Source organism: Streptomyces sp. NPDC001270, from assembly GCF_042896695.1.
Lineage (GTDB): Bacteria > Actinomycetota > Actinomycetes > Streptomycetales > Streptomycetaceae > Streptomyces.
Genome location: NZ_JBIAXM010000044.1, coordinates 1 through 55459 on the forward strand (window position 1 = coordinate 1; position 55459 = coordinate 55459).

The window sequence follows — 55459 nt, forward strand, 5'->3', positions numbered from 1 at the left end:
CAAGAACCCGGCCCAGGTCCAAAGCCGCGTCGACGCCTACCAGCGCTTCACCCAGATCCTCGGAGTCACCCCCGGCGGCAACCTCTACTGCTGACACCCACCCGTGGGACGGTGCCCCGCACCCGCCTGAAATCCCCGGCGGAGAGCCGTCCGCGGGCGCACCCCCACATCCCGTCCGTCCCGGCCGCCGCGTTCCCCGCGGCGGCCGGGACGGCCGTGGCACCCCTCGCCACTCCGTCGCCCGCCGCGGCGGTTGCGGCGGCCGGCTCCTCAGATCCGGCGGAAGCGGGCACGTACTCGCACCGCGGCCTCGGCCGGCAGCCGCCCCGCTGGCAGTGTGCTTGCCCGCTCCCGTCCCGCCGGGGGCTTTCTCCGTGCCCCGGCGGGTGCTCCCGGGCCGTGTTCCGGACTTCGCCGATGACCTCCGAATTGATCACCGCGGGCGCTGCGGGCGCCTGGACACTCGCGACCTCCCCGTCCGCCGTATCGGCCGCGGAGCGATGCGGCGGACGGGCAGCGCGGCATCGCCTTCGTCCCCTTCTGCAGCGTGGCGCGCGGACGAGGAACGCGGTGCCGTGACCGCGCACCACGAAGAGGTGCTCGCCGTCGCCCGGGGGAGAGGTTCCCTGAGGTCACCGATGGGCGGCACCTTTTCAGCCGGGCGATGACTCCCATAATGGGGTGCGGGCACAGCCGTACGACGGCGGCCCAGGCGACTACAATCGCGTAGACGGTCCACGGGCCGTGGAAGAAACGGGTGAAGGACGTTCCCATGACCGACTCGAAGGACGAACGCCGGCCGGCCGGCGAGCTCGAAGCGAGCGTCATGGCCGCCCTGTGGGCCGCCGGCGGACCGCAGACCCCCGGCCAGGTGCAGCTGAGCCTGGGCGCCGACCTGGCGCGCACCACGGTGACGACGATCCTGTCCCGGCTGCACGAGAAGGGGGTCGTGGGCCGGCACCGCCAGGGCCGCGGCTACGCCTACGTACCGGTCCAGGACGCGCAGGGCCTCACCGCCCGCCGCATGCACACCGAGCTGGACCGCGACAGCGACCGGGAGACGGTGCTGGCCCGGTTCGTCGCCCAGCTCAGCGCCGACGACGAGCGCGTTCTGCGCGACCTGCTCGAACCCGGTGAGCGATGACCGCGCTGCTCCTGCTTCCCCTGCTGCTCCCGCTGGCCATGCCGGCGCTGGCCCGGCGCACCCTCGACCGGCTCGCACCCGCCGCCGCGCTGTGGGTGATCACCGTCTCGGCGGTCGTCCTCGCGGGCTGCTCGCTGACCGCGCTGGGGGCGTTCGTCGTCACCGGGCTGCTCAAGCTGCCCGTCTTCGCCGCGCTGGGCGAGCTGATCCACCCGCTGCGCACCGCCTCCGACCTTGTCGTCGTGCCCGCCGCCGCGGCCTCGGTCGGCGTGCTCGCCGTGGGCGCCGGCACGCTCGTGCGCTCGGTGCTGCACCAACTGCGCGCCTTCCGGACGGCACGTGACGAGGCCGGACACGGGCCGGCGGCCGGCGACCTGTGCGTGGTGGACTCGCCGAGGCCCGACGCCTACGCACTGCCCGGACGGCCGCACCGCATCGTCGTCACGACCGCCATGCTGCGCAGCCTGGACCCGGCCGAGCGCGAGGCGCTGTTCGCGCACGAACGGGCGCACAACGACGGCGGTCACCACTTCTTCCTCGCCGCCGCCGAACTCGCCGCGCACTGCCACCCCGCCCTGCGCCCGGTGCGCGAGACCATCCGGCTCGCGGCCGAACGGGCGGCCGACGAGGCCGCGGCCGGCGCCGTCGGGGACCGGCGGCTGACCGCGCGCGCCATCGCCCGGGCCGCCCTCGCCGGGCAGAGCGCCCGCTCCGCCCGCCCGGACTTCGCCCCCGCCGCGACGAGCGGCCCCGTGCCCCGACGGGTCCAGGCCCTGCTGTCCGCTCCCGCCGCCCCGCGCCGGTCCGTCTCCTGGATCGCCGTCCTGCTGGTCTCCTGGGTGGCCGTCTCCTGCGTCGCGGTGGGGACCGGAATGATCGACTTCCATCACCGGGTGGAAGTCGCGCAGGGCGAGGAGAACCGCTGACCCGGACCCCGGATCCGCTCGGCGGTTCGCAGCCACCCTGCGCCGACCCACCGATGCCGAAAGGGCGGCGCGGGCAACTGGCGGCCGTCCAGTTTTACGTATAACCTCTGCGCTCGGCCACTTCCACCCGGCTTCGGCTTCCGCTTCCGACTCACCCTTCACCGACCAGCCACGACGTTCCACCGAGAGGCCACGATGAGACACCTCGCCCTGGTCACCCTTGTCGTCGACGACTACGACGAGGCGATCGACTTCTACACCCGGGCACTCGGCTTCCGGCTCGTCGAGGACGCCGCGCGGCCCGACGGCGCGCGCTGGGTCGTCGTCGCGCCGGGGCCGGACCAAGCCGGCACCGGCCTGCTGCTGGCCCGCGCCGCCGACGCGGGCCAGCGAGCCCGGATCGGGGACCAGACCGGCGGCCGGGTCGGCTTCTTCCTGCACACCGACGACTTCGCCCGCGACCATGCCCGCATGCGCGCCGCCGGCGTGACCTTCCTGGAGGAGCCGCGGCACGAGCCGTACGGCACCGTCGCCGTCTTCCACGACCTGTACGGCAACCGCTGGGACCTGCTCCAGCCGGCCGGCTGACCTCACGCGGCTCTGATCCTCCCCGCAGACTCACCTCACGATGCCGTGGTCCTCCCGCGGTCCTGCCGGGTCACCCGGCCGCGCCGAGCACCAGGCCGCGCACGTACGCGGCCTGCCCGGCGTGCTGGAGGTCGTCGGACAGGACGCTGACGAGCCGCACCCCGAGGGTGACCGGCGGATCCCAGCGCACGTCCACGACACGTTCGAGGTCCCCCGCGGGCAGCTGGCGCAGCACCCCCAGGGTCTGCTCGTGCACGGCGTCGTAGTAGCCGGTCAGCAGGTCGGCCGAGGCGACCCGCACCTTGGCGACCTTCGCGGCGCTGTGGCCGTATCCCGTGTCGTGGCGCGGCAGGTCGAGGCCGAAACGCTTCTCCCAGCCCTGGGCCAGCCACACCTGGTCGAGGCCGAAGGCGTCGGCGACATGGTCGTCCTGGACCCGGGTGAGGTGCCAGACCAGCCAGGCGACCGAGTTGGCGTCCGGCGCCGGACGGGCGCGCAACTCGTCCGGGCCGAGGCCGTCGAGGACGGCATGGACTTCTTCCTGGATGCGGCCGTAGCCGTCGATGAGGACGTCCCGTGCATGCATAGGTACACCATGGCGTATCGCCCGCCGTCACGCGTCCGGAATCCAGCTCCCGTGGAAGCCCAGCGGCACCCGTCCCGGCAGGTGGATCCGGGCCACCGGTTCGCCGGTGAAGTCCTGCGCCGCGAGGATCACCAGGTCCGCGGCCCCGCGGTCCGGATCGTGGACGTACGCGAGCGCGTACCCGTCGTCCTCCGCCGCCCGCGGGCCGGCCGCGTCCCGTGGCACGAACACCGCCTCGCCCGCCGCCGCGCCCCGCGGCAGCCGGTGCACCTGGGTGGTGCCGCGCAGCAGGTCGTGCTTGATGAGTGCGTTGGAGAAGGAACGGTCGGGCGGCGTGCCGTCCGGGGTGAGGTACGCCAGTGTCATCTCGGCGGCCGCCGCCGAGTCGCCGTAACGGTGCCGCCGGGAGACCAGTGCCTCGTTCACGCGCGGGAATTCCTGTGGGTGGTCGTCCAGCGTCCGCCGCCGCGCCCGCCCCTTGTCCAGGTCGATGCTCCACCGTTCGAGCCTGGCGGTGCCGGGCCCGTAGGGCCCGCCCGAGCCGCGCCCGGCGACCAGGAACGGCGCGGGACAGGTCGTCATGTCGACGACCACGGACGACCCCTCGTCGTACGCGTTCAGGGTGTGCGAGTGGGAGACCGGGTCCACCTCGAACCAGCGGGCCGCACCGCCGGTGCGGGGCAGGACGCCCACCCGCGCGGGGTGGTCGCGGTTCCAGACGTACGGCACCGGCTCGCCGCGCTCGGCCGCCGCCGGGTCGAAGGTGATCGGGATGTCGAAGACGACGACGTGCCTCTCGGTGAGCGCGAAGTCGTGCATCATCGGCGCGTCCGGCACCGGGATCCGGGTCGTCCGCGCGACCCGGCCCGACGGGTCCACCACCAGGTGCCGGACGTGGTCCCAGGTGGGGTAGTAGGCGATGGCGTGCAGCTCACCGGCGTGTGCGTCGTACTTGGTGTGGGCGGTGAACGCGCCGTCCAGCGTGCCCCGGAAGTCATGGGTGCCCACGGTGTTCAGCTCGCCGTCGAGTTCGTACGGCAGCGGCCCGCTCTCCTGCAGGGCGAGGATCTTGCCGCGGTAGGGGATGACGTGTGTGTTGCACGGGAAGTCGTCCGGCGGCACCGGGCCCGGGTAGGGCTCGCCGAGCTTCTCCGCCACCTGCGAGGAGCGCACCCAGCGGTTGCGGTACCACTCCGCCCGCCCGTCGCGCAGCCGGACGCCGTGCACCATGCCCTCGCCGAGCATCCAGTGGTGGACGCGTGGGTCCTCCAGGCCCAGCACATTGGGGCCGTTGCGCAGGAAGCGGCCGTTCAGTTCGCGCGGGATCCGGCCGGTGACCGGGAGGTCGAAGGCCGTCAGTTCCTCGCTGACGGGCGTGAACGCGCCCTCCAGGAAAGGGTGATGACGAGCTGTCGCGTGCCGCGCCGGTGCCGCCGCCGCACGGTGGCCCGCCGCCCCGGTGAGGGCTGCCGCCGCCGCGATCCCCGCCGTGCCGCGCAGCACGCTCCGCCGTGTGTGTTCCGCCATGGTCCGTCCTCCTGGCCGTGGTCGCCGTGAGCAGCCGACAAGAGTCTGCGGCGGCGGACGGGCGGAATCAGGAGGGGTGAACCCCGTCCTGGGGTGGTGCCGGGCACCCTGTTTCGAGCAGCGTCATCAGCGCACGGGCCGCCGGGCTCGTGGCCCGCTCGGGCGGCAGCAGGGCGATCGTCTCGTACTCCGCCTCGTCCGCGCCCTTCAGCGGGAGCGCGGCGAGCGAGGGCCGCTTGTGCCGGAAGTGGCGGGGTACGACGGCGATCCCCAGGTTCTCGTCGACCAGGTCCAGCAGGCTGTGCACGTCGTTGACCTCCAGCGCGACCGTACGGCGGACGCCGGCCGCGGCGAAGACGGCGTCGGTGGTGCGCCGCGGGCCCCAGTCCGGGTGGAAGTCGACGAAGACCTCGCCGCCGAGGTCGTCCGGCTCCAGCACCGCCCCGGCCGTGGCCAGCCGGTGGCTGGGATGGCACAGCACGGTCATCGGCTCGCTGGTCAGCGCGACCGAGCGCAACTGGTCCGTGTCGTCCTGGGTGCGGTAGGCGAAGGCCAGGTCGAGCCGTCCGGCCGCGACCTCCTCGGCCAGCGCGCCCGAGCCGGTCTGCCGCAGCAGGATCTCCACGTCCGGATGGCGTCGCCGGAAGGCGGCCAGCAGCCCGGCCACGTGCACCCCGGCGATGCACTGCTCGGTGCCCAGCGCCAGCGTCCCGCGCAGCACGCCCTGCACGGCCGCGACCGCCTCGTGCGCGGCCCGTACCTGTGCGAGGATCCGTTCCGCCTCGGCCAGCAGGGCGCGCCCCGCCTCGGTCAGCGTCACCCGGCGGGTGGTACGCACGAACAGCGGGGCCCGCAGTTCGCGCTCCAGCGACCGGATCGACGCCGACAGGCCCGACTGGGAGACCATCAGCCGTTCCGCGGCCCGGGTGAAGTGCTGGTCCTCGGCGACCGCGACGAAATGCTGCAGGTGACGCAATTCCATGATTGAGAAGCCTAGCCGCTCAATTTCATCTCATTCTCCTGTTGGACCGCTGTCGGTCGGCAGGGGAAGAGTGGGGGCCGACCGTGTGCCAACCTCTCTGGAGTCGCGTTGTACACCGCACACCCCGACCGTTACGCCGACATGCCCTACCGGCGCACCGGCCGCAGCGGCCTGAAGCTCCCCGCCCTGTCCCTCGGCCTGTGGCAGAACTTCGGTCCCGACCGTCCGGCGGAGACCCAGCGCGCCATTCTGCGCCGTGCCTTCGACCTCGGTGTCACCCACTTCGACCTGGCCAACAACTACGGCCCGCCGGGAGGTGCCGCCGAGTCCGCCCTCGGCGAGGCCCTGAAGACTGACTTCGCGGCGTACCGTGACGAACTCGTCATCTCCACCAAGGCCGGCTACCTGATGTGGCCCGGTCCGTACGGCGAGCAGGGTTCGCGCAAGTACATGCTCGCCTCGCTCGACCAGAGCCTCGGCCGGATGGGCCTGGAGTACGTCGACATCTTCTACTCCCACCGCTACGACCCGGAGACTCCGCTGGAGGAGACGATGGGCGCGCTGCACTCCGCGGTGCAGCAGGGCAAGGCCCTCTACGTCGGTATCTCCAACTACCCGGCGGAGCAGACCCGGGAGGCCGCCCGCATCCTGGGCGCGCTCGGCACCCCTCTGCTCATCCACCAGCCGCGGTACTCGATGCTCGACCGCCGCCCCGAGGACGAGGGCCTGCTGGACGCCCTGGACGAGCTGCAGGTCGGCTCGATCGTCTTCTCCCCGCTGGAGCAGGGCCTGCTCACCGCCCGCTACCTGGACGGCATCCCGGAGGGCTCGCGGGCGGCGAGCGCGAGTCAGTCCCTGAACCGGGACGCGGTGACCGGGGAACTCGTCGGCAAGCTGCGCGCCCTGGACGAGATCGCCAAGGGCCGTGGCCAGACCCTGGCCCAGCTCGCGCTGGCCTGGGTGCTGCGCGGTGGCAGGGTGACGTCCGCGCTGGTCGGCGCGAGCAGCCCGCAGCAGATCGAGGACAGCGTGGCGGCCACCCGCAACCTGGACTTCGACGCGGACGAGCTGGCCCGGATCGACGCGATCATCAAGCCGTAGACAGCTCAGGACACAGCTCCGGACGGCCCAGGACGGCCCTGGGCAGACAGCCGTAGCCAGATCCAGACGACGAGGCCGGCGCGGGCCCCCGTACCGCGCCGGCCTCGTCGTCTCCTCCCGCACGCGCGGGGAGGCGGTTCCGGCGGGCCGTCAGGCCCCGGCGGGTACCCGGTCCAGGAACCCCAGGACCTGGGTGATCCGTCCTTCGGCGTCCAGGGTGATGACGTCGGAGCCCGCCACCGGGGCCGAGCCGTCCGCCTCGTTCACCAGCTCCCAGGAGAAGCGCGCCGTGTCGTGGTGCCCGTCCACGGCGCCGAGCGGACGGAAGACGAAGCCGGGGAACTGCTCGTGTGCCGCCGCGATCACGGCCACGATCCCCTCGTGCCCCCGGACGTCGGCGAGGGGATCGGTGTAACCGCCCTCGGCGGCCCAGGCCGCCGCGACCGCCTTCACGCGCGCCTCGGGCTCGGTGGCGTTTCACGCCTCGAAGTAACGGGCGGCGGCAGTGTGGTGACGTTCCGTGTTCACGGACATGGTGAATCAGCCTCCATCGAGGTCGTCCTCGCCGGTCAGGAACCGCATCGACGGAGTGCCGATCCGGTGCGACCACCCTGCCCGGCGGCGCGGGGCGGGTCGATTACCTCGCGGGTCATGAAGGCGGGACCACAGCGGGGGCGCATTCCGGCCACGCGAGAGGGCGAATATGCCAGGAGACTGGCCGGAAAGACATGGTGACAGTGTTTCAGTAGTGAAGATACTCGAACGCCAGGGGCACTTCACCGCACAGGAGCCGCACGGAGAGCGAGGGCCGACCGGCACCCGACAGCAAGGCGACGGGGGAGTGATCGTGCACGACGAATTCCTGTGCCATGTCACGGCGTACGGGACGTGCGACGGACAGCGCATCGGTGTGCCGCTGGGAACCTACCGCGCGCCCACCCTGGCCCTCGCCCTGTGGTGGCTGCGGGACCGGGCGTCCTGGATCGCCGAACGCCTCGATCCGACCCCCGAGGACCCGAACGTCCCGCCCGGCGCCCTCGTCCCCGTGGCGGAGACCACACCCGACGTGCCCGGACTGCTCCGCACCTGGTGCGCCGACGACGTCCAGCAGGAACGTGTCGCGGACGAGCTGGCGGGCGGCCGGCTGGTGCGGATCGCTGTGGCCGACGACACCACGGAGTACGAACTGCTCGCCGAGTCCGTCGACGCCCTGCGCATGCAGCGCACCGTCCCGGCGCTCGTCCTGCCCGTCGCCTGAACGCCGCTCTCCCGTCCCGGCGCCGACCGCCGCCGACGGGCGAGGCCCGCTCCCCGGCACGGCGGGTGGGCGCACAGATGAGCGAATCGGTAGAATTCCGGCCAGGGCGGGGTGGCCGACCAGCGCCCCCGGCGGCGCCCGGACACGCCCTGCGGACCGGCACGATCCACACGGCGAGGTGCGACCGCGCGATCTGGGCCCCGCCGGCGGCGCCGTCCACGCCCTGCCGTCTCCCGGTCCGCGGCCGCCGCGGACGTACCGGCCCGTGGCGAAGCGGAAGGAGACGGTGCGAGATGACGAATCCCGGTTTCCGGCCCACCCACGTCGTCCCCCGGTCCGGGCTCCCCGCCTGGGAGGCGCCCGACCTGTCCCGGCCCACGGTGTCCCTCGACCCGCTGCTGCCGGTACGGCTCACCGAGTGGTACGGCGACTGGGCGCACATCGTCTGCGCCAACGGCTGGACCGCCTGGGTGGACGGCCGCCGTCTCGTCGCCGTACCCCGCGACCCGCCCGGCGACGGCGGCCCGCCCGGTGACACGGCCGATCCAGGGCCGCTGCTGGACCGCGCCGAACGCGCCCTCGCCCACTACCGGGCGGCCGTCGCGGACCTCATGGCGGGCGGCCTGGACGGGCAGTCCTTCGGCGACCGTACGCGCGGGCTGCGGATCGGGGTGGTGGTCGACGGGGAGTCGATGTGGCTGTACGACGCCGACCAGGGGCGGTGGCTGTACGGCGACGGCAGGCGGCTCAGTACCTACGCCACCGACCGCGAGCACCCGGCCACCCCGCCGTCGGGCCACGCGCCGTCCGGTGCGGCGGCACCGGACGGCGAACCGTGAGGACGCACGGGAGGCGCCGGCGCCGGCCCGTGAGCGGCGGCCCGTCTCACCGTCCCCTCGTGCGTCGTTCCGGCCCGGCCCCGCCCCGGCGGTGCAGGGGCCGCGCCAGCAGTCCGCCGAGGAACCCGGTGACCAGCCCCCACAGCGCGGCCAGACCGACCGCCGGCCACACGTCGGGCCGCAGCAGCAGTTCCCCGGACAGCCCGCCGCCCAGATCACCGATGCCCAGCAGGGACAGCCCGTAGTGCGCCGAGATCCTGCCGACGAGACAGATCACGAGCACCGCCACGGCGAGCGCGACGGCGAAGCACAGCGCGTGCCGCCGGGCCCGCACCCCGGCCGGTGACCGCGCCACCATCAGCAGCGCGGCGGCCGGAACGAGCACGACCGCCGCCACCAGCAGCCACCACGCCCGCCCGTCGTGCTCGACGAGTGTGCGCAGGTTGAGCGTGGAGACGTCCGGGGTGCGCAGCACCTCGTCCAGGACGTGCGGCATGGGCAGCCCGAACGGGCCGTCCACCCGGCCGTGCCAGCTCGCGCCGAGACCGACGGTCAGGGCCGGCCAGGCCAGGTTCGGCAGCCCCAGCAGGAGCACCGCGAAGGTGTCCGCGGCATGCCCGCGCGTGGCCGCTGTCACCAGCGCGGTCACCACACCCAGGACGACGTACCCGAGCAGCAGCGCCACCACGGCCAGCACAGCCGGACGCGCCGACTCCTGGAACCGGGGCAGCCGGCCCGGCAGCGGCACCCCGGGCGACACCAGCAGCGCCAGCACCAGCACACCGGCGAGCCACAGCAGACCGAACCCCACCGTCCGCGGCACGTCCGCGGCGAACCCGAGTCTCGGCGCCGAGTCGAACAGGCCGGTGAGACCGCCGAGCACGCCGCTGCCGACGTCCACGGCGAAGGTCTGACGGGCGGCCAGGGCCAGGCCGGCCAGCCCGAGCAGCCACAGCACCACGATCCGCGCGGCCCACCCCGCCAGCTCCCCGGCGTCGCCCGGTGCCCGGCGGCGCAGCGGATGCAGGAACGCCCCGCCCACCATGAAAACCCCGACCAGGGTGACCGACAGCGGGACCACTGCGAGACCCGCCCGGGTCTCGGCGAACACCCCCGCGTTCCCCGACAGCTCGACACTGCCCCCGACGGCGGTCACCACGGTCGCCACGACGACCCGGGCGAACGCCCCGTCCGGAAGCCGGGCGGCCCCGGCCGCCCACAGCCCCAGCGCGGCCACCCCCAGCATGGCGACCAGTGCCGATAGCACCGCGGCCACGGCCTGGGCCCAGCCGTGGCGGCGGCCGGCCCGGCCGGCGGTGGTGATGGCGCTCACGCTGCCACGCTAAGCAGCGTCCGGACGGACCGCCCCCGCAGTGGTCCGTCCGCGGTCGGGCCCGACGCCCGCGCACCCGCCCGGACCGGCCTTCCGGACTGTCCGGGCCGGCGGGCGGGAGCAGTTTCCCGGTGGGGCGGGTCCGTCCGCTCCGTACCGGCTACGCTCCAGATGTCCCGGAGCGCCGCCACGATGTCCGCCGTGCGCGGTCGGCGAACAGGCGACGGGACTGCGGGGTCCTCCTCGGGGTACGAGCACTGGTGCAGCAGTGACCGGCCAGACCGGCCTCCGAGAGAGATACAGATGTTCGAGCACCTGGACGGGGCAGTGATACCGACTGGTTTCGATGTGCCCGTGGAACCGCTTCGGCGGGCGGCGCACTACACGGGCGAGCCCGGATGCATCGCCGCGGCACGATCGTTTGCCGCGCTCTTCCTCCAACAGCTCAGGAGCGCGTGGCGCGCCACGATCGACGCCCGCGCCGACGAGGAACTGCTTCTCGTCGTCAGCGAATTGGTCACCAACGCCGACCGGCACAGCGACGGCCCGTACATCCTGGAACTGGAGGGCACCGACGCGGCCGTCACGGTGTCCGTCTACGACAGCAGCGTGGCCCTCCCCAGGCGCTACCCGCGTGATCCCGAACGCGTCGGGCGGCACGGCCTGGAGATCGTGCACGCCCTGGCCGCCGAGGTGACCACCGAGCGCGTACCCGTCGGCAAACGGGTACGCGCCCTCCTCACCCTCGCCCGCTGAGCCGGGTGCGCGCCGCTTCGGGCGCCGGCCCGGCCCCGCCCGTCAGGCGCAGCCGAGTTCACCCAGCATGCCGCGGCGCAGACGCGCGATGACCCGTTTGATCAGGCGCGAGACATGCATCTGCGAGCAGCCGAGCCGCTCACCGATCTCCGCCTGGGTGGCCTCCTCCACGAACCGCAGATGAAGGATCTGCCGGTCGCGGTCGCTGAGATGGCCGATCAGCGGCGCCAGCGACTGGAAGTCCTCGACGAGCCGCAGCCCCTCCTCCTCGACACCGATGAAGTCGGCGAGAACGGCCTCACCGTCCTCCGGGCCGTCGCCGGTGAGCGCGGCGTCGAGCGACGCGGAGTTGTACCCGTTGGCGGCCAGCTGGCCCTCGACCACCTCGTCCTCGGGGATGTCCATCAGCGCGGCCAGCTCCGCGACCGTCGGTTCGCGGTCCAGCAGACCGGCCAGCTCCTCGCGGGCCTTGGCCAACTCGACGCGCAGCTCCTGCAACCGCCGGGGTACGTGCACCGCCCAGGTCGTGTCGCGGAAGAACCGCTTGATCTCGCCGACGATGTACGGCACGGCGAACGAGGTGAACTCCACCTCGCGGGACAGCTCGAACCGGTCGATCGCCTTGATCAGACCGATCACCCCGGTCTGGACGATGTCCTCCATGTCGTCGCCACGGCCCCGGAACCGGCCGGCCGCGAACCGGACCAGCGAGATGTTCATCTCGATGAGCGTGTTGCGTGCGTACTGGTGCTCCGGGGTGCCTTCCTCCAGTTCCGTCAGGCGCTGGAAGAACTGGCGGGACAACTCCCGGGCGTCACGTGGCGCGATCGACGTCGGGTCCTCGATTCCCGGCAGCGACTGCTCGCCTGCTCCGTTCTCTGCGGTCTTCTCGACGACGTCTGCTCCCGGCCGGATCCCGGCGGTGTCCATTGCCTGCTCCCCACGAAGTCACGGTTCGTTGTCCGGACCCGGGTCCGCGGTCCGTGTGCCGCGTCCCCGGTCCATCTGCCCTGGCGTGCCGGTTCACGTACCCGCAAGCCGGCGCGCCATGCTTGGTTCGTGGTTCGCCTACCCGGGGTGGGCCGGGGCATGCGCCTCGTGCGGCGACGGGTCGGAAATCGGGTGGCGGCCACCGCGCGCACCGCCGGTCCTGCGGACCTCGACCGACCTCACAGAACCTCAGGGCGCGTTGCCCGACCGGGTGTTCGGCGGTGGGAGATGTTCGTACGGCCCGACTCCCGGGACCGGTCCGGGCGGCGCCGGGTCGTGATCAGTTCGTGCGGATACCGCTTGGTGACGCTGCCGCCGTAGGCCGAGCCGATCAACTCGCGTACGCAGCAGGGCAGTCCGTGCCCGGCCCGATCTCCAGCACCCGGCTGCCGGGCCCGATGCCCGCCCGCCCCGCCGGTGCGGACGCCAAGGACCGCGCACAACGGGGCCGGGCCCGCTCGTACAACGCGGCGTCCTCGTCGGACGTGTCCCGCAGCATGGCCCGCCGGCTCCTTCCGGTCCGTGATTCCACCCAGGGCGCAACGCCGGTCCCTTCCCCGTGCGCCCGGGATCCCTAGGCTGGTCGGATGAGCAGCCGCCCAGCCGACGACGCCCTAGTGATCCCCCTGCGCCGGGAGACCGGCCGCGCCGAGACCCCGGCTCCGGTGTCGGCACCGGCACCGGTGTCCAGGGAACCCCTGTGGCGCGACCTGGTCGGTGACGTGCTGCGCCGGGAGCGCCGGGCGCAGCAGCGCACGCTCAAGGACGTCGCCGACGCGGCCAGGATCTCCCTGCCGTACCTCTCGGAGATCGAGCGCGGCCGCAAGGAAGCCTCCTCCGAGGTGCTCGCGGCGGCCGCCCAGGCCCTCGGACTGGGCCTCGGCGAGCTGCTGACCCGGGTGCACAGCGACCTGGTGACCCGGGTCCAGGGCAAGCTGACCGGGCAGCGCGCCGCGGGCCGGAACCCGTCGGCCGCGCCCGCCCGGGGGATGTGCCTGGCCGCCTGAGCGAAACCCGGCCCGCCCGCGTCATCCGGCGTCCCTCTCGCCCAGCAGGCGGAAGAACGCCCGGACGTCACCGGTCAGCAGGTCCGGCACCTCCATCGCGGCGAAGTGCCCGCCGCGGTCGAACTCCGTCCACCGCACGATGTTCTCGGTGCGCTCCGCCCTGTGCCGCAGTGGCAACTGGAGTTCCGCAGGGAACACGGCGAGCGCGGTGGGCGCCGTCGACGGCTCGGCCGGTGCGGCACGGCGCCCGGTGGCGTGCGCCCGCTCGTAGTAGATCCGGGCGGACGAACCGGCGGTTCGGGTCAGCCAGTACAGCATCACATCGGTGAGCATCAGGTCCCGGTCGACGGCATCCTCGGGAGTCTCCGCCGAGTCCGTCCACTCCCGGAACTTCTCCACGATCCAGGCGAGCTGCCCGACCGGCGAGTCGGTCAGCCCGTAGGCCACGGTGTGCGGCCGGGTCGACTGCACGATGCCGTACCCGGTGCCCTCCCGTGACCACTCGGCCCAGCGGCGCCACGAGCGCAGGGTGCGCTCCCGCTCCCCGGGGTCGAGCGCCGCCAGTTCCTCGGCCGTCGGCTCGCTGGTCGCCTGGGCGCCCGGCAGCAGGGTGAGGTGCACGCCGATGACCCGGTCGGGGTGGGCCCGGCCCAGCTCACGGGAGACGGCCGCACCCCAGTCACCGCCCTGCACCCCGAAACGGGGATAGCCGAGCCGGTCCATCAGCTCGGCCCAGGCGTCCGCGATCCGACCGGGCTCCCAGCCGGGCTGCTCGGTGGGCCCGGACAGCCCGAAGCCGGGGAGGCTCGGCAGCACCAGGTGGAAGGCGTCGGCCGGATCCCCGCCGTGCGCGGCCGGGTCGGTGAGCGGACCCACGACATCGAGGAACTCGACGATCGAACCCGGCCAGCCATGAGTCATGATCAGCGGCGTGGCGTCCGGTTCGGGGGAGCGGACGTGCGCGAAGTGGATGTTCGCCCCGTCGATGGTGGTGGTGAACTGCGGCAGCTCGTTGAGCCGCGCCTCGGCCGCGCGCCAGTCGTAGCTGCCGCGCCAGTAGCCCGCGAGCTCCCGCAGGTAGTCCGCCGGCACCCCGTACGCCCAGCCCGCTCCGGGCAGCTCCTCGGGCCAGCGGGTGCGGTCGAGCCGGTCGTACAGATCGTCGAGGTCGCTCTGCGGGATCGTGAGTCGGAAAGGACGGATGCTCTCGCCGGGCGAAGGTGTCATGAGCCGGATGCTAAGCGCTCGGCCGGTCGGCGGGGCGTCTCACCGTTGTTCGTCCGCCGCGGCATCGTGGCTGGTCACGGGCCTTTTACGGGTGCTGCCGGAACGTGCCGGATTTCGCCCGACCTGCTCAGCGCCGCCCCCGCGGCGGTCCCCGGCGGACCGTTCCGGCCGACCGGCGATGAGTTTCCGGCCGTGCGCCGGTCGGTACTGGCGACAGCGCTCCACGCTCCGGGAGGTACCGATGACCGCCGACGGATTCACCACCTGCCTCTGGCTCGACGGGCAGGCCGAGGAAGCCGCCCATTACTACGTCTCGATCTTCAAGAACTCCAGGATCGGGCGGATCGCCCGCTACAACGAGGCGGGCCCGGGCCAGGCCGGCTCCGTGCTCAGCGTCGAGTTCACGGCGAACGGCCAGAAGTTCATGGCGCTGAACGGTGGCCCGCAGTTCACCTTCACCGAGGCGATCTCCTTCCAGATCCTCTGCGCGGACCAGGAAGAGGTCGACCACCACTGGACCAGGCTGACCGAGAACGGCGGCACGCCCGGCCCCTGCGGCTGGCTCAAGGACAAGTACGGCGTCTCCTGGCAGGTCGTCCCGGACGGGCTCATCGACCTGCTCGGCGACGCCGACCCGGAGAAGGCGGCCCGCACCACCCGGGCCATGTACACGATGGGCAAACTCGACATCGCCGCGCTGCGGAAGGCGTACGCGGGCGAATAGCCGCCCCGGCGGTCCCATGACCGCCCCTGCGACCCGTGCCCGGTCCACAACGGCCTGCGCGTTCGCCCGAGCGGGGCGCCGCGGGATGCCGGGGGAGTGGACCGGGCACGGCTCATCTCTGACGGACCGGAGCCGGGCGTCAGACCCGGTCGGCCACGATGAGCAGGTACTGGAAGCTGCCGTTGCGGTACGCGGACAGGAACGAGTCCTCGATGCCCGTGACCAGATGGTCGGCCTGCTTGCGCAGCTCCCAGTAGGGGATCGTGGTCGCGGTGAGGTCCTGCACATGCACCGGCACCAGCCGGTTCGCCGCCATCGCCCGGAAGTACGCCGACCTCGGGTGGATGTCGCAGATGTAGTGGGCGTTGATCAGCGACACCTCCCGCGACGCCCGTCCGTACGTGTCGTTGTAGCAGCCGGTGACCACCACATAGCGTCCGCCGCGGCGCAACAGCCGGGCGTGCTCGGCGAACAGCAGGTCCAGCTCGACGTACATGGTCGACTCGTTGTTCCAGGAGGCCGCGTAGCCGCCCCGCTCGAAGCCGGTGTCGAGCATGTTGCGGTGGTGGTAGCGCACCTTGTCGGCGATGCCCCGCTTGCGGGCCTGCTCGTTGGCGAAGTCCGCCTGCTTGGCGGAGATCGTGACACCGTCCGCGTGGCAGCCGTACCGCAGGTTGGCCACGACGCTGCCGCCGCCCCGCCCGCAGCCGGCGTCGAAGACCCGGTCGGCGGAGGTCAGCGGGCCGAGATGGGAGGCCAGCAGTTCGGCCTGGGCATGCTCCAGGCGGTGCAGTTCGCCGGTGATCCGCTCCCGGCGCAGCTCGGGATCGGGCTCGTCGAGCACCGTCCAGTCGGCCTCACCCACGCCGTAATGATGGTGGTACAGGTCGTCGATCTTTCCCAGTTCGAGGTTGACCGGGTTTTCCTCGGCGTTCCAGTAATCCGCGACGCGGTTCTGGTACGTGGACTGGGTCGGCACCGGTGCGGTCGTGGTACGGGCGACGGGGGCGGTGGTCAACGGTGACTCCTCGTGGCGCATCTGGACGGTGGTTCGGAAAGCCTGCGACTGCCTGCGGCAGCGATTACCAGTAATCGGGCAGGTGGTAGCGGTGGGAGTTGGTGGCGTGCCACTCGTGGTTGCCGGACACCCAGGCGGCGAGGCCCTCGGCGTACCGTGCGACCAGCGGCGATGTGGCGGAGAGCAGGGCGGACTCCTCCTCGAAGGCCGTCATGATCCGGTTGTGGATCTCGACGGACTCCAGATAGGCGGCCTTCAGCCCGCACCGCTCGTTCGCGGCGACGACCTGGGGCAGATTGAGGTGGGTGGGGTCGCTGGCCAGCTCCTTGGTGAAGGAGTACAGGTCATTGACGATGGTGGTGGCGTTGCAGGCCAGCGCGGTGATCCGCTGGATCTCCGGGCGGGCGTAGACCGGTTCGGGCAGCTCGTAGCCGTCCACGGCGTCGACGATCGACAGACACGGACGGAAGTTGTTGAACTGCCGCATCACCAGGTACTCCCAGACCCGCGGCGCGTACCGGGTCTCCGCCCAGGCGGCCTCGGCGAGATAGCCCAGGTGCAGCCGGGCGATGTCGTGCACGAACCGGTCGGTCTGGCTGGGGGTGGCGAGGTCCGCGAAGTCCTTGAGCGCGAAGTGGTACGAACGCAGCGGCCCGTCCGCCCGCATGCCCTCGCGCCATTCCTTCTCCAGCTCGGGGACACCGTGGTAGGGATCGAGCGCGGACTGAGCCAGGATCAGCCGGCCGCCCAGACCGGTGCGCGCTCCGCCGCGGCCCTCGTCCTCCTCGCAGTAGCAGGAGTCGACGACGTTCTCCGCGAGCAGCAGCTTGCCCGCGGCGGTCAGCCGGTCCAGGTCGGCCGCCCCCGGATGCTGGAGCGCAACGGCCCGGCCGAACTGGAAGCCGGTGAAGTCGCCCTGCCAGGCGGCCGGGAACAGATCGAGTGCACGCGCCCACGCTTCCAGTCTGCGGTCGACCTCGGCGGCCTTCTCCGGGTCGGCGGGCACGGCCGGCCGGTACCGCAGCCCGGGGATCGCGCCGGTGCGGCGGGCGGACAGCGTGCGCGCGATGTTCGGCGGTCCGGGCAGCGTGAGGGAGGTGGGTGATGTGGTCATGGGAGGCTCCACGCCGTCATTCGGCACTCCGGCCGATCTGCACGTTTTCGAGGATGCCCGCCGCGTCGGGCACCAGGATGGCCAGTGAGTAGTACGCGGTCACGAGGTAGTTGATGATCGCGGCGGTGTCGATGCCCAGGAAGCGGACGTTCAGACCCGGCTGGTACTCCTCCGGGATGCCGGTCTGGTAGAGGCCGACGACACCCTGGTCGGCCTCACCGGTGCGCAGCGCGATGATGCTGCTGGTGTGCTCCGGGCCGACCGGGATCTTGCCGCACGGGAAGAGGGGGACCCCGCGCCAGGCGGGGACCTCGTGCCCGTCCACGCTCGCGGTGCCCGGTACCAGGCCGCGCCGGTTGCACTGCCGGAAGAACGCCGCGATCGCCTTCGGATGGGCCAGCAGCAACTTGGTCCCGCGGCGCATCGACAGCAGCTCGTCGAGGTCGTCCGGGGTCGGCGGACCGGTGAAGGTGCTGATGCGCTGGGCGTAGTCGACGTTGTGCAGCAGCCCGAACTCCCGGTTGTTGACCAGCTCCCACTCCTGGCGCTCCCGGATCTCCTCGACGGTCAGACGCAACTGCTGCCGGGTCTGGTCCATCGGATCGTTGTAGAGGTCGGCGACCCTGGTGTGCACCCGCAGCACGGTCTGCGTCAACGACAACTCGTATTCGCGCGGGGCGAGTTCGTAGTCGACGAAGCCACCGGGCAGCGTCGGCTCGCCCACGTGGCCCGCCTGCACGGGGACGTCCGCCTCGCCCTTGCGGTTCACGGGTTTGCGCTGCCGCTCCACGTACGCCCGCAGATGCGCTCCGAGGGACGGCGCCCGCTCGGTGATCTCCTCCACCACGGCCCAGGGCAGCGCCAGCACCACGCCTGCGGTCTCCGCCCGCACCGAGGTCGGCCACAGCGGGTCGGGCCGGCCCACCGCCTCGTCGCCCATCTGGTCGCCGTCCGTGACGACCCCGACGACCTCCTCCTCGCCGTACTTGCCGGCGGTGAAGCGGGTGAACCGGCCGTGGACGACCAGATAGGCATCCGTGACCGGCTGCCCGGCCTCGAACAGCAGTTGCCCGGCGCGCACCGCACGGGTCTCGAACCGGGCGGCCAGTTCCCGCAGCACCTCGGCGTCGGAATAGCCGCGCAGGACCGGCAGTTCGGTCAGCGTCTCGGGGATCACCCGGATGTCGTCGGCGCCGTTCTGCTCGAAGTGCACCCGTCCGCGGCCGGTGCGCAGCTGGAGCCGGCGGTTGACCCGGTAGGTGCCGCCCTTCACGTCCACCCACGGCAGCCTCCTCAGCAGCCACCGGGAGGTGATGGCCTGCATCTGGGGCTCGGACTTGGTGGTCGTGGCGAGCCGGCGGGCCGCCCGGGTGCCGAGGCTGGTGAGCTCCCGCCCGGCCGAAAGGGCCTGGGCGGGCTCGTCTATCTCGGAGCCGGTGGCGCTGTCCGGTGTGGACACTTTCCCTCCCGCTGGGTGAACAGGGGTGACCGGATCGGTCGGTGGTGTGCGAGGTGGCGGTGTGCTTGGTCAAGCCAAACAGCTGGGGCAGCCGCCCGGGATGGCGCGAAAGGGGCGGGTTCGGGCCGTGGATGCGCAAACCCAGGGCTTGTGGCACACGGCGCGCGGATGATCTCACCGCGCGCCTCCCGGCTGCCTCCGCACTCGGTGACAAGGCCGCGTTTGATCTCGGGGGAGAACGCCGACCTCGGCAAAGGCCGCTGAGGTCACGGAGGTTCGCCGACCTCAGGAGAGGTCGTTGATCAGCACCGCCGCGCCGTCGAAGCGACCGGCCTTGAGATCCCTGAGCGCCTGCGGGGCCCGCGACAGCGGATAGCCGTGCGTCGTCGCACGGACACCGTGCCGCGCGGCCAGCTCCAGGAACGCCCGGCCGTCCGCACGGGTGTTGGAGGTGACGCTGCGCAGTTCCTTCTCGTAGAACAGATCGGTCTCGTAGTGCAGCGGCGGCACGTCGCTGAGGTGGATGCCCGCGACCGACAGCACCCCGCCCCGGTCCAACGCCCGCAGGGCGACCGGCACCAGATCGCCGACCGGAGCGAACAGCACCGCGCCGTCCAGGGGCTCGGGCGGCGCCTCGTACGCGTCGCGCGCCGAGACCGCGCCCAGTTCCAGGGCGAGCCGCCGGGCCTCTGCACCACGGGTGAGGACGTGCACCCGGGCGCCCTCGGCGAGCGCCACCTGCGCGCACAGATGGGCGCTGCCCCCGAAGCCGTACAGCCCGAGCCGGCCGCCCGGCGGCAGCGAGGCCCGCCGCAGCGCGCGGTAGCCGATGATCCCGGCGCACAGCAGCGGCGCCGACGCCACGTCGTCCACGGCGCCCGGCAGCCGGTAGGCGAACGCGGCCGGCACGGTCGTGTACTCCGCGTATCCGCCGTCGGCGTCCCAGCCGGTGTACTCCGATCGCGGGCACAGGTTCTCCGCGCCCCGCCGGCAGTAGGCGCAGGTGCCGTCGGTGCGCCGCAGCCAGGCCACACCGACCCGGTCGCCCTCGGCGAAGCCCTCGACGGCCCGGCCCGCCCCGGCGACCACGCCGACCACCTCGTGCCCGGGAGTCACTCCGGGCCGGTGGACCGGCAGGTCCCCCTCGGTGACGTGCAGATCGGTCCGGCACACCCCGCAGGCGCGTACCCGCACCAGCAGCTCGTCGTCCCCGGGGACCGGTACCGGACGCTCCACGAGCCGGAGGGGTTCCCCCTCCACCGGACCCGGAGTGGCCACCGACCAGGCCCGCATGGTCCCTGTCGCCGTCGAGTCCGTCATGCCGTGCCCCGTCCCGTCGCAGCCGCCGTACCCGCCCGCCGCCTCCAGTCTCGACCAGGTCCACCGCTTCGGCGCGCGGGTGGCGGCCGGGCTGGCTAGCGTGAGGATCCGGAGAGTCCGACGCACGGGAGGGCCGGACCATGGCCGCACCACCTGAGGGAACTCCATGCTGGGCCGACGCGATGTTCGACGACGCCGAAGGAGCCAGGACCTTCTACGGCGACGTCCTCGGCTGGACCTTCGGCGAGGCGTCCGCGGAGCACGGCGACTACGCGCAGGCCTATGCGGGCGGCCGGGCGGTGGCGGCCGTCGTACCGTCCAGGTCCGGTCAGGAGGGCCCCTCCCAGTGGTGCCTGTACTTCGCCTCGTCCGATGCCGCGGCGACCGCGGCGAGGATCCGGGACAACGGCGGCGAGATCCTGATGGAGCCGATGCAGGTCGGCGAGTTCGGCACCATGTGCCTGGCCCGCGAGCCCGGCGGCGCCCTGTTCGGCGTGTGGCAGCCGGGCAGCCATCAGGGCTTTGAGGCCGTCGCGGCACCCGGCGCCTACAGCTGGGCCGAGGTCTTCACCCGGGAGCCCGAGCGGACGGACGCGTTCTTCTCGGCGGTCTTCGGGTACCGGGCCAAGCAGGTCGCGGATGATGCCGTCGACTTCCGGCTGTTCGACCTGGGCGGCGACCCCGTCCTGGGCCGGATGAGGATGACCGACGACTTCCCGCCCGAGGTGCCCTCGTACGTGAACGTCTACTTCGGGGTAGCCGACTGCGACGAGGCCGTGGCCAAGGCCGCCAAGCTCGGCGGCGTCCTCCACTTCGGCCCGATGACCAGCCCGTTCGGGCGGTTCGCGGCGCTCAGCGATCCACAGGGCGCGCAGTTCTCGGTGATCGACACCACGACGACGGCGGGCGAGATGCCCCGGGCCGAGGACGTCTGACCGGGCCCGGACGGCCGGCCTGCACGGCCATGGCATGATCGTGCCCATGGGTGAACGTGTGGTGGCCGCGTGCGACGGGGCTTCGAAAGGAAACCCCGGCCCGGCCGGCTGGGCCTGGGTGGTGTCCGACACGGCGGAGGCACCGGACCGCTGGGCGGCCGGCCCGCTCGGCAGGACCACCAACAACGTCGCCGAACTGACCGCTCTGGAGCGCCTGCTGGTGGCGACCGACCCCGGGGTGCCGCTGGAGGTCCGGATGGACTCGCAGTACGCGATGAAGGCCGTCACCGCCTGGCTGCCCGGCTGGAAGCGCAACGGCTGGCGGACGTCCGCCGGCAAGCCCGTCGCCAACCAGGACCTGGTGGTCCGCATCGACGAGCTGCTCGAAGGCCGCTCCGTCGAGTTCCGGTACGTCCCCGCCCACCAGGTCGACGGCGACCCGCTGAACGACTTCGCCGACCGCGCGGCCAGCCAGGCGGCCTCCGCCCAGGAGTCCGCGGGCAGTGCCCTCGGCTCGCCGGAGCCACCGCCGTCGTCCGGCGCCCCGACCTCCTCCGGCGCCAAGCGGGGGCCCGCCCGCCGGGCGGCCGGCGGTTCCTCGTCCCGCACCCTCAAGGCCAAGTTCCCCGGCCGCTGCGTGTGTGGCCGCGCCTACGCGGCCGGCGAGCCCATCGCCAAGAACGCCCAGGGCTGGGGCCATCCGGAGTGCCGTACCGCGGACGTCTGACCGGACGTCCGGGCGGCACCCGCCCGGCACCCCTACGGCCGGCCGCCCGGCCCTTCGCCCCGCTGCCGTGCCGGTCACCCGTCGTACCGCCCGGCTCCGTCGGGGCGTCGATACCCGTCCGCGTCCCGCCCCCTCCTCGTCGGCGTTCCACCCTGGGCCCGCCCGGGTTACGCCCTGCCCGTCCGCGTCGGCCCCTTCTGGCCGGGCCGGTCGGGCTCGTCGTCCGCCGTGGCACCCGCCCCGCCCCCGCTGGGCGGGTGCCACGGCGTCAGGCATCGACGGCGTCTCCCCGGCCAGAGGCGGACGTCCACGGCACGACCGAGGACGACGGCGGGCCGAACCGCCGTCCACCCCACCCCGCACTGCTACTCTGCGTTTTCGATCGATCACGTCGAGTGACTGCATGACTACCAGGGGTGTGCCGTGAAGGTCGTCTGTGTCGGAGGCGGGCCCGCCGGCCTGTATCTCGCGATCCTGCTCAAGCGACAGGACCCGTCGCACGACGTCACCGTCCATGAACGCCGCCCCGAGGGCTCGACCTACGGCTGGGGCGTCACCTACTGGCGGGGACTGCTCGACCAGCTCGGCGCGCACGACCTGGAGTCGGCGCGCGCCGTCGAGGAGCACTCGGTCCGCTGGAGCGACGGGGTGGCCCACGTGCGCGGCCTCGCCGCCCGTCACCACGGCGACCAGGGCTTCGGCATCGGCCGCCACCGGCTCCTGGAGATCCTCGCCGCCCGCGCCCGCTCCCTCGGCGTACGGCTGGAGTTCGAGAGCACGATCGGCACCGCGCCGGCCGACGCCGACCTCGTCGTCGCCGCCGACGGCGTGCACAGCGCGCTGCGCGCCCGGCACGCGGACCACTTCGGCACCGAGTCCAGGGCCGGCCGCAACCACTACATCTGGCTCGGCACCTCCAGGGTCTTCGACGCCTTCACCTTCGCGTTCGTCGAGTCCGAGTATGGCTGGATCTGGTGCTACGGCTACGGCTACAGCGGCGAACGCAGCACCTGCGTCGTCGAATGCGCCCCCGAGACCTTCGCCGGGCTCGGCCTGGACCGGCTGCCCGAGGCAGACGGCCTCGCCCTGCTGGAGACGCTGTTCGCCCAGGTGCTGGACGGCCACCGGCTCATCGGCCGCGCCGCGGGTGACGGCGGCGCGCAGTGGCTGAACTTCCGTACGCTCACCAACCGCACCTGGTCCCGCGGCAACCTCGTGCTGCTCGGCGACGCCGCCCACACCACGCACTACTCCGTCGGCGCCGGGACCACCCTCGCCCTGGAGGACGCGATGGGTCTCGCGGCGGCCCTGCGCGCCCACGACACCCTCCCGCGGGCACTCGACGCCTACGAACGGCAGCGGAAGGCCGACCTGCTCGCCGTGCAGAGCGCGGCCCGCTACAGCGCCCAGTGGTACGAGAGCCTGCCCCGTTACATCCAGCTGCCCCCGCACCGCATGTTCGCCCTGCTCGGTCAGCGCCATTCGCCCCTGCTGCCGTACGTCCCGCCGCAGCTCTACTACGGCATCGACAAGGCGGCCGGCCGGCTGGAAGCGCTGCGCAGGCTCAAGCGATGGCTCGGACCGCGGGCCGCCAAGGCCCTGTACGCGCGCTCGTCGGACGGCCGCCAGTAGGGGCGGCAGGTTGGTGAACGGCCATTCACCCAGTAAGGTGAATGGCCGTTCACCAACCTTCGATCCTGCGTCCAGGAGTGCCGATGGATCAGCCCGTCCCGATATCCCAGCCGCCCGGCGCCCGCGCCGGAGCGGCGCGCGCGAGGGACCGGGCGACCGTCCCGGTGCTGGCCTTCGGCGGCATCCTGATGGCCGTCATGCAGACCGTGGTCGTGCCGTTGCTGCCCGACCTGCCCCGGCTCACCGGCGCGTCCCCCGGCACCGTCTCCTGGACGGTCACCGCCACCCTGCTGTCCGGCGCGGTCCTCACCCCGGTGCTCGGCCGGGCCGGCGACATGTACGGCAAGCGCCGGGTGCTGATCGGGGCGCTCACCCTGATGACCGCGGGTTCCGTGATGTGCGCCCTGTCCTCCGACATCTCCGTGCTCATCACCGCCCGGGCCCTCCAGGGCGCCGCCGCCTCCGTCGTCCCCGTGTCGATCAGCATCCTGCGGGACGAACTGCCGCCCGAACGCCGGGGTTCCGCGGTCGCCCTGATGAGTTCCACGGTCGGCATCGGCGCGGCCCTCGGCCTGCCGCTGGCCGCGCTCGTCGTGCAGTACGCCGACTGGCACACCATGTTCTGGCTGACCGCCGTCCTCGGCGCGCTCGGTGTGCTGCTCGCCTGGTGGGCGATCAAGGAGTCGCCCGTGCGGGAGCCGGGCCGGTTCGACGTGCTGGGCGCGTGCGGGCTCGCGGCCGGGCTGATGTGCCTGCTGCTGGGCGTGTCCCAGGGCGGGCAGTGGGGCTGGGGCAGCCCGCGGATCCTCGGGCTGTTCCTCGCGGCGGTGGCCGTCTTCGCCCTGTGGTGGTGGCACCAGCTGCGTGCCGAGCGGCCGCTGGTCGACCTGCGTCTGGTCAGCCGGCCGCGGGTCGGCCTGTCCCACGTCGCGGCCCTGCTGACCGGGTTCGCCTTCTACGCCAACACCCTCGTGACCGCCCAACTGGTCCAGGCCCCCGAGGCCACGGGGTACGGCCTCGGCCTGTCCATCGTCGCCACCGGGCTGTGCCTGCTGCCCGGCGGCATCACCATGCTGCTGTTCTCGCCCCTGTCGGCCCGCATCTCGGCGGCCCGCGGTCCGCGGATCACCCTCGCCCTCGGGGCCGCGGTCATCGCCTGCGGTTACGCCGTGCGCATCGCGGACAGCCGGGACCTCTGGATGATCATCGCGGGCGCCACGGTGGTCGCCACCGGTACCACCCTCGCCTACTCGGCCCTGCCCACCCTCATCCTGCGGGCCGTGCCGGCCGGGCAGACCGCGTCCGCCAACGGCGTCAACGTCCTGATGCGCACCATCGGCCAGGCGATCTCCAGCGCGGCCATCGCCGCGGTCCTCGTGCACCACAGCAGCCCGGTCGGCGGGGTCCCGGTGCCCACGCTGCACGGCTATCTGCTGGCGTTCGCGATGGCGGGCGCCGTCGCGCTGGTGGCCTGTGCGGCGGCCCTGGCCATTCCCGGGGGCGCGGCCCCGGACGACCCCCGGCCGGCCGACGGCACCCCCCGCGGCGCACGGGAGCGGGCGATGGAGGGAGCATGAACACCATGGCCTCCCGATCCGGCACCGATCCAGCCGCCCAGACCGGCCCCGACCCAGCCGCCCGGGCCGGTACCGCCGCGTCGGCCCCGGCGGGTACCGCCGCATCCGCCCGCCGGGACGCCGACGCGACCAAGGCGGCCATCCTGCGGGCGGCCCGCCACTTCCTGGCCCGGCGGCCGCACACCGACGTCACCCTGAAGGCCGTCGCCGAACGCGCCGGTGTCAGCCCGCCGTTGATCCTCAAGTACTTCGGCAGCAAGGACGCCCTGTTCGCCCGCGTGATGTCCTTCGACGCCGACGCGGCGGCCCTGCTGGACGCACCCTTGGAGCGGCTCGGTCCGCACATGGTCCGGTATGTCCTGGAGGGCCAGCGCCGCCGCGGCGCCGACCCGCTGGTGCGTATCGTCTTCGCGCCCCTGCACGGGGACCACGGCGCCGTGCTGCGGGAGAATTTCCGCGACCAGGTGACCACCCGCCTGGCCGGCCGGCTCCCCGGCCCCGACACGGGCCTGCGCGCCGAACTCGCCGTCGCCGCGCTCGTCGGCCTCGGCGTGATGTACGGCATCGCCCGCGGTTCGCACCTGCGCGACAGCGACATCGACACCGTCGTCGAATGCTACGGGCCCCTCGTCCAGGCGCAGTTGATCCCCGCGCCCTGACTTCCGCCGAGGCCCACGGGTGCGTCCGGAGCGGGCCGTTCCGGACGCACCGGCGGCGGATGACAGACTGACGGCATGGACGAACGCGTATTCGGCAGGTCGGGACAGCGGGCATCGGCCGTCGGTCTCGGCACCTGGCAGCTCGGCGCCGACTGGGGCGATGTGGACGACAAGGAGGCGCTCGCCGTGCTGGAGGCGGCGGCCGAGTCGGGAGTGACCTTCTTCGACACGGCCGACGTCTACGGCGACGGACGCAGTGAACAGACCATCGCCGCCTTCCTGCGCGGCAGGCCCGGCCTGGAGGTGCTGGTCGCCACGAAGATGGGCCGCCGGGTCGACCAGATCCCGGAGAACTACGTCCTCGGCAACTTCCGGGCCTGGAACGACCGGTCGCGGCGCAACCTCGGCGTCGACCGGATCGACCTGGTGCAGCTGCACTGCCCGCCGACGCCCGTGTACTCCTCGGACGAGGTGTTCGACGCCCTGGACACTCTGGTCGCCGAGGAGCGGATCGCCGCGTACGGCGTCAGCGTGGAGACCTGCGCGGAGGCGCTGACCGCCATCGCCCGGCCGGGCGTGGCGAGTGTGCAGATCATCCTCAACCCGTTCCGCATGAAGCCGCTCGGTGAGGTGCTGCCGGCAGCCCGGGACGCGGGCGTCGGCATCATCGCCCGGGTGCCGCTGGCCTCCGGCCTGCTGTCCGGCCGGTACACCAAGGACACGGTCTTCGCCGCCAACGACCACCGCACGTTCAACCGGCACGGCGAGGCGTTCGACCAGGGCGAGACCTTCTCCGGCGTCGACTACGACACCGGCGTCGAGGCCGCCGCCGAGTTCGCCGCCCTCGCCCCCGACGGTTGCACCCCGGCCCAGCTCGCCCTGCGCTGGGTCGTCGAGCAGCCGGGCGTGACCACCGTGATCCCCGGCGCCCGCAACCCCGCCCAGGCTCGCGCCAACGCGGCCGCCGCGGAACTCCCGCAGCCGCCCGCGAAGACCCTGGCCGCGATCCGGGAGCTGTACGACCGCCGGATCAAGGCCCAGGTGGAGGACCGCTGGTAGGGGGAGCCGCCGTTTGAACGCCCGGCCGGACGGTTACCCGCATCGCATGACGCAGGCGGGCGACCGGACAGGACGCGACGAGAGCGACGAGCAGCGGGCCGACCGGATGTGGAGCGAACTCATCCAGGAGGTCCGCGTCGCCCAGACGGGCGTCCAGATCCTGTTCGGCTTCCTGCTCACCGTCGTGTTCAGCGCGAAGTACGACGACCTGGCCGACGCCGACCAGGCCATCTACACCGTGACCGTCGTGCTCGGCGCCTGCGCGACCGGTGCCCTCATCGGACCGGTCTCCCTGCACCGCATCGTCGCCGGGCGCCGCGTGAAACCCCGCGCGGTGCGCTGGGCCTCCCGGCTGACCTTCGTCGGCCTGTTCCTGCTGCTGGCCACCATGACCGCCTCGCTGCTGCTGATCCTCAGGGTGGCCGCGAACGGCACGGCCGTGGTGTGGCTGGTGGCGGTGGTGGTGGCCTGGTACCTGGTGTGCTGGTACCTGCTGCCGCTGTGGGTGCGCCGCCGCCACACCACGCGCTGACCCGGGCGTCCCGGCCGGCCGGGCCCTGCTCGCGCACCGCCTGCCGGCCGGGGCCGAGTTCGCCGCGGGTGACGCCCCCCTGTGCGCCGGATCACGGTGCCGGGACATCCGTCACCGCAGCGCGAACCGCTCCGTGAGACCCATGAGGTCCCGTGGCGTCATGTTGCCGCCGCACACCACCAGTCCGAGCCGGGCGCTCCCGCCCACCCGTTCCAGCACCCGGCGGGCCGCGGGCAGCAGACAGCCGGCGGCCGGCTCCGCCCACACCTTGGCGTGCTCGGCGAGGTCGAGACAGCCCTCGACGGCCTCCCGGTCGGACACCACGAGGACCTCCTCGACCAGGGCCGAGACATGGTCGTACGTCAACTGCGACACCGACGGGGCGCTGAGCGTCGTGACGACCGAGGACAGCTCGACCGGCACCGGCCCGCCCGCGGCCAGGGCCTCCGACATCGCCTGGGCGCCCGCCGTCTCCACACCCCAGACCCGTACGTCCGGCCGACGGGCGCGCAGCGCCGCCGCCACCCCGGAGATCAGACCGCCGCCGCCGACACTGACCAGGACGTCGGTCAGTTCGTCGGCGTCGTCCGCGAACTCCAGCCCGACGGTGCCCTGCGCGGCGATCACGACGGGGTCGTCGAACGGGTGGACCAGCGTCAGCCCCTCGTCCCGCAACTGGTTCACCAGCGCGAACGCGCTGTCCATGCCGTCGGTCAGCCGCACCGCCGCCCCGGCCTCCCGGGCGATCTCGATCGAGCGCGCGGGCGCCGTCCGAGGCATGACGACGGTCGCCTTCACGTCGAGGGCGCCGGCCATGACCGCGAGGGCGACCCCGTGGTTGCCGCCGCTGACCGCGACCGCTCCGGCCGCGCGCTCGGCCTCGCTCAGCGTGAGCAGCTTCGCCGTGGCGCCGCGCGCCTTGAACGACCCGGTGCGCTGGAGCAGTTCGAGTTTCGCGGTGACCGGGACGCCGAGCAGCGCGGACAGGCCGGGACTCGGCACCGTAGGGGTGCGTACGACATGTCCGGCGATGCTGCGCGCCGCGGCCTGGACGTCCGAGATGCCGATCAAGGCTCTCATCCTCTCCGGCACGGTGTCAGGGCGGGGACCGCGCCGGTCCTGACCCTGACCCGGGGACCCCGTGAAGGTCAACTCCTCCACCCGGGCGCGGTCCGGGGCCGCCGGGAAACGCGTCGGACAGCGCGGCGCCGCACTGCCCCGGAGCGACGCCCCGGGCCGGTGCGCGGCCCGGGGCATCGTCTTTCCCCGGATCAGGACGCCGGTCCGGCCGAGGGGACGCAGGTGCGGTACGGACCGCGCCACGGACGTGTCAGTGCTGCTGCGGCCGCTGCGGGGTCGCCTCGCTCGGGCGCACCACGACGTACCCCTCACCTTGCAGCATCAGCTGCACCGCCTCGCCGGAACCGCCGCGCAGCATCGAGCCGATGGACTGCGACCGGTGCAGCGAGGTCTGCAGCCGGGTGGTCCAGCCGACCACCGCGTCCGTGTCGACGTACACGGGGTACTGTGCCGATACCGGGATCACCAGCGGCGTGCCGTCGCAGACCAGGCCGAGCCCGCCGTGCCCGCTGAAGACGCTGTTGAACAGTCCGCCACCGGCGATGCCCGAGCCCTTGACGGTCTTGATCTCGTACGAGAGCGAGGCGTCGAAGCACAGCACGTTCCGGCCGCTGACGGTGAACTGGTCCCCGGGCTCGACCTCGACGATGAAGCAGTTCTGCGCCTCGTGCGCGAACCACGCCTCACCCCGGCCGCGCACCGCCATCAGAGGCAGGCCCTCACCGGTGACCGCACGCTTGAGCATGCCGCCCACGCCCTGGCCCTTGCGTTCGAACTGGAGATTGCCGCGGAAAGCGATCATCGCGCCCTGACGGGCGAACATCTCGCCGTCGACCGCGTACTTGATGCATTTGGCATTTTCGATGGACATACCGGGTGCGACGGCCGGCTGCACCATGTGCTCACTGGAAAAGAGGTAACCCTTCATGCGGGCATGGTGTCCCGGAGGGCGTCGTTCCGCCAAGATCGCGGAGTACGGTTCCGGTCCGGCGGTCAGGCGCCGAAGAGCTGGGTCCAGTACGTGCCCGTCCGGCCGCCCCCGGCGAAACCCACGCCGATGTGGGTGAAGTCCGGCTTCAGGATGTTGGCGCGGTGGCCCGGACTGTTCATCCAGCCCGTCACCACCTCGGCGGCGGAGCGCTGGCCGCAGGCGATGTTCTCACCGATCGTGCGCCGCCGGGAACCCGCGGCGGCGGCCCTGTCCCAGGGTTGTGAGCCCTCGGGCGAGGTGTGCGAGTAGAAGTCCCGGGCCACCATGTCCGCGCTGTGCGCCTGTGCGGCGGCCGTCAGTTGCGGATCCACGGCGAGCGGCGTCAGCCGCGCCCGCCGCCGCTCCCGGTTGGTCAGCTCGACCACATCGGCGCAGGTGCGCGCCAGCGCGCCGGGGGTGAGGGGGACGGCCCACAACGCCGTCCAGTAGACGTCGCCCGTGCGCGGCCCGGTGGCGTACGCCAGTCCGGTGTGCGTGAAGGCGGGATCCTGGAGGGTGCGCCGGGCCTGCTCGGTGCGCAGACAGTACGCCACGAACTCGGCGGGCGTGCGCGGTCCTGAGACCAGGTGTTCGCCGACGGTGACGTAGGCGAATCCGGTCGCGGTGATCCGCTGGTGGAGCGCGGTGCCGTCCGGGCTCTCGGTGGCGAGACGGCCGCCGGCGGCCAGCGCGGCCACATGGGCCCGCGCGGCGGCGACCAGCCGGGCGTCGAGGACGACCAGCGGTGAACCGGCCTCGGCGCGGGCCGGGTTGACGAGAGTGAGGAAGCCCTCGGGATCGGGCGCGGGGGAGTTTGCCGAACCGGGCGTGGTGGCGGCACCCGGCCCGGTGGCGGGGGAGGCGACGAGGCGGGACGGGGCGGAGGAGGCGGCGGCGCGGGGGCCGGGGACGGGCGCCGACGTGGCTGTGGGCTCGTCCACGACGTCGACCCCGAAGTCCCGGGCGAGTCCGGCCAGTCCGTCCGCGTATCCCTGGCCTATGGCCCTGAGCTTCCAGGCGGCGCCCCGGCGGTACAGCTCGGCGAGCAGCAGCACGGTCTCGGGGCCGGGGCGCGGCGGGGCGAACCGGGCCACCGCCCGGCCCCGCTCGTCATCTACCTGGAGCACGGGCGCGGGCAGCCGGCCGAGCGGGGTGCCGGGCTCGGCCGGGCTGACGGCCACGGTGACCCGGACCGCGCCCGCGCGCAGCCCGGCCGGATCGACGCTCAGCGTGTCGCCGCGCAGCCGGACGCCGGGGGCGGCCGGCTGGTTGTAGAACACGAAGTCGGCGTCGCCCGCGACCTTTCCGCTCTCCCCGGTGACGATCGCGGACACGTCGAAGGGACCGGGCACCCGCAGGTTCAGCGGGCCGCCCGGCAGGGGCAGATTGCCCCCGGGAACCAGCTCGCTCATCGTGCCGCCCAGGAGAGGTGGTGGTTCGGGCCCGGGTGGGCCTTCCGTGCAACGCCCGGGCGGCACGCGATGGTTCCCGCGGTCCACTCAGTGGCGGATCACCGACGGGGCGATGTCCTCGGTGCGTGCGACGGCCGTCATGGCCCGCTTCCGGTCCGTCCGCCGCTTCCCGCAGAACGCCGACTCCAGCGTGCCCGCCATCGTGTTGAGCACCTTCACGTTGTTGGAGGTGTTGGCCAGCGCCGTGACGCTGCGCCGGCCGTCCCCGCTGGTGAAGGCGTAGGTGTAGTAGCCCTGGACGACGCCCGTGTGGCCCTGCACCGAGACGCCGCAGGACAGGGTGCGGCGGCGCAGCCCGAGGCCGTACGCCGTCGTGCTGTCCACCTTCGTGAACCGTTCCATCTCCGCCAGCGCCGCGGCCGAGGTCAGCTTGGCGTCGGCGAGCGCGGAGAGGAAGGTGTTGAGGTCCCGGGTGCTGGAGATGACGGCGCCGGCGCTCTGCGCCCAGGAGACCGTCTGCTCGGTCGAGTCGACCAGCGCCTCTCCGGGCGTGTCCGGGGTGAGGTAGCCGCGCGCGTACCGGCCCTGGATCTTGACGTCGGGGTGCACGTACGAGGTGTCGTGCAGCTTCAGCGGCTTGAAGATGCGGTTCTCGTACTCGGAGCGCACGGAGTGCCCGGTGATCTTCTCGATCAGCATCCCGGCCACCACGAAGTTGGTGTTCGAGTAGGCGTAGGCGGCGCCGGGCGTGTTGGTGCGCGGCTTCTTCAGCGAGAGGTCGACCAGCTGGCGGTAGGAGTAGACCTTGTTGCGCACCGTCTCGAAACCGGAGACGGTCTTGGCGAACATGTCGTTGGTGTAGTCGTACAGGCCGCTGCGGTGGCTCAGCACGTGCCGCACGGTGATCCGGTCGTCGGGCAGCAGACCGGGCAGATACCGGTTGACGGGAGCGTCCAGGCTGAGCTTGCGCTCGTCCGCCAACTGCAGCAGGACGACGGCCGAGAAGACCTTGGTGACACTGCCGACGCGGAAGCGGTCGGCGGTGCCGATGGCCCGCCGGGTGCCCTGGTCGGCGAAGCCCCGCGCCGCCGTGTACACGCTTCCGCGGTCGTCGATCCGGGCCATGGCACCGGGCGCGCCCTGCGCCACCGCCGAGCGCAGCACGTCGCGCAGTCCCGCGGTGTCCGGTGCCGGCAGCGCGCTCGGCGCCTCGTCGCCGGCCCGGCCGGGCGTGGCCTGGGCCGGCATCGCGAGCAGCGAGAGCGCGAGCGTTCCGAGCACCGCTCCCCTGCCCACCGTTCCTGAGATCATCCGGTCTTCACTCCCATGTCCATTGATTCGGGGCGAAATGTTCCGTATGGGGCGAGGCAACCTTCTCGCACGCCGTCAGATCTCCGCGGCTGACACACAGTTGGGGCGCGGCCGATCACCCGGTGGCGCGGTCACGCAGGGCCGCCGAGGCGTCGGGCGCGGTCCGGAATCCGGGCCAACTGCCCGTTCGACAACTGCTGTTTCATTTATTGACAGTAGAAAATAACGGTCATAGGTTCCCGGCCATGCGCTCGACCTCACCCCCCGAGTCGTTCCCGGCGCACATCACGGCCGCCTCACGGATCGCCGCGACGCTCCTGTCCCACGGTCCCCTCCCCGGACCGTCCGCCGCGATCCGGTCGTTCACCACAGCACCTTCCACCCATGGACCGGGCAAGGGCTGAGCCGCCCCGACCCCGAACACACAGGAGGTACGACCCGTGCGGTCCCCCTCGTACACCGCCCCGCCCGCGCGCGGGCACAGAGCCGCCGCCGTCCCGGCCGCCGCCGCGCGCCTGGCCGACGCCGTTCCGGAGGCACCCGTCGTTCCGGAGCCAATCGTCGATCGGGAAGCACCCGCCCACCCCGTGGCACCCGCCGTTCCGGAGGCACCCGCCGGGACGGCCACCGCCCCGGCCATGGAGAGCGCGGTGGCCCCGGTCACCCTCGAAGGGATCACCCGGTGACCGGGCGACTCGCCCACGTCTGCCGCGCCGTCGTCGTCATCCTCGTGATCGCCGTCGGCCAGACCGCGCTCGCCCACGCGAGCGACGCCCCCCAGACCGCCGTCGGCCGGACGGCCGGCGCCGACCCGGACTCCGTCGTGATCTGGGCGGCGAGCGCCGACCGGATCGGCGACGCCGTCGCCGACCGCGGCTACCGGCTGATCGTGCACACCAGTGCCGGCGGTACCGGGACGCGGATCCGGCTGTCCAACGTCTTCGGGGACCGTCCGGTGACGTTCGACGGCGTCCACGCCGGGATCCGGGCCGAGGGCGCCGCACTCAAGAAGGGCAGCAACAAGCGACTGACCTTCGACGGTGCCCGCACGGTCACCGTGCCCGCGGGCGCCGCCGTGTGGAGCGACCCGCTGCCCGGCACCCTGCCCGCCGCGACCGATCTGGTGGTGAGCCTGCACAGCCCGGACGCGGCGGGCCCGGTCACCGGCCACGGCATGGCGATGCAGACGTCGTACCTCAGCGACGGCGACCACACCGCCGAGGACTCCGCCGCCAACTGGTCCGCCACGACCGGCTCCTGGGCCTATCTCGACGCCGTCTCCGTACGGCCGGGGAACACCGCCACCGGGGCCGTGGCGGCGCTCGGCGACTCCATCACCGACGGCTGGGCGTCCACCGGCGACACCAACCGCCGCTGGCCCGACTACCTCGCCCGGCGCCTCGCGACCGCGCAGTCCACGGTCAAGGGCGTTGCCAACGAGGGGATCTCCGGCAACAAGGTCCTCGCGGACGGCGCCGGACAGAGCGCCCTGAACCGGCTCGACCGGGACGTCCTGTCGCTGCCCGGGGTCCGCACCGTCTTCCTCTTCGAAGGCGTCAACGACATCAAGGCGCACACCGGCGTCACGGCCGAGGACCTGATCGCCGGATACCGCGAGATCGCCGACCGGGCGCACGCCGCCGGCAAGTGCGTCGTCGGCGCGACCGTCGGCCCGTTCAAGGGCTGGCCCGAGTGGGACCCGGACGCCGAGGCCGTACGCCAGGAGGCGAACGCGTTCATCAGGACCAGCGGGCTGTTCGACGCCGTCACCGACTTCGACCGCGTCCTGCGCAGCCCGTACGACCCCGAGCGGATGCTGCCCTTCCTCGACGCCGGTGACCACCTCCACCCAGGCGACAAGGGCATGCAGGCCATGGCCGACGCCGTCGACCTGGACACGCTCGACTGCTCCCGCACGCCCGGCACCCGGTGACCCCCCCCCACAGTGAAGGAGTCGCACCAGTGAACCGACGTCAGTTACTCACCGGCGGGACCGCGCTCGCGGCCACCGCGACGATCCTGTCCGCCGCGCCCGCCTCCGCCGCGCCCCCGGCCCTGCCCCGCAGAGCGGAGGTGGTCGCCGTCCTGCGCCGGGTCGCCGACCACTGGATCGGCGCCCACCAGGACCCCGGCGACAACGGCTGGGCCAACGCCACCTTCTTCAGCGGTCTGCTCGCCCTGTACCGCCTCGCCGGCGAGCCCCGCCACCTCGCCTACGCGAAGGCATGGGCCGAGAAACACGACTACGCGCTCAACGGCGGCGTCACCACCCGTCACGCCGACAACCACAACGCCGGGCAGACCTACCTCGACCTGTACGAGATCGAGCCGGACGCGCACAAGATCGCCGCCATCGAGGAGTCCCTGCACCGGATGGTGTACACCGACCAGCCGGACAAGAACGACGACTGGTGGTGGGACGACGCCCTGCACATGGCGATGCCCCCGTTCGCCCGGATCGGTGCCCTGCGCGGCGACCGGCGGTACTGGGACAAGCTGTACGCCCTCTACAACCACACCAAGCGAACAGAGGGCGGGCCCGGACTCCACGACGACGCCACCGGGCTCTGGTACCGCGACAAGCGGTTCCTGCCCGGCGGGATCGTCTCGCCGAGTGGCCGGCCGGTCGTCTGGTCGCGCGGCAACGGCTGGGTGGCCGGCGGACACAGCAAGACCCTGAAGGCCCTGCCGCCGACCGAGCCGCACACCGCCGAGTACCGGGACACACTGGTCCGCCTGGTCCGGGCGGTCGGAACGGTGCAGCGCGCGGACGGCTTCTGGAACGTGAACCTCGCCGACCCCGGCCACCTGCCGGGACCCGAGACCAGCGGTACGTCCTTCTTCCTGTACGGCACCGCGTACGCGGTGCGGGCCGGACTGGTCGGCCGGTCCGCGTACCTGCCCGTGGTCACCCGCGCGTGGCAGGGCCTGGTCGGCACCGCCGTCCACCCGGACGGTTTCCTCGGCTACGTCCAGAACGTCGGCGACCGCCCCGAGTCCAGCCAGCCCGTCACCTACGACAGCACCGCGGACTTCGGGGTGGGCGCGTTTTTGCTGGGGGGTGCGGAGTTCGCCCTGCTGTGCGGGTGACGCTTCGCTGGGTGGGCTGATGGGACGTCGTCGTTCGACCGCGGGTGCGTGGGGGCTGGGGTGGGTTGCGCAGTTCCCCGCGCCCCTGTGGAGGTGGGTGGGTTGTGGGTTGTCTGCGGGTGTGTGGGGGCCGGTCGCGCAGTTCCCCGCGCCCCTTTCGGGGGGCGCGGGATTCGGTTTCAGCGGAGGGATTGTGCCCAGTTCGCTGGTACGCGGCCTGCCGGGCCGGGGACGGGCTGGTCCGTCGGGTGTGCGGCCGGGGGAGCGAGTTCCGGGCCGGTCTCGTACAGCTCCTGTGTGTCGTAGTTCCAGAACCAGTCCTCGTCCGGCTCGAAACTGCGGATCAGCGGGTGGCCAGTGGCCTCGTAGTGGGCGGTGGCGTGCTTGGCGGGGGAGTCGTCGCAGCAGCCTATGTGCCCGCACTCCGTGCAGCGCCGCAGGTGGAACCACCAGCCGCCGGCCTCGTCGCACTCCACGCAGCCGGTACCGCTCGGTGGAACGGCGGGATCGATCGCGATGTCGGTCATGCTGCCTCCTCAGGTGTCTCGGCGGCCAGCGGGAGCAGGACCTGGAAACGGGTGTCGCCGGGCACCGACGTGACCCGGATGCTGCCGTGGTGCTTGTTGACGATGATCCGCCAGGAGATGTCCAGGCCCAGCCCGGTGCCCTCGCCGACCGGCTTCGTCGTGAAGAAGGGGTCGAAGATGCGGTCGCGGATCTCCGGTGCGACTCCCGGACCGGTGTCACGGAACTCGACGAGGATCTGTTCGTGGACCGGCGCCGTGCGGACGGTCAGCGTGCCCTCGCCCCCCGCGCTGCCGATCGCCGCGACCGCGTTGTCGATCAGGTTGGTCCACACCTGGTTCAGCTCCGCCGGGTAGGCCGTGATCGGCGGGAGCGTACGGTCGTACTCCTTGACGACGTCGATCCGCGGGCCGATCTTGGCGGACAGCATCAGCAGCGTGCTGTCGAGGAGTTCGTGCACGTCCACCACCCGGTAGGGCGCCCGGTCCAGCTGCGAGTACTGCTTGGCCGCGTCGACCAGGTGCGAGATCCGGGAGGTGGCGTCCTCGATCTCGTTCATCAGCAGCTCGGTCTCGATCGTGTAGTTGAGCCAGCCGATCACGCCGGGCAGGATCTCCTCGCCGACCGCTGCCGCCGCTTCCTCCAGCCAGTCGACGTCGAGCCCGGCCTGCACGAAGGTGGGCGCGACCTGCCAGCCGTTGTCGACGCCGTGCTCGTCGAGCCAGTCGGTGAGGGCGTCCTCCCGGTCGGTGGCCTCCAGCGGACTGAGCGAGGGAGCCTTGGCGACCCGTTCAGCGGTGCGTTCCTGGACCTCGATGAGCGCGGCCAGCTCCTCGCGGGAGAAGGGGCCCTCGGTGATGACGGCCAGCTTGTGCCGCATCTTCGCCACCCGCTCGCGCAGGGTCGCGGTGGCCCGCACGGCGGCTGCCGCCGGGTTGTTCAGCTCATGGGTGAGACCGGCCGACAACGAGCCGAGTGCCAGCAGCCGTTCCCGCTGTCCGACGGTCGCCTGCGTGTTCTTCGAACCGAAGAACAGCCCCTCCAGCAGGTGCACCGCCATCGGGAACCACTCGTCCATGATGTCCGCGAACGTGTCGGCGGGCAGCACGAAGAACCTTGTCGGCTCGGTGACGCGCATCGAGTTGCGGTACACCTGCCGCACCCGGTCGCTCAGGTATGCCTGCATGGCGCCCGCGTACACGCCGCGCTGCGAGGTGCGGTTGGTCTCCACGTCGTCGCCCGCCACCCGGCGGGACAGGACGACGGTGCCGTCGAGCATGACGTAGAAACAGGTGGCGGGCTCGCCCTCGGTGTACACCGGGCCGGGGTCGTGCAGTTCCACCCGCCCCTCCCGGCACAGCCGGCCCAACTGCTCCGGTTCGAGTTTCTCGAACAGGAACAGCGTGCCGATCTCCTTGGGACTGCACGGCATCAACCGACCGCTCATGACTGCTCCAGATACCGGTGGACGAGCATCACGGCCATGGCTCCCTCGCCGACGGCCGACGCGACGCGTTTGGCGGACTCGGCGCGCGCGTCACCCGCCACGAACACCCCGGGAACGCTGGTCTCCAGGTGGTACGGTGGCCGGTCCAGCTCCCAGTGCGCGGGCGGCCTGCCGTCGGCCGTCAGATCGGGCCCGGACAGGATGAACCCGCGCTCGTCGCGCAGCACCGTACCGTCCAGCCAGTCGGTGAGCGGGGCCGCGCCGATGAACACGAACATCCACTGGGCGTCGACCCGTTCCGTCTCCCCGGTCACCGCGTGCCGCAGCGTCAGCTGTTCCAGGTGGTCCGTGCCGTGCGCGGCCTCGACGACGGTGTGGCAGCGCACGAAGATGTTGGGCGCCTCGTTGATCTGCTGGATCAGGTAGTACGACATGGAGGCCGACAGGTCCGCGCCGCGCACCAGCAGCGTGACCGACTTGGCGCCCCGGGCCAGGTACATCGCGGCCTGTCCGGCCGAGTTGGCGCCGCCGACGATGTACACGTCGTGTCCCTGGCAGGCGGCGGCCTCGGTCAGCGCGGAGCCGTAGAACACGCCGCAGCCGGTCAGCCCGGTGCAGCCGTCGGCGGTCAGCTGCCGGTACTGCACCCCGGTCGCCAGGATCACGCTGTGCGCCGCCACCGCGGAACCGTCCGCGAACCGCACCACCCGCGCCGCGCCGTTGACCTCCAGACCGGTCACCTCGCGGGCGGTGAGGATCTCGGCGCCGAACTTGGCGGCCTGCCGCCGGGCCCGGTCGGTGAGCTGTGCCCCGGAGACACCGTCCGGGAAGCCCAGGTAGTTCTCGATGCGGGAGCTCTGCCCGGCCTGCCCGCCGGTCGCCGACCGCTCCACGAGCACCGTCCGCAGCCCCTCTGAGGCCCCGTACACGGCCGCGCCGAGCCCGGCGGGTCCGCCGCCGATGACGACGAGGTCGTAGAAGTCGGCCGTGGGGGTCGTCGCCAGGCCCACCTTCGCGGCCAGCTCCGGCGCCTCGGGTTCGACCAGCACCGTCCCGTCGGGGGTGATCACCAGCGGGAGGTTCTGCCCGTCCTGTCCGGCCGCCGCCAGCAGCCGCCGGCCCTCCGGCTCGTCGACCGAGTACCAGCGGTACGGCACCTGGTTGCGGGCCAGGAACTCCCGTACGTCCGAGGACCGGGCCGACCAGCGGTGACCGACGACCTTGGTGCTGGGCACCGGCCGGTGGTCGCTGCTGCGCCAGGACTCCAGCAGGTCGTCGAGCACCGGATACAGCTTCTCCTCCGGCGGGTCCCACGGCTTGAGCAGGTAGTGGTCGAGATCGACGACGTTGATCGCGTCGATCGCCGCGTTCGTGTCCGCGTACGCGGTCAGCAGCACCCGCCGCGCGCCCGGGTACACGTCCAGGGCCTGCTCCAGGAACTCGATGCCGTTCATCTGCGGCATCCGGTAGTCGGCGAGGATCACGGCGACCAGGTCGCCGCGCAGCTTCAGCTCGCGCAGCGCGCCCAGCGCCGATTCGCCGGACTCCGCGCGCACGATCCGGTACGACTCGCCGTAACGGCGCCGCAGGTCGCGGGCGACGGCGCGCGAAACACCCGGGTCGTCGTCCACGGTCAAAATGACGGTCCGCGCTGTGTCGGCGGCCTGTGCCATACGTCTCCCACCCCGAGAGGTCTTGTCCACGGGACGGTGTCGCCGTCGTCACCGCACCGGTCCACGCCATCGTATGTTCGATCCGCCGGCTTCGCTCTGCCACGCCGGAGCGCACCCGCGACCCGGCCCGGGTGGGGAAGACTGACCCCGCACACGCGCGACGACGAGGAGGCTGCGCATGACACGCCCGATCACGACGGGGGTCGACGGTACGGAGGAGAGCCTGGCCGCACTGGCGTGGGCGGCCCGCGAGGCCGTCCGCCGGGACCGGCCCCTGCACGTGGTGCACGCCTGGCACCCCCAGCACCACGCGGCGACCGCCGCGGCGGACCGGGAGACCCAGCGGGCCTGGGTGCGCGACGCGACGGACCGGGCGGTCCGCCTGGTCACCGAGCGGCACCCGGAGCTGACCGTCACCACGGACGTCGTCGAGGGCCACGCCGCCGAGGCGCTGCTCGCCGCCGCGGCCGGGGCCGAACTGCTGGCGCTCGGCTCACGCGGCCACGGACCGGTCGTGGGGTTCCTGCTCGGCTCCGTCGGCCAGCAGGTGATCGCCGAGGCCCGGCGGCCGGTGGTGCTGGTGCGCGCCGGGGACCGGGCCGCCGCCGAGGCGGCCGGCCGGGACGTGGTCGTGGGCCAGCAGGGCGACCCCGAGGACAGCGCCGCCGCGCTGCGGTTCGCGTTCGAGACCGCGGCGGCCCGCCGGGCCGCGCTCCTGGCCGTCCGGGCGTGGACCCTGCCGCCCGTCTTCGCCTACAGCCCAGGCTCGATGAAACTCCTGGACGACGCCGGGGGCCTGGAGCCGTACGAGAAGGAGGCGCTGGCCGAGGCGCTCGGGCCGTGGCGGGAGCGGTTCCCCGACGTGCCCGTCACCGAGCACATCGAGATGGGCAGCGCGGGTCAGGTACTGCTGTCGGTCGCGGCGCGGGCCCAGCTGATGGTCGTGGGCCGCCGGGCGCACCGCACGGCGGTCGGCGCCCGCATCGGCTCGGTGGCCCACGGGGTGCTGCACCACGCGTCGTGCCCGGTGGCCGTGGTCCCACACGACTGACCGGGCCCCGCCGGACCACCACCGGTCCCTGGGGCGCCGCGCAGTCCGCGGCGCCCCCGGACCGGCGGCCCGTTCACTCGGGGGCCGTCGGCTCCAGCGTCGCGCGGGCCTTGGGCAGGACGTTCTCGATGTAGTCGGCGACCGCCGTGTCCAGCCCTATGTCGTGCTGTGCGCGCTCGGACAGGTACCAGCGGTGTTCGAGCAGCTGGTGGTAGATCTCCGCGGGATCCATCGCGCCGCGCAGCTCGGGCGGCACGGCCCGCACGGTAGGCCGGAACACGTCCCGCACCCAGCGGTGGGCCAGCACCTCGTCCCGGGTGCTGAGGGGGTCGCCGGGCGCGTAGTCGTCCTGGGTGGCCATCCAGCTCTCCAGGTCGTTCAGCAGCCGCCTGGCCTGGTTCTCCTCCGTGTCCAGACCGGTCAGGCGCAGCAACTGGCGCTGGTGGTGGCCCGCGTCGACGACCTTGGGCACGAAGGTGACCGAGTCACCGGTGGAGGAGTGCTCGATCTGCATCTCGGCGACGTCGAAACCGAGGTCGTTCAGGCGCCGGATGCGGCGCTCGATGTAGTGGTACTTGCCGGCCGGGTAGACCGAGGTGCGGGTCAGCTCCTGCCACAGGCCGTCGTAGCGGGTGCAGATCTCGTGGCCGAACTCGACGGGGTCCACGGACGGGTGCAGCGCCCCGGACGCCTCCAGGTCCATCAGCTCGCCGCTGATGTTGACGCGCGCCAGGTCGAGGTCGTACTCACGCTGGCCGGGGCTGAGCCGCGTGTGCAGATCGCCGGTCTCGGCGTCCACCAGATAGGCGGCGTAGGCGCCCGCGTCACGCCGGAACAGCGTGTTGGACAGCGAGCAGTCGCCCCAGGCGAACCCGGCCAGGTGCAGCCGCACCAGCAGCACGGCCAGCGCGTCCATCAGCCGGTGCATGGTCTCCGGACGCATGGTGGTCTCGAACATCGAGCGGTACGGCATCGAGCCGCGCAGGTGCCGGGTGACCAGCGCGGACTCCAGCGGCTCCCCGGTGCCGTCGGCGCGGCCCGTGATCATGGCCAGTGGGTCGACGGCGGGGATGCCGAGCCGGTCCAGGTCGCGCAGCAGTCCGTACTCGCGCAGCGCGGGCCGGTCGGCGAGTTCCTTGACCGCGATGACCTCGCTGCCGGCCCGGGCGTAGCGCACCACGTGCCGGGAGATGCCCCGGGGGAGCGGCACGAGGTATTCCTCGGGCCACTCCTCCAGGGGCAGGCCCCAGGGGAGTTCGAGCAGGAGCGCGGGGTGCTCCGGATTGGTGGCGCTGATCTGCAAGGCCATGGCACGAACCCTACGGCCTGCCGCGGCGGGCGGTGCGGAGTGGGCGGCCGCCCGGCGGGCGGGTGCCTCAGCCGGCCCGCGTCCGGGCCAGTTCGGCAGCATCGCGCACCGGCCCGTGGTGGACCGGCCCGTGACCCGGCAGCAGGGTGTCGCCGTCGAGCTGTGCGATCAGCTCCAGCGAGGCCACCGTACGGGCCCGGTCGTGGTCGAACATGACCGGCAGCAACTGGGGTCCCCGCAGCCGGGCGGTCGGGTGGCCGCTGACCAGGGCGTCACCGGAGATGACGATGCCGAGGTGGGGCAGGTGGTACACGGTGTGCCCGTCGGTGTGGCCGGGCGTGTGCACCGGGACGGGCCGGCCCGGCAGGTCCAGCGCACCGTCGCCGGGGAACGACTCCGGAGCGCCGACCGGATGCTGCTCCGTGCCTCCGACCCGCAGCACGTGCACGAGCCAGGGCACGACGCCCGGCCGCCAGGCGTTGCGCAGCACCGCGCCCACGGACACCTGCTGGAGGAACTCCCGGCGGGCGTGCGGGACTTCGGCCTTGTGCAGGTAGACCGGGGTGCCGTAGGTGCTGCGCAGGTACTCGGCCGAGCCCAGGTGGTCGTTGTGCGCGTGTGTGATCAGTACGGCGGTGACCGCCTCGGGCGCACTGCCCACCGCGGCCAGGGAGTCGAGGAGCGGCTGCCGGTCCCCGGGGTAGCCGGTGTCCACCAGGGTCACGGCGTCCCCGTCCTTGAGGATCACCCAGTTGGTGTTGTTCCCGTGCACCAGGTAGGCGCCGTCGGCGACTTGGCGTACGTCTGCCTGCATGATCTCCCCGAGTCCTGAGCGTGCTGTCCGACGCGGACAGCCAACCAGATGCGCCGGCCGCCGCCGTGCGCGGGGGGCGCCGGAGATCACCGTACGCCGTGCGGGCGGAACTGGATGCTGATGCGCGGCCCCGTGGCGCGCGCCGTTTTCGGGATGCAGTGTTCCCAGGTCCGCTGGCAGGAGCCGCCCATCACGATGAGATCGCCGTGGCCGAGCGGCCGGCGGACCGAGTGGCCGCCGCCCACCGGGCGCAGCAGCAGGTCCCGGGGCGTGCCCACGGAGAGGATCGCGACCATGGTGTCCTCGCGGGCGCCCCGTCCGAACCGGTCGCCGTGCCAGGCGACGCTGTCCCGGCCGTCGCGGTAGTGGCACAGGCCGGCCGTGGTGAAGGGCTCGCCCAGTTCGTCGGCGTAGTGCCCAGAGAGCGCGTCGCGGGCCTCGGCCAGCACCGGGTGCGGCAGCGCCTCGCCTGCCCGGTAGAAGGCGAGCAGCCGTGGTACGTCGACGACGTTGTCGTACATCGCGCGCCGCTCCGCGTGCCACGGCACGTCCGCGGCCAGCCGTTCGAACAGCGTGTCCGCCCCGCTCAGCCAGCCGGGCAGCACGTCGATCCAGGCGCCGGCGCCCAGCACGGTGCGGCGGGTTCCGCCGAGGGCGGCGAGCCGCGGCTCGTCGCCCTGGTCGAACAGAGAGCCCTGCAGGTGCGTGGCCATGCCGCCAGCGTAACCCTTGAATCGAAAATATGTTCCCATGATCGTCGTTCGGTGATCGCCGTGCCGCGCCGCGGGCCTTCCGGCCTTCCGGGCCTTTCGATACATCGGCGTATCCGATACATTCGCGTATCGAACGGAGGGCCGGGCGATGGCGCAGACGACGGCCGGGCGGCTGACCCGGCGCCGGGTCCGGACCCGGGCCAGGCTGCTGGACGCCGCGTTCACCGTCTTCGCCGCCAAGGGTTTCGGCCGCGTCTCCATCGAGGAGATCTGTGAGGCCGCGGGCTTCAGCCGGGGCGCCTTCTACTCCAACTTCGCCACCCTGGACGAGCTGTTCTTCGCCCTCTACCGGGACCGGGCCGACCTTATTACCGAGCAGGTGGCCGCCGCGCTGGCGCTCGACGGACCCGGCCTGGACGTCCCCGCCGCCGCGGACCGGGTCACCGAGGTGCTCCTGCTGGACGTGGACTGGCTGCTGGTCAAGACCGACTTCCTGGTGCACGCCGCCCGCGACCCCGCCGTGGCACAGGCGCTCCTCGGCCACCGGACGCGCCTGCGGCAGGCGATCGCGGACCGGCTCTCCCGGGCCGCGGGCCACACCGCGCTGCCCGCCGCGCTCGGCGGCGCGGACGGCGCCGCGCGCGCCGTGGTCGCCGCCTACGACGGCGTCACCACCCAACTGCTGCTGGACCGGGACGTGGACGCCGCCCGTGCCTGGCTCCGCCGGCTGCTCACCGCGCTGCTGACCGACGGCAACGGCGCCCCGCACGGCTCGTGGCACGACTCGTAGAGACATTTGCCGAGGGAAGGAAACGGTCACCATGGACGCGGACGTCATCGTCGTCGGAGCGGGCCTCGCCGGTCTGGTCGCGGCGCACGAACTCACCAGCCGGGGCCGGCGCGTCGCCCTGGTCGACCAGGAGAACGCCGCCAACCTCGGCGGCCAGGCGTTCTGGTCCTTCGGCGGCCTCTTCCTCGTCGACTCCCCGGAGCAGCGGCGCCTCGGCGTCAAGGACTCCTTCGACCTCGCCTGGAACGACTGGCAGGGCAGCGCGCGGTTCGACCGGCTCGCGGACGAGGACTCCTGGGCGGTGCGCTGGGCGCGCGCCTACGTCGAGTTCGCGGCCGGCGAGAAGCGCTCCTGGCTGCAGGGGCACGGCATCTCCCTGCTGCCCACCGTCGGCTGGGCCGAGCGTGGCGACCTGCGCGCCGACGGGCACGGCAACTCCGTACCGCGTTTCCACATCGCCTGGGGCACCGGCACCGGTGTCGTCGAGCCGTTCGCGCGCCACGCCCGGCAGGCCGTCCAGGACGGGCTGCTCACCTTCCACCACCGGCACCGGGTGGACGAACTGGTCGTCGAGGCGGGGCAGGCCACCGGTGTGCGCGGTACCGTCCTCGCCCCCGACGACGCGCCGCGCGGTGTCCCCTCCAACCGGGACCGGATCGGCGACTTCGAACTGAGCGCCCAGGCCGTGATCGTCACCAGCGGCGGCATCGGCGCCGACCACGACATCGTGCGCCGGTTCTGGCCCGAGCGGCTGGGCACGCCGCCCGCGCACATGGTCACCGGCGTCCCGGCGCACGTAGACGGCCGGATGCTGGGCATCAGCGCCGAGGCGGGCGCGCGCCTGGTCAACCGGGACCGCATGTGGCACTACACCGAGGGGCTGCGCAACTGGGACCCGGTCTGGCCCGGCCACGGCATCCGCATCCTGCCCGGCCCCTCCTCCGTCTGGCTGGACGCCCTCGGCCGCCGGCTGCCCGACCCGTGCCTGCCCGGCTACGACACCCTGAGCACCCTCCGGCACCTGCGCACCACCGATGACCTCAAGGACCACGACCACTCCTGGTTCGTCCTCACCCGGAAGATCATCGAGAAGGAGTTCGCGCTGTCGGGCTCCGAACAGAACCCGGACATCACCGCCAAGGACCGCAAGGCGGTCCTGCGGGACCGGCTGCTCGGCAAGGGCGCCCCCGGGCCGGTGCAGGCATTCCTGCGGCACGGCGCGGACTTCGTGACCGCCGAGACCCTCGAACGCCTCGTGGCGAAGATGAACGGGCTCACGGACGAGCCGCTCCTCGACCCGGCCGAGGTGCGCCGCCAGATCGAGGCCCGTGACCTGCAGATCGACAACCCCTACAGCAAGGACTCGCAGATCCAGGGCATCCGCAACGCCCGCCGCTACATCGGCGACCGCCTCGGCCGGGTCGCCGTCCCGCACCGCATCCTCGACCCGGCCGCCGGCCCGCTCATCGGCGTCAAGCTGCACATCCTGACCCGCAAGACGCTCGGCGGCATCCAGACCGACCTGGACTCGCGCGCCCTGGGCGCCGACGGGCAGCCCATCGGCGGGCTGTACGCGGCCGGGGAGGTGGCCGGTTTCGGCGGCGGCGGTGTCCACGGCTACAACGCGCTGGAGGGCACCTTCCTCGGCGGCTGCCTCTTCTCCGGGCGTGCCGCGGGGCGGGCGGCGGCGCGGCAGACCGGGTGAGTCGGCCGGGTCAGTCGCTCAACACTCCGGCCAGCACCGCCGCATGGCTCTGCTCCGGGTTCTTGGACGCGGTGAGCAGCGTCACCGGGCCCTTGCGGGCCGCGGTGCGCAGGCCGTCGAGCAGTTCGGTGGCCCCGGGCTCCGCGAGTTCCGCCTCGTACCGGCGGCGGAACTCCTCGTAGCCGCCTTCGCCCGCGTGGTACCACTGGCGCAGTTCGGTCGACGGGGTCAGCGTCTTCGGCCATTCGTCCACCTCGGCCGCGTCCTTGGCCATGCCGCGCGGCCACAGCCGGTCGACCAGGACCCGCAAGCCGTCGTCGGGTTCCGGCGGTTCGTAGATGCGACGCACACGCACGCTCACGATCGTGGCCTCTCTCCGGTGCGGACGGTGTCGTGAGCGTACTGTGGCGAAACCGGCCGACCAGTGGACGACGCGGCACAATTTTCCATAAAAGTGAGTAATTCAGGCGGGGTCTCTCATAGCCTGTGGCGGATCGATCCCTGGCCGCCCCTCAAGGCTGAGTGGCGCGGACGGTGAGGACGGCCGTGCCGTCGAGGTGCCGGGTGGCGGTGTCGTAACGGAACGTCAGATGCTCACCCGCTTCGACGCCGACCTGCGGGGGCTGGAGGTCACCGGCGTCACCGTCGACCGCGCGAACGCGGGCGTCGGCCGCATCGGCCAGGAAATCCTCATCACACCGCATCAGGCCCTGTGCAGGGACCAGGAGTTCACCGTCACGGTCGCCCACAACGGCACCCTCGAGCCCGTCACCGACCCGGACGGCAACGTCGACGGCTGGGTCCCCACCGACGACGGCGCGTTCGTCGCCGGCCGGCCGCAGGGCTCGATGACCTGTGGAGTTCGTGCGCCTGGCCGAGCAGGAGTCCGGGAAGGATCTGGGCGCGCTGTTCCAGACCTGGCTGTACGAGGACGGGAAGCCGAAGCGGGCCCGAGCGTCCGGCCAGCCGGGTGGCGCCGCCGGTACCCGGTCAGTTCCCGTGGGGCCGCAGGTTCTCCCCGGCCGTCACCGCCACCGCGTCGGCCACCGCCGCCAGCGCGGGGGAGTCGATCTTCCACTGCTGCCAGTACAGCGGGACATCGACCCATCGCCCGGGAACCAGCCGGACCAGACGACCGGCGTGCAGCAGCGGGTCGGCCTGGGTCTGCGGCACCATGCCCCAGCCGAGTCCCGCGGCGACGGCCGCGGCGAACCCCTCGGAGGTGGGAACGTGGTGCCGCAGCGCGCTCGCGGCACCGGCGCCGCCGCCCAGCGCCCGCACGAAGTCGTCCTGGAAGTCGTCCCGCCGGTCGAAGACGACCACCGGCGCCGCGGCCAGCGCCGTCGCCGGCGGTCCGCCCAGATGCTCCGTGGCGAACCCGGGGCTCGCCACGGGGAGATAGCGCATCCGTCCCAGCGGGCGCACGGAGCAGCCCGGCACCGGGTCGGGCGACGAGGTCACCGCGGCCATCACCAGCCCTTCGCGCAGCAGCGCCGCCGTGTGGTCCTCGTCCTCGCGTCGCAGTTCGAAGCAGATCCGCGGCCGGCGCGGCACCCGTCGCAGCGCCGCAAGGAACCAGGTGGCCAGCGAGTCCGCGTTCACCGCCACCGACACCCGTGTGGGCTCCCCGGCCCCGCTGAGCCCCAGTTCACCCCGCGCGTCCCGGTCCAGTCGGGCCAACTGCCTGGCGAACCGCACGAGCACCGCGCCGGACTCCGTCGGCCGCACCGGCTTGGTGCGCTGGAGCAGCACCCGGCCCGTGCGCTGCTCCAGCGCCTTCACCCGCTGGCTGACCGCCGAGGGCGTCACGTGCAGGGCGGCCGCCGCCGCGTCGAACGTGCCCTCGTCCACCACCGCGAGCAGCGTCCGCACCTGGTCGAGGGGCAGCTCCGGCATCATCATCGCGGTCCGCCCCTTCTCCCCTGCCCTCTGTCTGTAGTCGCGCTAATGCTACGTAAAAATCCTTAGCTGTACGTCGAGTGATCACGTCGTTAGCGTCACCGGCATGTCCAGCGCCCTGACCGCCGCTGCCGCCGGGTTCGGCACCGGCCTCTCGCTCATCGTCGCCATCGGCGCCCAGAACGCGTTCGTCCTGCGCCAGGGCATCCGCCGGGACGCGGTCCTCGCGGTCGTCGGCATCTGCGCGCTCTCCGACGCGGTGCTCATCGCGCTGGGCGTCGGCGGGGTAGGCGCGGTGGTGGTGGCCTGGCCCGGGGCGCTGAGGGCGGTCGGGCTGATCGGCGGCGCCTTTCTGCTCTGCTACGGCGCCCTCGCCGCCCGCCGTGTGCTCGGGCCGGGCGCCGGGGGACTGCGCGCGGAGGGGACGGCGGCGGGTTCGAGGCGGCGGGCGGTGCTCACCTGTCTCGCGCTGACCTGGCTCAATCCGCACGTCTACCTGGACACCGTGTTCCTGCTCGGCTCGCTCGCCGCCGACCGCGGCCCGCTGCGCTGGACGTTCGGCCTCGGCGCGGCGCTGGCCAGCCTGTGCTGGTTCACCGCACTCGGCTTCGGTGCCCGGCCGCTCGGCCGGATCCTCGCCGGGCCACGGGCCTGGCGGGTGCTGGACGGGCTGGTCGCGGTGACCATGATCACGCTCGGGGCGCTGCTCGTCGCCGGATCCTGAGACGTCCCGAGGCATCGTTTCGGCGGGCGGGGCCGGTGCGCCATAGTGAAGCCCGGATTCGAAAGTTGTAACGAGCAACCAGGAAGCACGTGGACACCACCGAGAGCACCGACGGCAGTACCGCGCCGCAGCCCGACGCCCCCCTTCCGGCGGCAGAGCCGAAGGGCGGCTGGCGCCGCTGGGCGATGGACACCCGCCCCCTGCGCCACCCCGCCTTCCGCAGGCTGTGGTCCTCGACGATCGTCACCTCGGTCGGCAGCCAGCTCACGGCCGTCGCCGTGCCGAAGCAGATATACGACATCACGCACTCCTCGGCCTGGGTCGGCTACGCCGGCCTCGCCGGTCTGGTGCCCATGGTCGTCTTCGCGCTGTGGGGCGGCGCGGTCGCCGACACGGTGGACCGCCGCAAGCTGCTGCTGGTGACCAACATCGGCATCGCGGTCACCTCGCTGCTGTTCTGGGCGCAGGCCGTCACCGGACTGGACTCGGTCGTCGTCCTGATGGTCCTGCTCGCGGCGCAGCAGGCGTTCTTCGGCCTCAACTCCCCGGCGCGCAGCGCCTCCATCGCCAGGCTCGTCCCGGCGGAGGAACTGCCCGCCGCGAACGCCCTCGGATCCACGGTCATGCAGACCGGCCTGGTGGCGGGACCGCTGCTGGCCGGCGCGCTGATCCCGGTGGTCGGTCTGCCGGAGCTGTACCTCATGGACGCGGTGGCGCTGTGCGCCACGGTGTGGGCGGTCGTGCGGCTGCCGGCGCTGCCGCCGCTCGGGACTCCGGCGGCCCGGCGCGCGGGCTGGCGGGAGGTGACCGACGGCTTCCGCTACATCTCCCTGCACAAGGTGCTGCTGCTCTCGTTCGTCGCCGACATCATCGCCATGGTCTTCGGCATGCCCCGCGCCCTCTTCCCACAACTGGCCGCCCAGACCTTCGCCCCGAACGGCGAGGGGCTGGCGCTCGGCGTGCTGTTCGCCGGGATCCCGGTCGGGGCGGTGATCGGCGGGCTGTTCTCCGGCACGTTCTCGCGGGCGCGGCGGCACGGCTGGATGGTCATCGGCGCGGTGGTCGGCTGGGGCGCGGCGATCGCGGGCTTCGGACTGAGCCGCAATCTCTGGGTCGCGCTGGCGTTCCTCGCCGCCGCCGGGGTCGCCGACATGGTCTCCATGGTCTTCCGCGGGGCGATCCTGCTGTCCGCCGCCACCGACGAGATGCGCGGCCGCATGCAGGGTGTGTTCACGGTCGTCGTCGCGGGCGGTCCGCGCCTGGCCGACGTGCTGCACGGCACGATGGGCTCCCTCTTCGGCCCGCGCGCCGCCGTCGCGGGTGGCGGCCTGCTCGTGGTCGCCGTCATGGTGGGGCTGGCCGCGGCGGTTCCGGCGCTGCGTCAGTACCGCATCTGAGGCACGGGAGCAGCCGGAGCGCGAGCGCGGCCGAGGCACTGGAGCGGCCGAGGCACCACCGCATCCGACGTGCGACCGCAGCCCGGGCGCCGCGGCGACCGGAGCGCGACCGCAGCGGGAGGCACTACAGCCCGCTCCGGCGGCGGATCGTGTACTGGTCCATGAGCTTGCCCCGCGTCAGCTCCAGACGGTGGGCGAGGATCTCGGCGACGGTCCGCACCAGCGACAGCCCGAGCAGCGGGTCCTCCACGCTCAGCGCGAGCACCGCGGACGCGTCGTACTCGTAGGCCCGTACGAAACTGAAGGCCACCGCGCCGAAGTCCCAGGTGTACGGGGGGAACAGCCATGACCAGCCGAGCAGGTCGCCCGCGCCGAGGCTCGCCACCGTGACGCGCTGATGGGAGGTCACCTGCTGGTCGAGGTTGACCGCGCCCGACCGGATCACCCAGAAGCGGTCGGCGGTGCCGCCGGCCTCGAAGATCCTGGTGTCCTCGGGGAAGGACACCTCCCGCGCCAGCTCCATCAGACGCTCGCGCTGCGGTTGCGGAAGGGCGGTCAGCAGTCTTATCGCTTTGGTCATGGCGCGGGGCTCCTCGCGGGCGGGATGTTCCGGAGTTCTCCCTACGCCCATTTCAGCCGCTGCCGCCGCGCCGGGCACCTCGGGAACCGGAGAATTGCGCGGACCTGGGCCGACCGGCAGGAAAGAGCCCTGGCTGGACGGGGGAAACCAGCCAGGGCTGTAGGCAGTGGTCCAGGCAGGACCGGCAGTGCCGCCTCCTGTCCACGCTTGGATGAACGCTAAACCATCCAGGGGCGCTCGGCGGTAAAGAACGGGTCACGTGACCTGTTTCACCTCTCCGGCCCGCGGCACCGGTGCCCCGGCACCCGCCCGGACCGACGGGCCGCCGTCAGTTCCCACGCCGCGCGACCGGCACGCCGAGCGGCCGGGCCAGACCCACCACCGTCTCGTCCAGCCGTTGCAGATGCCGCAGCACCCGGTCCGTCACCTGCCCGTAGCGCGCATCGGCCGACGTGCCGGACTGGAGCAGCGAGGCGATGCTCGGACCGGTCTCGACCCCGGCCTCCGCGTGCCGGCCCGCGACCGAGGCGGCGATCGCCTCGATGTTGTGCACGATCCTGCTGCCCGCCCCGCGCAGCCGCGGGTCCGCCGCCATCGACGGCTTCGACGGCAGGAGTTCGGCGGTGGCCGCCAGCGAACGGGCGTGGTACCCGCACGACTCCAGCAGCGCCACCACGTAGCGCGCGGTGTCCCGGCGGGTCCGCAGCGGCGTGATCGGATGGGTCAGCGGCTGCGTGGAGGCCCCCAGGTCCGCCAGCGACTGGTCCAGCCGGCGCGCCTTGTCCAGCAGGTCCACCGGGGGCGCGCCGCTCAGCTGGTCGACCGCGGACCGCGTGACGTCGGCCAACTGGTCCAGGACGGTGACCAGCAGTTCGTTGGTGCGTCGGTCCGTCCGCACCGGCAGCACCACCGCCGCCGCGATGATCCCGCAGGCGGCGCCCAGCGCCGTCTCCTCCACCCGCAGCACCAGGACGGCGAGGCTGTAGGTGTTGAGTAGCGTGTACAGCAGCCCGAGCATCGCCGTGACGAAGAACGACATCAGCGTGTAGGACAGCGGGGCCGTGTAGAACATCGCGAAGATGAACACCAGCACCAGCGCGAACGCCGTCCAGGTGTGGTGGCCGACGAGTCCCGCCAGCCCGATGCCCGCCACCACCCCGAGGACCGTGCCCAGCAGCCGACGGTAGCCCTTCACCAGGATCTCGCCGGTGGACGCGGTGTTGATGAACACGATCCAGCAGGTCAGCACCGCCCAGTACCACCGCTGGGGAGACAGCAGCTCGCCGCCGACGATGGCGAGCGACGACCCGACGGCCACCTGCACCGCCGCCCGCGTGCTGGGCCGCAGCCCGGTGGCCGCCTTCTCGTCCGCGGCATGCTCCTCCTCGCCGCTCCCGATCGCCGCGTCCTCCGCGTCCAGCTCCTCGCGCGAGCGGGTCGTCGCGGGCGTGTCGTCGGAGTCGTCCACCGGTCCGTCCAGGGCGAGCCGCAGACCCAGGACCGCCCGCGCGGCCTCGCCGAGACCACGGAAGACGTCCCGTACGGCGGGCGGCGCCTGCGGCAGGTTCTCCTCGTCGCGATAGCCGAGCAGCCGGTTGCGGACCTGCGACAGCGCCGTTCCCCGGTCCGCGTGCACCGGCCGCAGCACCAGCAGGCGCAGTGCCCCGAGGTCACGGCGGAGCGCGGCCCTGTCCTCGTCCCGCATCGGCTGCTCGCCGCCGGAGGGCAGCGGCGCGCCAGGCAGATGCAGGGTGAGCGGGTCCGCGCGCTCGGAGCCGCGCGCCGTCAGCAGCATCAGCCCGAGCCGCTCGGCGGCGATCTCGGCTTCCGCGATCCGCCGCTGGAGCAGCCGCGCCGCCGCCTCGTCCGGGGTGCCGTCCGCCAACTGGCCCTGGATCATGAGCGCGGACTCGTGCAGCCGGGCGGTCCTGACCCGGACCAGCTCCAGGCTCTTGTCCGCGTCCTGCGGACCGGCGTCGAGCAGCTCGATCTGGGCCGTGATCAACTGGGCGAGCCGCGCCCGGAAGGCCCGGCGCAGCCGGTCCAGGACGCCCGCGGGCGTCTGTGCCAGGAGGACGAACCGGGTCACCGCGCTGCACGCGAAGGCGAGGACCAGCGCACCGTACAAGCCCGGCAGCAACGGCACGGTCGCGCGCACGAACAGCGACAGGAAGTAGGTCTGGAAGCCGATCAGGCCGAGTGCCGTGCCCCGGTCGCCGAACCTGCGGCTGTAGACCGCACAGAAGATGAGCGCCACGAAGAACAGGTCGCCGATCACGACATGCGCGTCGAGCAGCGCGCCGAGCGACACGGAGGCCAGCGCCACCGGCAGACCCAGCGCGAGCGTCACGGCCTGCTTGCCGCGCTGCTTCTCCCGGATGGCGAAGGTGCCGGCCATCGCCCCCATCGCTCCGGCGACCAGAAGGGTCACATCGGCCCGCAGCAGCGCGAGGGCGAGCAGGGTGAGCGCGATGGCCGTCACGGTGCGCAGCCCCGCGGTGAGCCGGAGCAGCCCGGGGTCGGACGCGGCGAGCCGCCCCCACAGCTCCGCCCGCACCGACCGCTCCGCTGTCCTCACGCCGCTGCGCTCTCTCCCGTCACGTCGTGATCCACCGCTCAGCATGGCACGGCACCCGCGCCGCACCCGGACGGCACGGACCGCGGCGGACCCGCGCCCGGTCTCAGTCCGCCGGGCTGTCCAGAGCGTGCCCCGCCACATGCGCCCGCACCTGCTCGGGCGTCAGATACGTGTCGGTGAACTCGAAGTCCTTCAGCTTCGCGGGACGGCGGGCCTGGAACCCGGTGCGCACGAAATCGTCGCCGCCGACGGCGTTCAGCAGCCAGTTGGTCAGCACCCGGGTCTTGGCGACGTTGGTGCGCAGCGCCGACCAGTGGTAGCCGCGGGCGACCGCCTGGGCGAGCATGCCGCGCAGCTCGATGCCGAGCGGCTTGGAGACGGCGTCCCGGCCGCCGAGGTCGACGACGAGCCCCAGGTCCCGGTGCGCGTACGGACGCAGGGGCAGGCCGCGCAGCGCCGCCATGACGTTGTCGGCCACCTGCCTGCCCTGCCGCATGGCGTGCTGCGCGGTGGGCGGGCAGACGGCTCCCGGCTCGTGCTTGGCCTCGTCCGGCACGGCGGCGGCGTCGCCCAGCGCGAACACCCCGTCGTGCCCCGGCAGGGCCATCTCCGCGGTGACCGCGAGCCGGCCCCGCACCGTGTCCGCGCCGAGCGTCGCGATCAGCGGGCTGGCGACGACCCCGGCGGTCCAGATCAGCGTGCGGGTGGGCACCACCCGCCCGTCGGTGAAGGTGACCTCCCGCGCCCCCGCCTTCGCGATCGACACGCCGAGGGAGATCTCGACCCCGCGCCCGCGCAGGATCTCCTGCGCACTGCGGCCGAGCTTGTCGCCCAGCTCCGGCATCAGCCGGGGAGCGATGTCTATCAGGTGCCACTTGATCAGGCCGGGATCCAGCCGCGGGTAGCGCCGCAGGGCGGCGTGCGTGAGCCGCTGCAAGCAGGCGGCGGTCTCGGTGCCGGCGTACCCACCGCCGACCACCACGAACTGCAGCCGCGAGGCACGCTCCGCGGGATCGTCGCTGGCGTCGGCGAGGTCGAGCTGCGCGATGACGTGGTCGCGTACGTAGGCGGCCTCCGCGAGGGTCTTCATGCCGTACGCGTGATCGGTCAGGCCCGGGATGTCGAAGGTGCGGGTGACGCTGCCCGGGGCCAGCACGATGTAGTCGTACGGCTCGTCCACGATCTTGTCGGTGATCGTCTGGACGACACAGACCTTGGCCTTCAGGTCCACGCCGACGGCGCCGCCCGGAATGATCCGGGTGCGGTACCTCCTGCTGCGGCGCAGCGAGACGGCGATCGACTGGGGGGTCAGCACACCGGAGGCGACCTGCGGCAGCAGCGGCAGATAGAGCTGGTACGAATAGGGCGTCACCAGGGTGACGTCGGCCTCGTCGGGGGAGAGCTTCCGCTCCAGGCGGCGAACGCACTCCACACCGGCGAAGCCCGCGCCCACCACCAGGATCCTGGGTCGTGTCACGGTCTCCATCCCTTCTACGGGTCCGGGCGGTCCGGCTCGACGCCGTTCGCCTGCCCCGGATCGCGGGTTCGCACCCCATCGATATCACCGTGTCCCGGGTGGTTCCGCCAGCCGGGAGCGGCAGCGGGACCGGCGCACGGGCACCGGCACCTCCCGCCGCGGAGCGCAGCCCGTCCTTCTGCGCGAGTAGACCACACGCGGGCCGCGGGGGTCGTAGAGTGCGCGCCATGCCGCTGACACCGCCCGTCCCGGGCTTTCGGACGCACCCCACCGACCCGGTGCCCCAGGCCGACGCGCTCGACGCGCAGGACGCCAACCCCGGGGTACGGCGGCTGCGCGCCTGGGCCCACGAGGCACTCGCGGTCAAGGGCGGCGAGCGGGCGCTGGACGTCGGCGCCGGGACCGGTTCGCAGACCCGGGAACTGGCCGCCGCGGTAGGCCCCGAGGGCCTCGCCCTGGGCGTCGAACCGAACCCCGGGCTGCGCGCCGTCGCCGAGGCGCGGTCGGCCGAGAGCCGGGCCCGCTTCACGCACGGCGACGCACTGGCACTGCCCGTACCGGACGCCTCGGTGGACGTCGTGTGGTGCGAACGCGTCCTCCAGCACCTCACCGAGCCGGACCGGGCGGTCGCCGAGATGGTCCGGGTGCTGCGCCCCGGCGGCCGCGTCGCGCTGCTCGACACCGACTGGGCCACCACGGTCCTGCACCCCGGCGACCCGGAGACCGTCCGGGCGCTCGCCTCGGGCGCCCTCACCGGTGCCGCCAACCCGTACTCGGGGCGCCGGCTCGTCGGACAGGTGACGGCGGCCGGCCTGGTGGTCGACGACCGCGGCTGCGAGGCCCTGTTCCAGGACCACCGGTCGGTCGCCTGGCCGATCATCCGGATGCTGGGCGACTCGGCGGTGCGCCGCGGACTGCTCACCGAGCGGCAGCGGGACGCCATGTACACCACGCTCGCCGAGGCGGCCGAGCGGGGCGGGCTGCACATGTCCGTGACGATGTTCGGCGTGGTCGCCCACCATCCCGGGTGACGGGGCGGCAGGCCGGGCGTCCCGGCGGGGTGGTCCTTCGCCCCGGTACGGCGGGACGGCCGCCCCTCACCAGGGCAGGAAGGCGTGGATGTCCTTGCCGCCGCGCGTGACCACCACGCTGACCTGGTCGCACAGCGTGCCGACGAGACGCCAGCCGACGCCGCTGCCCGTGCGGGGGCTGAACGGCCGCGGCTCGGGCCGTACGGTGCTGGTGTCGTGCATCGTGACGTGTACGCCGTCGAACGTGCGGCGCATCCGCAGGGCGAACGGTCCCGGCGCGAACTGCACGGCGTTTGCGGCCAGCTCCGTGACCACCAGCAGGATGTCCTCCCAGGACTCGGGGGCGGTCGGCGGTGACGCCCGGGCGAGGGCGCCGAGGAAGTCCTGCGCGGCGAGCCGCGCGCCCGTCACATTGCCCAGCTCCCCGCGGAAGGAGACCCTGCGCTCGAAGGACTCCTCCGAGAGGGGGGTGTCGTCCCATCGTGACCCGGTCGCCATCGTCTCTTCCCCAGCACCGTGTGAAGCGGGCCGCGGCCCGGACTGCTCTCTCCCTGGGCTGGGTTCCCGCGCGCGGCCCGGCTACGCCTGCCCGCACGGCGGAACACGTGCTCGGAGCCGTCCCGGCCGGCGGACACCACCCGTGGCGCCCGCCGCGTGGCGGCGTGCGCGAGCCGTGACGGCCACCGGCCGGGCCGGAAGATCCCACGGAGGGTGACGTCGCCGGTCACCCCTGTGGTCGACGGTGCTCGGGCGCGGCCCAGGTGAGCTGGACCCGGGGGCGGGGCGGCGGACCGGCCGGATCAGTCCGCGGACGGCACCAGCCACACCGTGGCGAGGGGCGGCAGGGTGATACGGAGCTGTCC

General features: G+C 72.9%; 54 protein-coding genes and 2 pseudogenes (1 of these 56 cut by a window edge). 26 read left to right on the forward strand and 30 right to left on the reverse strand.

Annotation, left to right across the window (positions count from 1 at the left end):
• From ACFY2B_RS40475 to ACFY2B_RS40490, 4 genes and pseudogenes are all read left to right on the forward strand, one after another.
• Positions 1–94 (forward strand): annotated as a pseudogene (locus ACFY2B_RS40475) (chitinase); the annotation flags it as partial.
• 678 nt (positions 95–772) lie between these two features.
• Positions 773–1144: a BlaI/MecI/CopY family transcriptional regulator gene (locus ACFY2B_RS40480; RefSeq protein WP_390768065.1), complete on the forward strand. Its 372-nt coding sequence runs from the start codon at positions 773–775 to the stop codon at positions 1142–1144.
• Positions 1141–2070, forward strand: a complete 930-nt coding sequence (locus ACFY2B_RS40485) for a M48 family metalloprotease (RefSeq protein ID WP_390768066.1) — start codon at positions 1141–1143, stop codon at positions 2068–2070. Before ACFY2B_RS40480 ends, ACFY2B_RS40485 begins: the two co-directional genes overlap by 4 nt.
• 195 nt (positions 2071–2265) lie before the next feature.
• Entirely contained in the window at positions 2266–2658 is a 393-nt protein-coding gene (locus ACFY2B_RS40490) for a VOC family protein (protein WP_390768067.1), read from the forward strand.
• A 70-nt stretch (positions 2659–2728) separates the two neighbouring features.
• Here the strand turns inward: ACFY2B_RS40490 and ACFY2B_RS40495 are convergent, their stop codons facing one another.
• The 3 genes from ACFY2B_RS40495 to ACFY2B_RS40505 form a co-directional block, all read right to left on the reverse strand.
• Complete coding sequence (locus ACFY2B_RS40495; RefSeq protein ID WP_390768068.1) at positions 2729–3244, reverse strand: DUF664 domain-containing protein; 516 nt, start codon at positions 3242–3244, stop codon at positions 2729–2731.
• 27 nt (positions 3245–3271) lie between these two features.
• Positions 3272–4771: a carotenoid oxygenase family protein gene (locus tag ACFY2B_RS40500; RefSeq protein WP_390768069.1), complete on the reverse strand. Its 1500-nt coding sequence runs from the start codon at positions 4769–4771 to the stop codon at positions 3272–3274.
• Positions 4772–4838: 67 nt separating this feature from the next.
• Positions 4839–5753, reverse strand: coding sequence for a LysR substrate-binding domain-containing protein (locus tag ACFY2B_RS40505; protein WP_390768070.1), 915 nt, complete (start codon positions 5751–5753; stop codon positions 4839–4841).
• A 108-nt stretch (positions 5754–5861) separates the two neighbouring features.
• On the opposite strand from ACFY2B_RS40505, the gene mgrA reads away from it, so the two are divergent.
• Positions 5862–6854: an L-glyceraldehyde 3-phosphate reductase gene (gene mgrA, locus ACFY2B_RS40510; RefSeq protein ID WP_390768071.1), complete on the forward strand. Its 993-nt coding sequence runs from the start codon at positions 5862–5864 to the stop codon at positions 6852–6854.
• A gap of 150 nt (positions 6855–7004) precedes the next feature.
• Here the strand turns inward: mgrA and ACFY2B_RS40515 are convergent.
• A pseudogene (locus tag ACFY2B_RS40515) lies at positions 7005–7388 on the reverse strand (nuclear transport factor 2 family protein).
• A 313-nt stretch (positions 7389–7701) separates the two neighbouring features.
• Here ACFY2B_RS40515 and ACFY2B_RS40520 point away from each other — a divergent pair.
• On the forward strand, positions 7702–8112 hold the full coding sequence (locus tag ACFY2B_RS40520) for a hypothetical protein (protein WP_390768117.1): 411 nt from the start codon (positions 7702–7704) through the stop codon (positions 8110–8112).
• Between the two features lie 293 nt (positions 8113–8405).
• The gene (locus ACFY2B_RS40525; RefSeq protein WP_390768072.1) at positions 8406–8951 is read left to right on the forward strand and encodes a hypothetical protein; all 546 of its coding nucleotides are present in this window, start codon (positions 8406–8408) and stop codon (positions 8949–8951) included.
• Positions 8952–8997: 46 nt separating this feature from the next.
• Here the strand turns inward: ACFY2B_RS40525 and ACFY2B_RS40530 are convergent, their stop codons facing one another.
• Positions 8998–10284 carry a streptophobe family protein gene (locus ACFY2B_RS40530; protein WP_390768073.1) on the reverse strand — a complete coding sequence of 429 codons (1287 nt, stop codon included), beginning with the start codon at positions 10282–10284 and terminating at the stop codon, positions 8998–9000.
• 303 nt (positions 10285–10587) lie between these two features.
• On the opposite strand from ACFY2B_RS40530, the gene ACFY2B_RS40535 reads away from it, so the two are divergent.
• On the forward strand, positions 10588–11040 hold the full coding sequence (locus ACFY2B_RS40535) for an ATP-binding protein (protein WP_390768074.1): 453 nt from the start codon (positions 10588–10590) through the stop codon (positions 11038–11040).
• Between the two features lie 42 nt (positions 11041–11082).
• On the opposite strand, the gene ACFY2B_RS40540 is transcribed toward ACFY2B_RS40535, so the two are convergent.
• The gene (locus ACFY2B_RS40540) at positions 11083–11970 is read right to left on the reverse strand and encodes an RNA polymerase sigma factor SigF (protein WP_390768075.1); all 888 of its coding nucleotides are present in this window, start codon (positions 11968–11970) and stop codon (positions 11083–11085) included.
• A gap of 391 nt (positions 11971–12361) precedes the next feature.
• Complete coding sequence (locus ACFY2B_RS40545; protein ID WP_390768076.1) at positions 12362–12529, reverse strand: hypothetical protein; 168 nt, start codon at positions 12527–12529, stop codon at positions 12362–12364.
• A gap of 88 nt (positions 12530–12617) precedes the next feature.
• Here ACFY2B_RS40545 and ACFY2B_RS40550 point away from each other — a divergent pair, with 88 nt between their 5' ends.
• On the forward strand, positions 12618–13037 hold the full coding sequence (locus tag ACFY2B_RS40550; RefSeq protein ID WP_390768077.1) for a helix-turn-helix domain-containing protein: 420 nt from the start codon (positions 12618–12620) through the stop codon (positions 13035–13037).
• A gap of 21 nt (positions 13038–13058) precedes the next feature.
• On the opposite strand, the gene ACFY2B_RS40555 is transcribed toward ACFY2B_RS40550, so the two are convergent.
• Entirely contained in the window at positions 13059–14264 is a 1206-nt protein-coding gene (locus ACFY2B_RS40555; RefSeq protein ID WP_390768078.1) for an epoxide hydrolase family protein, read from the reverse strand.
• A gap of 241 nt (positions 14265–14505) precedes the next feature.
• On the opposite strand from ACFY2B_RS40555, the gene ACFY2B_RS40560 reads away from it, so the two are divergent.
• Positions 14506–14988, forward strand: a complete 483-nt coding sequence (locus ACFY2B_RS40560) for a VOC family protein (protein WP_390768079.1) — start codon at positions 14506–14508, stop codon at positions 14986–14988.
• 139 nt (positions 14989–15127) lie between these two features.
• On the opposite strand, the gene ACFY2B_RS40565 is transcribed toward ACFY2B_RS40560, so the two are convergent.
• The 4 genes from ACFY2B_RS40565 to ACFY2B_RS40580 form a co-directional block, all read right to left on the reverse strand.
• On the reverse strand, positions 15128–16006 hold the full coding sequence (locus tag ACFY2B_RS40565; protein WP_390768080.1) for a geranyl diphosphate 2-C-methyltransferase: 879 nt from the start codon (positions 16004–16006) through the stop codon (positions 15128–15130).
• Positions 16007–16070: 64 nt separating this feature from the next.
• Complete coding sequence (locus tag ACFY2B_RS40570; RefSeq protein WP_390768081.1) at positions 16071–17120, reverse strand: family 2 encapsulin nanocompartment cargo protein terpene cyclase; 1050 nt, start codon at positions 17118–17120, stop codon at positions 16071–16073.
• Between the two features lie 16 nt (positions 17121–17136).
• Positions 17137–18579, reverse strand: a complete 1443-nt coding sequence (locus ACFY2B_RS40575; protein ID WP_390768082.1) for a family 2B encapsulin nanocompartment shell protein — start codon at positions 18577–18579, stop codon at positions 17137–17139.
• Between the two features lie 285 nt (positions 18580–18864).
• Positions 18865–19872, reverse strand: a complete 1008-nt coding sequence (locus tag ACFY2B_RS40580) for a zinc-binding alcohol dehydrogenase family protein (protein WP_390768118.1) — start codon at positions 19870–19872, stop codon at positions 18865–18867.
• A 167-nt stretch (positions 19873–20039) separates the two neighbouring features.
• On the opposite strand from ACFY2B_RS40580, the gene ACFY2B_RS40585 reads away from it, so the two are divergent.
• The 7 genes from ACFY2B_RS40585 (at position 20040) to ACFY2B_RS40615 (ending at position 27020) form a co-directional block, all read left to right on the forward strand.
• Positions 20040–20834 carry a VOC family protein gene (locus tag ACFY2B_RS40585; RefSeq protein ID WP_390768083.1) on the forward strand — a complete coding sequence of 265 codons (795 nt, stop codon included), beginning with the start codon at positions 20040–20042 and terminating at the stop codon, positions 20832–20834.
• Positions 20835–20868: 34 nt separating this feature from the next.
• Positions 20869–21561, forward strand: a complete 693-nt coding sequence (locus ACFY2B_RS40590) for a ribonuclease H (protein WP_390768084.1) — start codon at positions 20869–20871, stop codon at positions 21559–21561.
• A 423-nt stretch (positions 21562–21984) separates the two neighbouring features.
• Entirely contained in the window at positions 21985–23193 is a 1209-nt protein-coding gene (locus ACFY2B_RS40595) for an FAD-dependent monooxygenase (protein WP_390768085.1), read from the forward strand.
• Between the two features lie 83 nt (positions 23194–23276).
• A complete protein-coding gene (locus tag ACFY2B_RS40600) occupies positions 23277–24770 on the forward strand; it encodes an MFS transporter (RefSeq protein ID WP_390768086.1) in 1494 nt (497 codons plus the stop codon).
• Complete coding sequence (locus ACFY2B_RS40605; RefSeq protein WP_390768087.1) at positions 24767–25429, forward strand: TetR family transcriptional regulator; 663 nt, start codon at positions 24767–24769, stop codon at positions 25427–25429. The genes ACFY2B_RS40600 and ACFY2B_RS40605 overlap by 4 nt, the downstream gene beginning before the upstream one ends.
• A 75-nt stretch (positions 25430–25504) precedes the next feature.
• Positions 25505–26488 carry an aldo/keto reductase gene (locus tag ACFY2B_RS40610; RefSeq protein WP_390768088.1) on the forward strand — a complete coding sequence of 328 codons (984 nt, stop codon included), beginning with the start codon at positions 25505–25507 and terminating at the stop codon, positions 26486–26488.
• 46 nt (positions 26489–26534) lie between these two features.
• On the forward strand, positions 26535–27020 hold the full coding sequence (locus tag ACFY2B_RS40615) for a DUF6328 family protein (RefSeq protein WP_390768089.1): 486 nt from the start codon (positions 26535–26537) through the stop codon (positions 27018–27020).
• A 111-nt stretch (positions 27021–27131) separates the two neighbouring features.
• Here the strand turns inward: ACFY2B_RS40615 and ACFY2B_RS40620 are convergent, their stop codons facing one another.
• From ACFY2B_RS40620 to ACFY2B_RS40635, 4 genes are all read right to left on the reverse strand, one after another.
• A complete protein-coding gene (locus tag ACFY2B_RS40620) occupies positions 27132–28091 on the reverse strand; it encodes a threonine/serine dehydratase (protein WP_390768090.1) in 960 nt (319 codons plus the stop codon).
• Between the two features lie 259 nt (positions 28092–28350).
• Positions 28351–29028 (reverse strand): AIM24 family protein, encoded by a 678-nt coding sequence (locus tag ACFY2B_RS40625; RefSeq protein ID WP_390768091.1) that lies wholly within the window; start codon positions 29026–29028, stop codon positions 28351–28353.
• 65 nt (positions 29029–29093) lie between these two features.
• Positions 29094–30482, reverse strand: coding sequence for a CAP domain-containing protein (locus tag ACFY2B_RS40630; protein ID WP_390768092.1), 1389 nt, complete (start codon positions 30480–30482; stop codon positions 29094–29096).
• A gap of 87 nt (positions 30483–30569) precedes the next feature.
• Entirely contained in the window at positions 30570–31793 is a 1224-nt protein-coding gene (locus tag ACFY2B_RS40635; RefSeq protein ID WP_390768093.1) for a serine hydrolase domain-containing protein, read from the reverse strand.
• 440 nt (positions 31794–32233) lie between these two features.
• On the opposite strand from ACFY2B_RS40635, the gene ACFY2B_RS40640 reads away from it, so the two are divergent.
• From ACFY2B_RS40640 to ACFY2B_RS40650, 3 genes are read left to right on the forward strand one after another with little or no spacing between them, the layout of a single operon-like run.
• A complete protein-coding gene (locus ACFY2B_RS40640; protein ID WP_390768094.1) occupies positions 32234–32479 on the forward strand; it encodes a hypothetical protein in 246 nt (81 codons plus the stop codon).
• Entirely contained in the window at positions 32476–33726 is a 1251-nt protein-coding gene (locus ACFY2B_RS40645; RefSeq protein ID WP_390768095.1) for an SGNH/GDSL hydrolase family protein, read from the forward strand. Before ACFY2B_RS40640 ends, ACFY2B_RS40645 begins: the two co-directional genes overlap by 4 nt.
• 29 nt (positions 33727–33755) lie before the next feature.
• Positions 33756–34883, forward strand: a complete 1128-nt coding sequence (locus ACFY2B_RS40650; protein WP_390768096.1) for a glycoside hydrolase family 88 protein — start codon at positions 33756–33758, stop codon at positions 34881–34883.
• A 179-nt stretch (positions 34884–35062) separates the two neighbouring features.
• On the opposite strand, the gene ACFY2B_RS40655 is transcribed toward ACFY2B_RS40650, so the two are convergent.
• Genes ACFY2B_RS40655 through ACFY2B_RS40665 form a run of 3 tightly spaced genes read right to left on the reverse strand, consistent with a single transcriptional unit; the run spans position 35063 to position 38528 of the window.
• Positions 35063–35410, reverse strand: a complete 348-nt coding sequence (locus ACFY2B_RS40655; protein ID WP_390768097.1) for a UBP-type zinc finger domain-containing protein — start codon at positions 35408–35410, stop codon at positions 35063–35065.
• Positions 35407–36855, reverse strand: coding sequence for an ATP-binding protein (locus ACFY2B_RS40660; RefSeq protein ID WP_390768098.1), 1449 nt, complete (start codon positions 36853–36855; stop codon positions 35407–35409). The genes ACFY2B_RS40655 and ACFY2B_RS40660 overlap by 4 nt, the downstream gene beginning before the upstream one ends.
• A complete protein-coding gene (locus ACFY2B_RS40665; protein WP_390768099.1) occupies positions 36852–38528 on the reverse strand; it encodes an FAD-dependent oxidoreductase in 1677 nt (558 codons plus the stop codon). The genes ACFY2B_RS40660 and ACFY2B_RS40665 overlap by 4 nt, the downstream gene beginning before the upstream one ends.
• Before the next feature lie 178 nt (positions 38529–38706).
• Here ACFY2B_RS40665 and ACFY2B_RS40670 point away from each other — a divergent pair, with 178 nt between their 5' ends.
• A complete protein-coding gene (locus ACFY2B_RS40670) occupies positions 38707–39579 on the forward strand; it encodes a universal stress protein (protein WP_390768100.1) in 873 nt (290 codons plus the stop codon).
• A gap of 73 nt (positions 39580–39652) precedes the next feature.
• Here the strand turns inward: ACFY2B_RS40670 and ACFY2B_RS40675 are convergent, their stop codons facing one another.
• The 3 genes from ACFY2B_RS40675 to ACFY2B_RS40685 form a co-directional block, all read right to left on the reverse strand.
• The gene (locus tag ACFY2B_RS40675) at positions 39653–40888 is read right to left on the reverse strand and encodes a DUF4032 domain-containing protein (RefSeq protein WP_390768101.1); all 1236 of its coding nucleotides are present in this window, start codon (positions 40886–40888) and stop codon (positions 39653–39655) included.
• Positions 40889–40955: 67 nt separating this feature from the next.
• The gene (locus ACFY2B_RS40680) at positions 40956–41702 is read right to left on the reverse strand and encodes an MBL fold metallo-hydrolase (RefSeq protein ID WP_390768102.1); all 747 of its coding nucleotides are present in this window, start codon (positions 41700–41702) and stop codon (positions 40956–40958) included.
• 86 nt (positions 41703–41788) lie between these two features.
• The gene (locus ACFY2B_RS40685; RefSeq protein WP_390768103.1) at positions 41789–42415 is read right to left on the reverse strand and encodes an alpha-ketoglutarate-dependent dioxygenase AlkB; all 627 of its coding nucleotides are present in this window, start codon (positions 42413–42415) and stop codon (positions 41789–41791) included.
• A 148-nt stretch (positions 42416–42563) separates the two neighbouring features.
• On the opposite strand from ACFY2B_RS40685, the gene ACFY2B_RS40690 reads away from it, so the two are divergent.
• Positions 42564–43205: a TetR/AcrR family transcriptional regulator gene (locus ACFY2B_RS40690; RefSeq protein WP_390768104.1), complete on the forward strand. Its 642-nt coding sequence runs from the start codon at positions 42564–42566 to the stop codon at positions 43203–43205.
• A 31-nt stretch (positions 43206–43236) separates the two neighbouring features.
• Complete coding sequence (locus ACFY2B_RS40695) at positions 43237–44910, forward strand: FAD-binding dehydrogenase (RefSeq protein WP_390768105.1); 1674 nt, start codon at positions 43237–43239, stop codon at positions 44908–44910.
• A 10-nt stretch (positions 44911–44920) separates the two neighbouring features.
• On the opposite strand, the gene ACFY2B_RS40700 is transcribed toward ACFY2B_RS40695, so the two are convergent.
• The 3 genes from ACFY2B_RS40700 to ACFY2B_RS40710 form a co-directional block, all read right to left on the reverse strand.
• Positions 44921–45271 (reverse strand): DUF488 domain-containing protein, encoded by a 351-nt coding sequence (locus ACFY2B_RS40700; protein ID WP_390768106.1) that lies wholly within the window; start codon positions 45269–45271, stop codon positions 44921–44923.
• Positions 45272–45422: 151 nt separating this feature from the next.
• Complete coding sequence (locus ACFY2B_RS40705; RefSeq protein WP_390768107.1) at positions 45423–45659, reverse strand: hypothetical protein; 237 nt, start codon at positions 45657–45659, stop codon at positions 45423–45425.
• Positions 45660–45900: 241 nt separating this feature from the next.
• The gene (locus ACFY2B_RS40710; protein ID WP_390768119.1) at positions 45901–46809 is read right to left on the reverse strand and encodes a LysR family transcriptional regulator ArgP; all 909 of its coding nucleotides are present in this window, start codon (positions 46807–46809) and stop codon (positions 45901–45903) included.
• A gap of 106 nt (positions 46810–46915) precedes the next feature.
• Here ACFY2B_RS40710 and ACFY2B_RS40715 point away from each other — a divergent pair, with 106 nt between their 5' ends.
• Together ACFY2B_RS40715 and ACFY2B_RS40720 are read left to right on the forward strand one after the other, a co-directional pair.
• Positions 46916–47533 carry a LysE/ArgO family amino acid transporter gene (locus ACFY2B_RS40715; RefSeq protein WP_390768108.1) on the forward strand — a complete coding sequence of 206 codons (618 nt, stop codon included), beginning with the start codon at positions 46916–46918 and terminating at the stop codon, positions 47531–47533.
• Between the two features lie 89 nt (positions 47534–47622).
• Positions 47623–48930, forward strand: coding sequence for an MFS transporter (locus tag ACFY2B_RS40720; RefSeq protein WP_390768109.1), 1308 nt, complete (start codon positions 47623–47625; stop codon positions 48928–48930).
• Between the two features lie 124 nt (positions 48931–49054).
• Here the strand turns inward: ACFY2B_RS40720 and ACFY2B_RS40725 are convergent, their stop codons facing one another.
• The 3 genes from ACFY2B_RS40725 to ACFY2B_RS40735 form a co-directional block, all read right to left on the reverse strand.
• Positions 49055–49510 carry a cyclic nucleotide-binding domain-containing protein gene (locus ACFY2B_RS40725; protein ID WP_376538368.1) on the reverse strand — a complete coding sequence of 152 codons (456 nt, stop codon included), beginning with the start codon at positions 49508–49510 and terminating at the stop codon, positions 49055–49057.
• 328 nt (positions 49511–49838) lie between these two features.
• Positions 49839–52088: an FUSC family protein gene (locus ACFY2B_RS40730; protein ID WP_390768110.1), complete on the reverse strand. Its 2250-nt coding sequence runs from the start codon at positions 52086–52088 to the stop codon at positions 49839–49841.
• Between the two features lie 103 nt (positions 52089–52191).
• Positions 52192–53574 (reverse strand): NAD(P)/FAD-dependent oxidoreductase, encoded by a 1383-nt coding sequence (locus ACFY2B_RS40735; protein WP_390768111.1) that lies wholly within the window; start codon positions 53572–53574, stop codon positions 52192–52194.
• 218 nt (positions 53575–53792) lie between these two features.
• Here ACFY2B_RS40735 and ACFY2B_RS40740 point away from each other — a divergent pair, with 218 nt between their 5' ends.
• Positions 53793–54596: a methyltransferase domain-containing protein gene (locus ACFY2B_RS40740; RefSeq protein WP_390768112.1), complete on the forward strand. Its 804-nt coding sequence runs from the start codon at positions 53793–53795 to the stop codon at positions 54594–54596.
• A gap of 66 nt (positions 54597–54662) precedes the next feature.
• On the opposite strand, the gene ACFY2B_RS40745 is transcribed toward ACFY2B_RS40740, so the two are convergent.
• Both ACFY2B_RS40745 and glgB read right to left on the reverse strand, forming a co-directional pair.
• Positions 54663–55094 (reverse strand): ATP-binding protein, encoded by a 432-nt coding sequence (locus tag ACFY2B_RS40745; RefSeq protein ID WP_390768113.1) that lies wholly within the window; start codon positions 55092–55094, stop codon positions 54663–54665.
• A gap of 302 nt (positions 55095–55396) precedes the next feature.
• A protein-coding gene (gene glgB / locus ACFY2B_RS40750; RefSeq protein ID WP_390768114.1) for a 1,4-alpha-glucan branching enzyme crosses the window boundary here: on the reverse strand, positions 55397–55459 show its 3' end. The gene runs 2151 nt beyond the window's last position; 63 of the gene's 2214 nt are visible here — the last part of the coding sequence; its start codon lies beyond the right edge, outside the window; the stop codon is at positions 55397–55399.

What these genes read in the sequence shown, in the direction of transcription:
- ACFY2B_RS40480 (WP_390768065.1), top strand. Translation starts at nt 773, where the DNA reads ATGACCGACTCGAAGGACGAACGCCGGCCGGCCGGCGAGCTCGAAGCG.
- ACFY2B_RS40485 (WP_390768066.1), top strand. Translation starts at nt 1,141, where the DNA reads ATGACCGCGCTGCTCCTGCTTCCCCTGCTGCTCCCGCTGGCCATGCCG.
- ACFY2B_RS40490 (WP_390768067.1), top strand. Translation starts at nt 2,266, where the DNA reads ATGAGACACCTCGCCCTGGTCACCCTTGTCGTCGACGACTACGACGAG.
- ACFY2B_RS40495 (WP_390768068.1), bottom strand. Translation starts at nt 3,244, where the DNA reads ATGCATGCACGGGACGTCCTCATCGACGGCTACGGCCGCATCCAGGAA.
- ACFY2B_RS40500 (WP_390768069.1), bottom strand. Translation starts at nt 4,771, where the DNA reads ATGGCGGAACACACACGGCGGAGCGTGCTGCGCGGCACGGCGGGGATC.
- ACFY2B_RS40505 (WP_390768070.1), bottom strand. Translation starts at nt 5,753, where the DNA reads ATGGAATTGCGTCACCTGCAGCATTTCGTCGCGGTCGCCGAGGACCAG.
- ACFY2B_RS40525 (WP_390768072.1), top strand. Translation starts at nt 8,406, where the DNA reads ATGACGAATCCCGGTTTCCGGCCCACCCACGTCGTCCCCCGGTCCGGG.
- ACFY2B_RS40535 (WP_390768074.1), top strand. Translation starts at nt 10,588, where the DNA reads ATGTTCGAGCACCTGGACGGGGCAGTGATACCGACTGGTTTCGATGTG.
- ACFY2B_RS40540 (WP_390768075.1), bottom strand. Translation starts at nt 11,970, where the DNA reads ATGGACACCGCCGGGATCCGGCCGGGAGCAGACGTCGTCGAGAAGACC.
- ACFY2B_RS40545 (WP_390768076.1), bottom strand. Translation starts at nt 12,529, where the DNA reads ATGCTGCGGGACACGTCCGACGAGGACGCCGCGTTGTACGAGCGGGCC.
- ACFY2B_RS40550 (WP_390768077.1), top strand. Translation starts at nt 12,618, where the DNA reads ATGAGCAGCCGCCCAGCCGACGACGCCCTAGTGATCCCCCTGCGCCGG.
- ACFY2B_RS40555 (WP_390768078.1), bottom strand. Translation starts at nt 14,264, where the DNA reads ATGACACCTTCGCCCGGCGAGAGCATCCGTCCTTTCCGACTCACGATC.
- ACFY2B_RS40560 (WP_390768079.1), top strand. Translation starts at nt 14,506, where the DNA reads ATGACCGCCGACGGATTCACCACCTGCCTCTGGCTCGACGGGCAGGCC.
- ACFY2B_RS40570 (WP_390768081.1), bottom strand. Translation starts at nt 17,120, where the DNA reads ATGACCACATCACCCACCTCCCTCACGCTGCCCGGACCGCCGAACATC.
- ACFY2B_RS40580 (WP_390768118.1), bottom strand. Translation starts at nt 19,872, where the DNA reads ATGCGGGCCTGGTCGGTGGCCACTCCGGGTCCGGTGGAGGGGGAACCC.
- ACFY2B_RS40585 (WP_390768083.1), top strand. Translation starts at nt 20,040, where the DNA reads ATGGCCGCACCACCTGAGGGAACTCCATGCTGGGCCGACGCGATGTTC.
- ACFY2B_RS40590 (WP_390768084.1), top strand. Translation starts at nt 20,869, where the DNA reads ATGATCGTGCCCATGGGTGAACGTGTGGTGGCCGCGTGCGACGGGGCT.
- ACFY2B_RS40600 (WP_390768086.1), top strand. Translation starts at nt 23,277, where the DNA reads ATGGATCAGCCCGTCCCGATATCCCAGCCGCCCGGCGCCCGCGCCGGA.
- ACFY2B_RS40605 (WP_390768087.1), top strand. Translation starts at nt 24,767, where the DNA reads ATGAACACCATGGCCTCCCGATCCGGCACCGATCCAGCCGCCCAGACC.
- ACFY2B_RS40610 (WP_390768088.1), top strand. Translation starts at nt 25,505, where the DNA reads ATGGACGAACGCGTATTCGGCAGGTCGGGACAGCGGGCATCGGCCGTC.
- ACFY2B_RS40615 (WP_390768089.1), top strand. Translation starts at nt 26,535, where the DNA reads ATGACGCAGGCGGGCGACCGGACAGGACGCGACGAGAGCGACGAGCAG.
- ACFY2B_RS40625 (WP_390768091.1), bottom strand. Translation starts at nt 29,028, where the DNA reads ATGAAGGGTTACCTCTTTTCCAGTGAGCACATGGTGCAGCCGGCCGTC.
- ACFY2B_RS40630 (WP_390768092.1), bottom strand. Translation starts at nt 30,482, where the DNA reads ATGAGCGAGCTGGTTCCCGGGGGCAATCTGCCCCTGCCGGGCGGCCCG.
- ACFY2B_RS40635 (WP_390768093.1), bottom strand. Translation starts at nt 31,793, where the DNA reads ATGATCTCAGGAACGGTGGGCAGGGGAGCGGTGCTCGGAACGCTCGCG.
- ACFY2B_RS40655 (WP_390768097.1), bottom strand. Translation starts at nt 35,410, where the DNA reads ATGACCGACATCGCGATCGATCCCGCCGTTCCACCGAGCGGTACCGGC.
- ACFY2B_RS40660 (WP_390768098.1), bottom strand. Translation starts at nt 36,855, where the DNA reads ATGAGCGGTCGGTTGATGCCGTGCAGTCCCAAGGAGATCGGCACGCTG.
- ACFY2B_RS40665 (WP_390768099.1), bottom strand. Translation starts at nt 38,528, where the DNA reads ATGGCACAGGCCGCCGACACAGCGCGGACCGTCATTTTGACCGTGGAC.
- ACFY2B_RS40670 (WP_390768100.1), top strand. Translation starts at nt 38,707, where the DNA reads ATGACACGCCCGATCACGACGGGGGTCGACGGTACGGAGGAGAGCCTG.
- ACFY2B_RS40675 (WP_390768101.1), bottom strand. Translation starts at nt 40,888, where the DNA reads ATGGCCTTGCAGATCAGCGCCACCAATCCGGAGCACCCCGCGCTCCTG.
- ACFY2B_RS40680 (WP_390768102.1), bottom strand. Translation starts at nt 41,702, where the DNA reads ATGCAGGCAGACGTACGCCAAGTCGCCGACGGCGCCTACCTGGTGCAC.
- ACFY2B_RS40685 (WP_390768103.1), bottom strand. Translation starts at nt 42,415, where the DNA reads ATGGCCACGCACCTGCAGGGCTCTCTGTTCGACCAGGGCGACGAGCCG.
- ACFY2B_RS40690 (WP_390768104.1), top strand. Translation starts at nt 42,564, where the DNA reads ATGGCGCAGACGACGGCCGGGCGGCTGACCCGGCGCCGGGTCCGGACC.
- ACFY2B_RS40695 (WP_390768105.1), top strand. Translation starts at nt 43,237, where the DNA reads ATGGACGCGGACGTCATCGTCGTCGGAGCGGGCCTCGCCGGTCTGGTC.
- ACFY2B_RS40710 (WP_390768119.1), bottom strand. Translation starts at nt 46,809, where the DNA reads ATGATGCCGGAGCTGCCCCTCGACCAGGTGCGGACGCTGCTCGCGGTG.
- ACFY2B_RS40715 (WP_390768108.1), top strand. Translation starts at nt 46,916, where the DNA reads ATGTCCAGCGCCCTGACCGCCGCTGCCGCCGGGTTCGGCACCGGCCTC.
- ACFY2B_RS40725 (WP_376538368.1), bottom strand. Translation starts at nt 49,510, where the DNA reads ATGACCAAAGCGATAAGACTGCTGACCGCCCTTCCGCAACCGCAGCGC.
- ACFY2B_RS40735 (WP_390768111.1), bottom strand. Translation starts at nt 53,574, where the DNA reads ATGGAGACCGTGACACGACCCAGGATCCTGGTGGTGGGCGCGGGCTTC.
- ACFY2B_RS40740 (WP_390768112.1), top strand. Translation starts at nt 53,793, where the DNA reads ATGCCGCTGACACCGCCCGTCCCGGGCTTTCGGACGCACCCCACCGAC.
- ACFY2B_RS40745 (WP_390768113.1), bottom strand. Translation starts at nt 55,094, where the DNA reads ATGGCGACCGGGTCACGATGGGACGACACCCCCCTCTCGGAGGAGTCC.